Source organism: Devosia sp. (genome assembly GCF_036563435.1).
GTDB lineage: Bacteria > Pseudomonadota > Alphaproteobacteria > Rhizobiales > Devosiaceae > Devosia.
On the sequence record NZ_DATCMJ010000006.1, the window covers coordinates 1 to 54,864 of the forward strand.

Annotated in this window: 59 protein-coding genes (1 of these 59 only partly in view); 30 read left to right on the forward strand and 29 right to left on the reverse strand. The window is 64.4% G+C overall.

Translation table 11 applies throughout. The features are described 5' to 3' along the window. The first annotated feature begins 545 nt into the window (after positions 1-545). Positions 546-2,753 carry a S8 family peptidase gene (locus VIL88_RS04060; RefSeq protein ID WP_331986265.1) on the forward strand — a complete coding sequence of 736 codons (2,208 nt, stop codon included), beginning with the start codon at positions 546-548 and terminating at the stop codon, positions 2,751-2,753. Here VIL88_RS04060 and flgH read toward each other — a convergent pair. Genes flgH through flgF form a run of 4 tightly spaced genes read right to left on the reverse strand, consistent with a single transcriptional unit; the run spans position 2,692 to position 5,945 of the window. Then, positions 2,692-3,429, reverse strand: a complete 738-nt coding sequence (gene flgH, locus VIL88_RS04065) for a flagellar basal body L-ring protein FlgH (protein WP_331986267.1) — start codon at positions 3,427-3,429, stop codon at positions 2,692-2,694. The two genes, VIL88_RS04060 and flgH, sit on opposite strands and share 62 nt — an antisense overlap. Positions 3,430-3,445: 16 nt before the next feature. Then, positions 3,446-4,390, reverse strand: coding sequence for a flagellar basal body P-ring formation chaperone FlgA (gene flgA, locus VIL88_RS04070; RefSeq protein ID WP_331986269.1), 945 nt, complete (start codon positions 4,388-4,390; stop codon positions 3,446-3,448). Between the two features lie 13 nt (positions 4,391-4,403). Next, a complete protein-coding gene (gene flgG / locus VIL88_RS04075; RefSeq protein WP_331986271.1) occupies positions 4,404-5,189 on the reverse strand; it encodes a flagellar basal-body rod protein FlgG in 786 nt (261 codons plus the stop codon). 15 nt (positions 5,190-5,204) lie between these two features. After that, positions 5,205-5,945, reverse strand: coding sequence for a flagellar basal-body rod protein FlgF (gene flgF, locus VIL88_RS04080; RefSeq protein ID WP_331986273.1), 741 nt, complete (start codon positions 5,943-5,945; stop codon positions 5,205-5,207). A 284-nt stretch (positions 5,946-6,229) separates the two neighbouring features. Between flgF and VIL88_RS04085 the strand changes: the two genes are divergently transcribed. The 5 genes from VIL88_RS04085 to VIL88_RS04105 all read left to right on the forward strand — a co-directional run bounded on the left by VIL88_RS04085 (position 6,230) and on the right by VIL88_RS04105 (position 13,039). Then, positions 6,230-6,760, forward strand: a complete 531-nt coding sequence (locus tag VIL88_RS04085) for a flagellar basal body-associated FliL family protein (protein ID WP_331986275.1) — start codon at positions 6,230-6,232, stop codon at positions 6,758-6,760. Further along, on the forward strand, positions 6,760-7,923 hold the full coding sequence (fliM, locus tag VIL88_RS04090; protein WP_331986277.1) for a flagellar motor switch protein FliM: 1,164 nt from the start codon (positions 6,760-6,762) through the stop codon (positions 7,921-7,923). Before VIL88_RS04085 ends, fliM begins: the two co-directional genes overlap by 1 nt. Further along, positions 7,923-8,351, forward strand: coding sequence for a DUF6468 domain-containing protein (locus VIL88_RS04095; RefSeq protein WP_331986279.1), 429 nt, complete (start codon positions 7,923-7,925; stop codon positions 8,349-8,351). Before fliM ends, VIL88_RS04095 begins: the two co-directional genes overlap by 1 nt. After that, positions 8,348-9,556: a hypothetical protein gene (locus VIL88_RS04100; RefSeq protein ID WP_331986281.1), complete on the forward strand. Its 1,209-nt coding sequence runs from the start codon at positions 8,348-8,350 to the stop codon at positions 9,554-9,556. Before VIL88_RS04095 ends, VIL88_RS04100 begins: the two co-directional genes overlap by 4 nt. A 180-nt stretch (positions 9,557-9,736) precedes the next feature. Beyond that, complete coding sequence (locus VIL88_RS04105; RefSeq protein ID WP_331986283.1) at positions 9,737-13,039, forward strand: hypothetical protein; 3,303 nt, start codon at positions 9,737-9,739, stop codon at positions 13,037-13,039. Here VIL88_RS04105 and fliP read toward each other — a convergent pair. Together fliP and VIL88_RS04115 are read right to left on the reverse strand one after the other, a co-directional pair. Then, positions 13,029-13,772, reverse strand: a complete 744-nt coding sequence (gene fliP / locus VIL88_RS04110; RefSeq protein ID WP_331986285.1) for a flagellar type III secretion system pore protein FliP — start codon at positions 13,770-13,772, stop codon at positions 13,029-13,031. The two genes, VIL88_RS04105 and fliP, sit on opposite strands and share 11 nt — an antisense overlap. Positions 13,773-13,788: 16 nt before the next feature. Further along, complete coding sequence (locus VIL88_RS04115; RefSeq protein ID WP_331986287.1) at positions 13,789-14,433, reverse strand: flagellar biosynthetic protein FliO; 645 nt, start codon at positions 14,431-14,433, stop codon at positions 13,789-13,791. Between the two features lie 181 nt (positions 14,434-14,614). Between VIL88_RS04115 and flgB the strand changes: the two genes are divergently transcribed. The 8 genes from flgB (at position 14,615) to VIL88_RS04155 (ending at position 21,541) form a co-directional block, all read left to right on the forward strand. Further along, positions 14,615-15,022, forward strand: coding sequence for a flagellar basal body rod protein FlgB (flgB, locus tag VIL88_RS04120; protein WP_331986289.1), 408 nt, complete (start codon positions 14,615-14,617; stop codon positions 15,020-15,022). A gap of 12 nt (positions 15,023-15,034) precedes the next feature. Then, positions 15,035-15,445, forward strand: a complete 411-nt coding sequence (gene flgC / locus VIL88_RS04125) for a flagellar basal body rod protein FlgC (protein WP_331986291.1) — start codon at positions 15,035-15,037, stop codon at positions 15,443-15,445. A gap of 18 nt (positions 15,446-15,463) precedes the next feature. After that, positions 15,464-15,796, forward strand: a complete 333-nt coding sequence (locus tag VIL88_RS04130) for a flagellar hook-basal body complex protein FliE (protein WP_331986294.1) — start codon at positions 15,464-15,466, stop codon at positions 15,794-15,796. A 521-nt stretch (positions 15,797-16,317) separates the two neighbouring features. Then, positions 16,318-16,584, forward strand: a complete 267-nt coding sequence (fliQ, locus tag VIL88_RS04135; RefSeq protein ID WP_331986296.1) for a flagellar biosynthesis protein FliQ — start codon at positions 16,318-16,320, stop codon at positions 16,582-16,584. Position 16,585: 1 nt separating this feature from the next. Beyond that, complete coding sequence (fliR, locus tag VIL88_RS04140; RefSeq protein WP_331986298.1) at positions 16,586-17,353, forward strand: flagellar biosynthetic protein FliR; 768 nt, start codon at positions 16,586-16,588, stop codon at positions 17,351-17,353. Positions 17,354-17,356: 3 nt separating this feature from the next. Next, a complete protein-coding gene (gene flhB / locus VIL88_RS04145) occupies positions 17,357-18,439 on the forward strand; it encodes a flagellar biosynthesis protein FlhB (RefSeq protein ID WP_331986300.1) in 1,083 nt (360 codons plus the stop codon). A 139-nt stretch (positions 18,440-18,578) separates the two neighbouring features. After that, the gene (cckA, locus tag VIL88_RS04150) at positions 18,579-21,152 is read left to right on the forward strand and encodes a cell cycle histidine kinase CckA (RefSeq protein ID WP_331986302.1); all 2,574 of its coding nucleotides are present in this window, start codon (positions 18,579-18,581) and stop codon (positions 21,150-21,152) included. Beyond that, positions 21,149-21,541, forward strand: a complete 393-nt coding sequence (locus tag VIL88_RS04155; RefSeq protein ID WP_331986304.1) for a DUF2237 domain-containing protein — start codon at positions 21,149-21,151, stop codon at positions 21,539-21,541. Before cckA ends, VIL88_RS04155 begins: the two co-directional genes overlap by 4 nt. A 198-nt stretch (positions 21,542-21,739) precedes the next feature. On the opposite strand, the gene araD1 is transcribed toward VIL88_RS04155, so the two are convergent. Beyond that, the gene (gene araD1 / locus VIL88_RS04160; protein ID WP_331986306.1) at positions 21,740-22,735 is read right to left on the reverse strand and encodes an AraD1 family protein; all 996 of its coding nucleotides are present in this window, start codon (positions 22,733-22,735) and stop codon (positions 21,740-21,742) included. A 268-nt stretch (positions 22,736-23,003) separates the two neighbouring features. On the opposite strand from araD1, the gene recA reads away from it, so the two are divergent. Both recA and alaS read left to right on the forward strand, forming a co-directional pair. Next, positions 23,004-24,077 carry a recombinase RecA gene (recA, locus tag VIL88_RS04165; RefSeq protein ID WP_331986308.1) on the forward strand — a complete coding sequence of 358 codons (1,074 nt, stop codon included), beginning with the start codon at positions 23,004-23,006 and terminating at the stop codon, positions 24,075-24,077. A 171-nt stretch (positions 24,078-24,248) separates the two neighbouring features. Further along, a complete protein-coding gene (gene alaS / locus VIL88_RS04170; protein WP_331986310.1) occupies positions 24,249-26,894 on the forward strand; it encodes an alanine--tRNA ligase in 2,646 nt (881 codons plus the stop codon). 65 nt (positions 26,895-26,959) lie between these two features. Here the strand turns inward: alaS and VIL88_RS04175 are convergent, their stop codons facing one another. From VIL88_RS04175 to VIL88_RS04185, 3 genes are all read right to left on the reverse strand, one after another. Further along, positions 26,960-28,090: an OmpP1/FadL family transporter gene (locus VIL88_RS04175; protein ID WP_331986312.1), complete on the reverse strand. Its 1,131-nt coding sequence runs from the start codon at positions 28,088-28,090 to the stop codon at positions 26,960-26,962. A 237-nt stretch (positions 28,091-28,327) separates the two neighbouring features. After that, positions 28,328-29,539: an NADP-dependent isocitrate dehydrogenase gene (locus VIL88_RS04180; protein ID WP_331986314.1), complete on the reverse strand. Its 1,212-nt coding sequence runs from the start codon at positions 29,537-29,539 to the stop codon at positions 28,328-28,330. A 130-nt stretch (positions 29,540-29,669) separates the two neighbouring features. After that, positions 29,670-30,104: a GFA family protein gene (locus VIL88_RS04185; protein ID WP_331986316.1), complete on the reverse strand. Its 435-nt coding sequence runs from the start codon at positions 30,102-30,104 to the stop codon at positions 29,670-29,672. 88 nt (positions 30,105-30,192) lie between these two features. Here VIL88_RS04185 and VIL88_RS04190 point away from each other — a divergent pair, with 88 nt between their 5' ends. The 7 genes from VIL88_RS04190 (at position 30,193) to VIL88_RS04220 (ending at position 36,569) form a co-directional block, all read left to right on the forward strand. Continuing rightward, positions 30,193-30,780, forward strand: a complete 588-nt coding sequence (locus VIL88_RS04190; RefSeq protein WP_331986317.1) for a GNAT family protein — start codon at positions 30,193-30,195, stop codon at positions 30,778-30,780. Positions 30,781-30,892: 112 nt separating this feature from the next. Further along, on the forward strand, positions 30,893-31,489 hold the full coding sequence (locus VIL88_RS04195; protein WP_331986319.1) for a GNAT family protein: 597 nt from the start codon (positions 30,893-30,895) through the stop codon (positions 31,487-31,489). A gap of 62 nt (positions 31,490-31,551) precedes the next feature. Further along, positions 31,552-32,355: an RNA methyltransferase gene (locus tag VIL88_RS04200; protein WP_331986321.1), complete on the forward strand. Its 804-nt coding sequence runs from the start codon at positions 31,552-31,554 to the stop codon at positions 32,353-32,355. Positions 32,356-32,715: 360 nt separating this feature from the next. Continuing rightward, the gene (locus VIL88_RS04205; protein WP_331986323.1) at positions 32,716-33,984 is read left to right on the forward strand and encodes an MFS transporter; all 1,269 of its coding nucleotides are present in this window, start codon (positions 32,716-32,718) and stop codon (positions 33,982-33,984) included. A 153-nt stretch (positions 33,985-34,137) separates the two neighbouring features. Continuing rightward, positions 34,138-34,755, forward strand: coding sequence for a 30S ribosomal protein S4 (gene rpsD, locus VIL88_RS04210; protein WP_331986326.1), 618 nt, complete (start codon positions 34,138-34,140; stop codon positions 34,753-34,755). A 132-nt stretch (positions 34,756-34,887) separates the two neighbouring features. Continuing rightward, positions 34,888-35,754, forward strand: a complete 867-nt coding sequence (gene ttcA / locus VIL88_RS04215; RefSeq protein WP_331986565.1) for a tRNA 2-thiocytidine(32) synthetase TtcA — start codon at positions 34,888-34,890, stop codon at positions 35,752-35,754. An 11-nt stretch (positions 35,755-35,765) separates the two neighbouring features. After that, entirely contained in the window at positions 35,766-36,569 is an 804-nt protein-coding gene (locus VIL88_RS04220) for an inositol monophosphatase (protein ID WP_331986567.1), read from the forward strand. Positions 36,570-36,873: 304 nt separating this feature from the next. On the opposite strand, the gene VIL88_RS04225 is transcribed toward VIL88_RS04220, so the two are convergent. Then, on the reverse strand, positions 36,874-38,073 hold the full coding sequence (locus tag VIL88_RS04225; protein WP_331986328.1) for a pyridoxal-phosphate-dependent aminotransferase family protein: 1,200 nt from the start codon (positions 38,071-38,073) through the stop codon (positions 36,874-36,876). 154 nt (positions 38,074-38,227) lie between these two features. Between VIL88_RS04225 and VIL88_RS04230 the strand changes: the two genes are divergently transcribed. The 3 genes from VIL88_RS04230 to VIL88_RS04240 all read left to right on the forward strand — a co-directional run bounded on the left by VIL88_RS04230 (position 38,228) and on the right by VIL88_RS04240 (position 39,671). Continuing rightward, complete coding sequence (locus tag VIL88_RS04230) at positions 38,228-38,542, forward strand: metalloregulator ArsR/SmtB family transcription factor (RefSeq protein WP_331986330.1); 315 nt, start codon at positions 38,228-38,230, stop codon at positions 38,540-38,542. After that, positions 38,539-38,871: an SRPBCC domain-containing protein gene (locus tag VIL88_RS04235; RefSeq protein WP_331986332.1), complete on the forward strand. Its 333-nt coding sequence runs from the start codon at positions 38,539-38,541 to the stop codon at positions 38,869-38,871. Before VIL88_RS04230 ends, VIL88_RS04235 begins: the two co-directional genes overlap by 4 nt. A 170-nt stretch (positions 38,872-39,041) precedes the next feature. Further along, entirely contained in the window at positions 39,042-39,671 is a 630-nt protein-coding gene (locus VIL88_RS04240; protein WP_331986334.1) for an ATP-dependent Clp protease proteolytic subunit, read from the forward strand. Here the strand turns inward: VIL88_RS04240 and VIL88_RS04245 are convergent. Both VIL88_RS04245 and VIL88_RS04250 read right to left on the reverse strand, forming a co-directional pair. Next, complete coding sequence (locus VIL88_RS04245; RefSeq protein WP_331986336.1) at positions 39,668-41,011, reverse strand: multidrug effflux MFS transporter; 1,344 nt, start codon at positions 41,009-41,011, stop codon at positions 39,668-39,670. The genes VIL88_RS04240 and VIL88_RS04245 overlap by 4 nt on opposite strands. 25 nt (positions 41,012-41,036) lie before the next feature. Next, a complete protein-coding gene (locus tag VIL88_RS04250) occupies positions 41,037-42,254 on the reverse strand; it encodes an MFS transporter (RefSeq protein ID WP_331986338.1) in 1,218 nt (405 codons plus the stop codon). A 146-nt stretch (positions 42,255-42,400) separates the two neighbouring features. Here VIL88_RS04250 and VIL88_RS04255 point away from each other — a divergent pair, with 146 nt between their 5' ends. Further along, the gene (locus VIL88_RS04255; protein WP_331986340.1) at positions 42,401-42,703 is read left to right on the forward strand and encodes a Dabb family protein; all 303 of its coding nucleotides are present in this window, start codon (positions 42,401-42,403) and stop codon (positions 42,701-42,703) included. Positions 42,704-42,732: 29 nt separating this feature from the next. On the opposite strand, the gene grxD is transcribed toward VIL88_RS04255, so the two are convergent. From grxD to purC, 12 genes are all read right to left on the reverse strand, one after another. Then, entirely contained in the window at positions 42,733-43,068 is a 336-nt protein-coding gene (grxD, locus tag VIL88_RS04260) for a Grx4 family monothiol glutaredoxin (RefSeq protein ID WP_331986342.1), read from the reverse strand. A gap of 102 nt (positions 43,069-43,170) precedes the next feature. Then, complete coding sequence (locus tag VIL88_RS04265) at positions 43,171-43,716, reverse strand: hypothetical protein (protein WP_331986344.1); 546 nt, start codon at positions 43,714-43,716, stop codon at positions 43,171-43,173. Between the two features lie 29 nt (positions 43,717-43,745). After that, positions 43,746-44,381, reverse strand: coding sequence for an HAD-IA family hydrolase (locus VIL88_RS04270; RefSeq protein ID WP_331986346.1), 636 nt, complete (start codon positions 44,379-44,381; stop codon positions 43,746-43,748). After that, the gene (locus tag VIL88_RS04275; RefSeq protein WP_331986348.1) at positions 44,378-44,698 is read right to left on the reverse strand and encodes a DUF6665 family protein; all 321 of its coding nucleotides are present in this window, start codon (positions 44,696-44,698) and stop codon (positions 44,378-44,380) included. The genes VIL88_RS04270 and VIL88_RS04275 overlap by 4 nt, the downstream gene beginning before the upstream one ends. Positions 44,699-44,701: 3 nt before the next feature. Next, a complete protein-coding gene (locus tag VIL88_RS04280; protein WP_331986350.1) occupies positions 44,702-44,935 on the reverse strand; it encodes a BolA family transcriptional regulator in 234 nt (77 codons plus the stop codon). A gap of 83 nt (positions 44,936-45,018) precedes the next feature. Beyond that, a complete protein-coding gene (locus VIL88_RS04285) occupies positions 45,019-45,579 on the reverse strand; it encodes a hypothetical protein (RefSeq protein ID WP_331986352.1) in 561 nt (186 codons plus the stop codon). Between the two features lie 78 nt (positions 45,580-45,657). After that, a complete protein-coding gene (gene purL, locus VIL88_RS04290; protein ID WP_331986354.1) occupies positions 45,658-47,889 on the reverse strand; it encodes a phosphoribosylformylglycinamidine synthase subunit PurL in 2,232 nt (743 codons plus the stop codon). Next, positions 47,886-48,596 carry a Pr6Pr family membrane protein gene (locus tag VIL88_RS04295; protein WP_331986356.1) on the reverse strand — a complete coding sequence of 237 codons (711 nt, stop codon included), beginning with the start codon at positions 48,594-48,596 and terminating at the stop codon, positions 47,886-47,888. Before VIL88_RS04295 ends, purL begins: the two co-directional genes overlap by 4 nt. Beyond that, on the reverse strand, positions 48,541-49,209 hold the full coding sequence (purQ, locus tag VIL88_RS04300; protein WP_331986358.1) for a phosphoribosylformylglycinamidine synthase subunit PurQ: 669 nt from the start codon (positions 49,207-49,209) through the stop codon (positions 48,541-48,543). The genes VIL88_RS04295 and purQ overlap by 56 nt, the downstream gene beginning before the upstream one ends. Before the next feature lie 154 nt (positions 49,210-49,363). Continuing rightward, a complete protein-coding gene (locus VIL88_RS04305; protein ID WP_331986360.1) occupies positions 49,364-50,428 on the reverse strand; it encodes an acyltransferase family protein in 1,065 nt (354 codons plus the stop codon). Between the two features lie 314 nt (positions 50,429-50,742). After that, positions 50,743-50,985 carry a phosphoribosylformylglycinamidine synthase subunit PurS gene (purS, locus tag VIL88_RS04310; RefSeq protein ID WP_331986362.1) on the reverse strand — a complete coding sequence of 81 codons (243 nt, stop codon included), beginning with the start codon at positions 50,983-50,985 and terminating at the stop codon, positions 50,743-50,745. Positions 50,986-51,002: 17 nt separating this feature from the next. Further along, the gene (purC, locus tag VIL88_RS04315) at positions 51,003-51,767 is read right to left on the reverse strand and encodes a phosphoribosylaminoimidazolesuccinocarboxamide synthase (RefSeq protein ID WP_331986364.1); all 765 of its coding nucleotides are present in this window, start codon (positions 51,765-51,767) and stop codon (positions 51,003-51,005) included. A 218-nt stretch (positions 51,768-51,985) separates the two neighbouring features. Between purC and VIL88_RS04320 the strand changes: the two genes are divergently transcribed. The 3 genes from VIL88_RS04320 (at position 51,986) to VIL88_RS04330 (ending at position 52,884) form a co-directional block, all read left to right on the forward strand. After that, the gene (locus tag VIL88_RS04320; protein WP_331986366.1) at positions 51,986-52,309 is read left to right on the forward strand and encodes a DUF1476 domain-containing protein; all 324 of its coding nucleotides are present in this window, start codon (positions 51,986-51,988) and stop codon (positions 52,307-52,309) included. A 166-nt stretch (positions 52,310-52,475) separates the two neighbouring features. Continuing rightward, complete coding sequence (locus VIL88_RS04325) at positions 52,476-52,616, forward strand: hypothetical protein (protein ID WP_331986368.1); 141 nt, start codon at positions 52,476-52,478, stop codon at positions 52,614-52,616. Next, on the forward strand, positions 52,606-52,884 hold the full coding sequence (locus VIL88_RS04330) for a type II toxin-antitoxin system RelE/ParE family toxin (RefSeq protein WP_331986370.1): 279 nt from the start codon (positions 52,606-52,608) through the stop codon (positions 52,882-52,884). The genes VIL88_RS04325 and VIL88_RS04330 overlap by 11 nt, the downstream gene beginning before the upstream one ends. A gap of 10 nt (positions 52,885-52,894) precedes the next feature. Here VIL88_RS04330 and VIL88_RS04335 read toward each other — a convergent pair whose 3' ends face one another. The 4 genes in view from VIL88_RS04335 to purB are tightly spaced (each overlapping or abutting the next) and all read right to left on the reverse strand, a layout consistent with a single transcriptional unit that may run on beyond the window. Further along, a complete protein-coding gene (locus tag VIL88_RS04335; RefSeq protein WP_331986372.1) occupies positions 52,895-53,326 on the reverse strand; it encodes a GNAT family N-acetyltransferase in 432 nt (143 codons plus the stop codon). Further along, positions 53,326-53,874, reverse strand: coding sequence for an RBBP9/YdeN family alpha/beta hydrolase (locus tag VIL88_RS04340; protein WP_331986374.1), 549 nt, complete (start codon positions 53,872-53,874; stop codon positions 53,326-53,328). The genes VIL88_RS04335 and VIL88_RS04340 overlap by 1 nt, the downstream gene beginning before the upstream one ends. Next, entirely contained in the window at positions 53,871-54,284 is a 414-nt protein-coding gene (locus VIL88_RS04345; protein WP_331986376.1) for a GNAT family N-acetyltransferase, read from the reverse strand. The genes VIL88_RS04340 and VIL88_RS04345 overlap by 4 nt, the downstream gene beginning before the upstream one ends. Further along, positions 54,281-54,864, reverse strand: partial view of an adenylosuccinate lyase gene (purB, locus tag VIL88_RS04350; protein ID WP_331986378.1) — the 3' portion only. 745 nt of this gene lie beyond the right edge of the window; the window shows 584 of its 1,329 coding nt (coding positions 746-1,329); the start codon falls outside the window, past its right edge; it ends in the stop codon at positions 54,281-54,283. Before purB ends, VIL88_RS04345 begins: the two co-directional genes overlap by 4 nt.

The following is a 54,864-nucleotide window of genomic DNA, read 5'->3' on the forward strand; positions in this document are numbered from 1 at the left end:
ACTTCAACCGGCGTTCGGCAAGTGCAGGGCCCTCGGGTCAGGCCCGAGGGTGACGGCTGGTGGGTGGGCGGATGGTGGGTTAGCCGGTCGATGGTGGCTAAACCACACCCCCTCCCATCCTCCCTCAAGGGGGAGGTGCCGTGCGATGTTTGTGGCACGATCTTGCCTCGTCCACGGAGCGAGCTTCCCTCCCCCTTGAGGGGAGGGCGTGAGGGTGGGGGTTCCGGCGGATTAACTGGCGCCTGAGCGGGTGGATAGCACAGAACCCCCACCCTTGATCCCTCCCCTCAAGGGGGAGGGAGACGACTTCTGCATCGCGGCTGGAGGAAGCTAAGACCTTCTTCTGGTGAGCGCAGGGAGTCCAGCTAGCTCCCGGAACGTCACCCTCGGGCTTGACCCGAGGGGTCTTTACTTCGACTCACGCTCCGCAAGTGCAGGGCCCTCGGGTCAGGCCCGAGGGTGACGGCTGGTGGGTGCGACTTCCGTTCCGGTTGACGCACTCTGTTGGGCGCCATTAGATCGCCGGCGATCGGGGGATCTCCTATATGCGACGTCGTCTGCTGGCCGCTTGCGCCATTGCCTTGCCTGTCTTTGCCGCGCCTGTTCAGGCGCAGGATTATACGGCGGAGTTCGACCGCCAATGGGGCTTGCGCATGATCGGCGTCGACAAGGCGCTCGCGCTGGGGCTCGACGGGGCGGGTGTGCTGGTGGGGGTGACGGATACCGGATTGGACACAGGGCTGGACTTCAGGGCGCCCCTGCATCCGGAGCTGGTGGGGCGCTATATCGGCCTGGGCTCGACGGCTATGAAAACGCGCCCCTGGTATTCGACGGCAATCCGCTCGTCGGGGCAGTTCAAGTATCACGGCACCCATGTGGCGGGGACGATCGCGGCCAATCGGGACGGGGTCGGCATGGTGGGCGTGGCGTCGGGCGCCAGCATCGTGCCCATGCGGATGATCGAGGGTGGAGGGACCTACAACGGAACGCAGGCGCTCGCCTTCTCGGTCGACTACGGACTGCGCAATGGCGTGCGCATCTTCAATGCGTCATGGGGGACGGAGAGCTGGTATGACACGCTCGTCCTCCGGGACTCAGCCGGCACATTCATGGGCACCCAGTCCGTCACAAGTGACGAGGTGCTGACCGTGCTGGCGCCGCAGATTGCATCGCTGCGTAGCGTGGTGGAGGCTGATGGGGTGATGGTCTTTGCCAATGGCAACCTGGATTCTCGCCTGCCGCTCGGCATTCAAGCGGCCTTGCCCTACTACGCCCCCGACCTCGAGCGCGGTTGGCTGGCGGTGACGGCGGTGGGGCCAACCCTGCAGCAGGCGTGGTATGCGCAGGCCTGCAGCGTGGGCATGATGTGGTGCCTGGCGGCCCCAGGCGGGGACCAGACCGTGACCGGCATTCCGGGTGCCGGAGATGGCGGCATCTACGCGACGCAGCCGGTCTACAGGGATCCTGCCAACCCCTATATCAGCATCAACGGCACCTCGATGGCGGCGCCGCATGTGTCGGGGGCGCTGGCGATTGCCAAGCAGCTCTATCCGAACGCGTCCTACCAGCAGTTGCGGACGCTGGTGCTCAATACGGCGACCGATATCGGCGCTGCGGGCATCGATCCGATCTATGGCTGGGGCCTGCTCAATGTGGCCAACCTCGTGGCGACGGCGGAGCCGGCGGCGGGGACAATCTATGCGCAGCAAGCCTGGAACCGGAGCGTTGTGCTCGATGAAATCATGGACCGGGTGACAGGCCGATCCGTGTCGGTCGATGCGGCACGCCCCTATGGCTGGTGGGTGGCGCCCTTTGCCGGCTTCGGCAGCGTTGCCGGGGCGGGGACGGACGGAGCTGGCCTGGCGGGCGGCGTGGATTTCGCCGTGACGCCCTCGCTGTCACTCGGCTTGTTTGCCGGTGGGAGCAGCGGTTCGGTGCAGGGCGGCGGTGCCTCGGCCAACGACGCGGGGCTGCATGGCGGCGCGACGTTGGCTTTCGACAATGATGCCTTGTTTGCCGACCTTACACTGGGCGTCAGCAGCTTTGGCGGGAATGCGCAGCGCAACAGTGCGCCGGGCCTCGTCGGGACGGTCCTGGGCGCGGGGGTTTTCGCGGCGACGGCCGCGACAGCCGACACGGCGCTGTGGGGCGGCGCCGAGCTTGGCTATCGCTTCAATTTCGACGGGCTGAAGGTGGCGCCCTATGTGTTTGGCCGCGGTGCAGCAAAACCTGGGCGCGTTCTCGGAAAACTCGGTGAGCGCGCTGGCGCTGTCTGGAGCAGCACAGGGTTTGGCGACGGGCGAGCTGGGCTTGGGCGTGGCGCTGACCGGGGCACCGATCCTGATCGATCCGCTGCAGATCACGCCATCGCTGGACCTGGCCTATGGCCGCCGTCTTGGCGCGGTCGAGCGGGTGGTCAACCTGCTGGGGAATGGATTGAGCGCTTCGGCTCCGGTGGGAGCGGATGTGCTCCATATCGATGCCGCGCTTGCGGTTACGAAGCCGGAAAGTCCGCTGGCGGTGCAGCTGAGCCATGGCAGCCGGATCAGCAGTGGCGCGCAGACGCATGCGGTGAGCTTCAGCCTGTCAGGCCGGTTCTAGCTCCACAATGGGGAAGAGGCGCAGCCGGGGAGCTGCGCCTCTGGGGATGGCTTGCCGCACCATTGGGGGAATGTGCGGCGGGCCGGGGAACTAGAAGGGGAGGATGGCGTCCATGGCCTGCTGGCCGTAGCGGGGCTGCTGGACGTCGGTGATCTGGCCGCGGCCGCCATAGGAGATGCGGGCTTCGGCAATCTTGGAGGAGAGGATGGTGTTGTTGGCCTGGATATCGGAGGGGCGGACGATGCCGGCGACGATCAGGTCGCGCACCTCGAAGTTGACGCGCACTTCCTGGCGACCCTCGATTACGAGGTTGCCGTTGGGCAGGACCTGGGTGACCACGGCGGCGACGGAAGTTTCGAGCGACTCCGAGCGGTTGACCGAGCCGTTGCCGCGGTTGCTCATGCCGGAGTCGAACTCGATGGCGGTGGCCGGATCGATGGTGCCGCCGCTCAGATTGTCGACGGCGGCGCCGAACAGGCCGCCCATGCCGGCCGAACTGCTGGAGGCGCGGCTCGACTGGGTGGTGTTGGCGATCTTGGCGTTGTCGTCGATGGTGACGAGGATGGTCAGGATGTCGCCGATGCGGTGGGCGCGCTCGTCCTTGAAGAAGCCCTTGGCCGAGGTGCGGTAGAGCGAATTGGGCTGGTAGGTGTCGGCGATGGCCTCGGGCATGGGCATGCGCACGGGCTGGTAGCCGGCCGTGGTTGTGGGGTCGGCAATGGCGGTCAGCGGCGGGGCATTGCCGATATTGGCGAGCCTGTCGGTGGTGTTGCAAGCGGCGAGCGCGGCTGTAAGCGTCAGGAGCGTGGCGAGTTTGAAGAGGTTCATGGGGTTCTCCTGAGCTTCAGAGGCCAGCGACGGCGAGCGGGTCGAGACCCACTTCAACCGCGCCGGGGGCAATGGCGGTGGCGCTGATGACGCGCTTGGACATGAGGTTGAGGACTTGGACAGGCGCGCCCTGGGCGGCGCTGGTGACGGCCTGGCCCTTGACGGTGAGGGTCATGGGGCCCTTGCGGAAATAGATGGTGACGGCATCGTTCTTGGAGACCGTGGCCGGGGTGGTGACGTCGGCGGGGCGGAGCATCATGCCCTCGCGGCTCTGGCGGGTGAGGGCCTTGCCGACCACGTCCTCGAGGCGGGCGGCGCCGGCGCTGTCGGCGAACTTGACCGGGACGGCGCGCATCTCGACGTCAGTGGGGGAGAGGAGCGCGCCGGCCGGGAGGCTGGCGGTGATGTGGGGGGCTTCCACCATGAGCTCGATCGTGCCCGAGACGTCGAGCGGCTGCTCGACGCCGGCGATGGCAAAGCGGGCGGTGAAGGCGCCGGTGCCGGGGAGGTAGCGGAGGTTGAGGACCTTGGCCGGCTCGGCCACCGCTTCCGCGTTGATAGCTGCGACGGGGGTAGCGAACAGGGTGTCGGCGCTCATGCCGGTGCCGATAATGCCGCGGGCCGCCAGATCGGCGGCGATAAGATCGGCCAGAACGGCTTCGTCGACGATGGAAGCTTCGCGGGTGACGCGGGTGGCGGCCAAGCCCTGGGCGTCGAAATCGGTGATGCCGACGCGCGCCAGGGCAGCGGTCACGGCGCCGAGGTCGACCATGCCGCTGGTGCCGGGGGCGGGGGCGCGGAAAAGGGCGGTGTCGGCGAGGGCGCCGGCATCGTCGAACATGTCGCCGACGGTCACCAGGGGAGAGGCGACCACGGCCTCGGCCCGGAGGACGGGCGCGGCCCAGGCTGTATTGGCCAGGAGCAGGGCGGACAGAGCGGCAAGCGTCGGACGCAGGATCATTCAGTGGCCTCCCTTAGCGCAGCTGGCTGGTGGACTGCATCATCTCGTCGGCGCCCGAGATGACGCGGGCGTTCATCTCGTAGGCGCGCTGGGCGGCGATGAGGTCGGCGATCTCGGTCACCGAGTTGACGTTGCTCATCTCTAGATAGCCCTGAAGGAGGTTGCCCACGCCATCGGCATTGGGAACGCCCACCTGGGCTGGACCGCTGGCGGCGGTTTCGAGGAAAAGGTTGTCACCCAGCGACTCGAGGCCCGACTTGTTGACGAAGCGTGCGAGCTGGAGCTGGCCCATTTGAGTGGGCACGGACTCGTTGTTGAGATAGGCGCTGACCATGCCGTCGGGCGAGATGGCGACGGAGGTGGCGGTGCCCGGGATGTTGATGCCCGGATCGATGGTGTAGCCGGTGGAGGTGACGAGTTCGCCTTCAGGCGAGCGCTCGAAGGAGCCGTCGCGGGTATAGGCGGTGCGGCCGTCGGGCAACTGCACCATGAAGAAGCCTTCGCCGCGCACCGCCACGTCGAGCTCGCGCTCGGTCATGTTGACGCTGCCCTGGCTCATGACGCGCGGGGTCGAGACGGTGCGCACGCCCGAGCCGATCTCAAGGCCGGCCGGCACCATGTTGCCCTGGTCGGAGGTGGAGGAGCCGGCGCGGGTCACCTGCTGGTAGAGCAGGTCCTCGAACTCGGCCCGGGCCTTCTTGAAGCCCGTGGTGCGCATATTGGCGATGTTGTTGGAGATGACTTCGACGTTGCGCTCCTGCGCGCTCATGCCGGTCGATGCAATGTAGAGAGCCTTCATGGCGGATCTTCCCGGTTAAGCGTTGGTGTCGCCAAGGCGCTGAATGGCGGAGCGGCGCAGCTCATCCTGCTTGCTGGCTAGGCTGGCGGCCGATTCATAGGCGCGCTGGACGCGGATCATTTCGGCCATCTCGGCGACGCCCGAGACGTTGGACTTCTCGACGAAGCCCTGCATGGCGCGGGTGCCGGTGGCGGCGGCGGGCGTGCCGCCGGCCCAGAGGTTGTTGCCTTCGCGCGTCAGGGCTTGCGGATCGGTGAATTCGACGAGGCGCAGGCGGCCCTTCTGGCCGGCGCTGGTGCTGATCGAGCCGTCGGAGGCGATCAGGATGCCGGTTTCCTCGGGGCCGAACTGGATGGGGCCGCCTTCGCCGAGCACCGGGTTGCCGCTGGCGTCGACCAGGGTACCGTTGGCGCTGAGCTGGAAGGAGCCCGCCTTGGTCCAGCGTTCGCCAGCCGGCGTCTGCACGGCAAAGAAGCCGTCGCCGTTGAGGCCGACATCGAGTTCGCTGCCGGTCTGCACCATGGCGCCGCCGGACAGGTCGTGGATCGTGGCCCAGTCCTGCACATAGGAGAGGGGCTGGTCGAGGCGCGGGAAATCGCGGTCCCGGGCGACGGGCATGACATATTCCTCGAACAGGACCTGTTCGCCCTTGAAGCCGGTCGTGTTGATGTTGGCCATGTTGTTGGCCACCACATCCGTCTGCCGCTGCAGCGCGATCTGCCGTGACAGGCTGATCAGTTGCGCATTCTCGATCATCGCTGATCCCCGGAAGTTCCTAATCCCCGAGACCGCCGCTTCCCCAAGCCTTGGCCTCGCCCATTAACACTGCAGAAACCATGCCAGAGTTGAACCGATAGCAATTTCAAAGGCTTGCCTTCAGCAGCTGTGGGCAAGATTCGGCATGGCGTGAGGCGGCAGGGCAAAAGCTGCCCGGCAGAAATTGCCGGGTTGGGCCAAATTGTAACCAATCATTAACCATCGCCCGCTTAGCTGGAGCCCAAGCCGGAATCGTCCGGAAAGCCCTCTACTGGCAGGTTCCCATGGCCGCAGAAGCAGAAGTCGAAGACGGCGCCCCGGCCAAGAAGGGCATTCCCAAGCTCTTCATCATTATCGGCGCGGCCGCCATCGTGGTGCTGCTGGGCGGGGCCGGGCTGTTCATGTTTCTGTCGTCCGGCTCGGCGCCCGCCGAGGGCGAGCATGCGGCCGAGGGTGCGGACGGTCATGCCGCAGCCGGAGCCGATGGCCATGGCGCCGAGGCTGCCCATACCTTTATCTTCAATCTCCCCACGATGGTGGTGAACCTCAACAATAGCGAGGGTGGCGCCGGCGCCTTCATGAAGCTGACGGTGGCGCTCGAGGTCGCCAATGAAGAGATGATGGTGGAAATCCAGCCGCGTATCGCCAAGGTCGTGGACGCGTTCCAGGTCTACTTGCGCGAGTTGCGCCGCTCCGACCTCGAGGGCTCGGCCGGCGTCTATCGCCTCAAGGAGGAGCTGCTGCGCCGCGTCAATGTCGCGATCTATCCCAGCCAGGTGGAATCGATCTTGTTCAAGGAACTGCTGGTGCAGTGATGGCTGGCCCTTCCGATCAGGACAAATTGGCAGAAGACTGGGGGCTGGACGATATCGGCCTGCCCGATGACGGCATGACCGAGGAGCAGCGCGCCGCCGCGGCCGCCGCCGAATGGGCAGCCATGATCGAGGAGGCCGGGGAAGGCGAGGGCGGTCCCGACCGCGTGCTCAACCAGGACGAAATCGACAGCCTCCTCGGCTTTGACGCCAGCATCGGCAGCAATGTCGAGCTGACAGGCGTGCAGGCGCTGATCAACTCGGCGCTGGTGAGCTATGAACGCTTGCCGATGCTGGAAATCGTGTTCGACCGCCTGGTTCGGCTGGCGACCACGTCCCTGCGCAACTTCACCAGTGACAATGTCGAAGTGACGATGGACTCGATCTCCTCGGTCCGCTTCGGCGATTATCTCAATTCCATTCCGCTGCCGGCAATCCTGTCGGTGATCAAGGCCGAGGAATGGGAAAACTACGGGTTGCTGACGGTCGACTCGAGCCTCATCTACTCCATGATCGACGTGCTGCTCGGTGGCCGCCGTATCGGGGGCAATATCCGCGTCGAGGGCCGGCCCTATACGACCATCGAGATGGCGTTGGCCCGTAAGATGATCGAGATCATCCTCGAGGATACTCACCGCGCCTTCGAGCCCGTGACGGATGTGAATTTCAAGCTTGAGCGCATGGAAACCAATCCGCGCTTCGCCGCCATCTCCCGCCCGGGCAATGCCGCCATCCTGATCGAGCTGCGCATCGAAATGGACGACCGTGGCGGCAAGATCGAAATCCTCTTGCCCTATGCGACGATCGAACCGATCCGCGAACAGTTGCTGCAGATGTTCATGGGCGAAAAGTTCGGCCGCGACCCGATCTGGGAAGGGCACCTGGCCACCGAGATCTATTCGGCCAATGTCGAGATCGAGGCGGTGCTGCACGAACAGGAACTTCCACTGTCGCGCATGCTGGGCATCAAGCCAGGCGACACGGTGATGTTCGAGCGGACGCCGAGCGATCCGGTGCGGCTGCGCTGCGGCGATGTCGAACTGACCGAGGCCATCATGGGCCATATCGGCAACCACGTTTCGGTACGCGTCACGCGTCCGCTGAACCCACCCAAGGTGACCATGGCCGCCTTTGAAGCCATTGACGAGAAGATGGAAGGACGATGATGTTCGGCTTGCCCCTGGGTTTTGTGGTGGAAGGCGCCGTTGCCATTCTACTTGCCCTCACAATCGGCTACTGCATCGTGCTCAACCAGCGCCTCAAGCGCCTGCATGCCGACAAGGACGTGCTGCGCCAGATGGTGGCCGACCTCGTGGGCGCGACCAACCTCGCCAACCAGGCGATCCGTGAGCTCAAGCAGACCGCAGTCGAAGCCGACCTGGCGCTGAATTCCCGCCTCGAGGAAGCCGAGCGCTTCGGCGTCGAACTGGCCAACCACGTCAATGCCGGCACGGTGCTGATGGAGCGGATCGTCAAGATCACCAGCGTGGCCCGCCACTCGCAGGCCATCGAGCCGGTGGAACAGCCCAACAAGGTCCAATCGGCGCTCGAGCAGCTGCAGGCCCGTGTCCGCGCGCGCGGAGCTGCCGCGTGAACAGGGTCCGGCTGCTGCCCATCGTCGTCCTTGCCATAGCCTCGCTGCTGGTGCTCAAGACCGTCGGTCTTGCCACCAATGGCGGCTACCTGTTTGCGGGCGTGAGCCCAGCCATGGCGGCAGGCGGTGGCGGTGGCCATGGCGGCGGCGGTGGCGACGGTGCGGGAACGACCGAGGCCGATGCCACGGTCACCCCCGTGGAACCTACGCTTGAAGACACGACGCCCACGATCAGCGACTCCGCCCCGACGCTGGGCGAGGAGCCGGCAGCGGCAGGTGGCCATGGAGCTCCGGCAGCAGGCCATGGCGAAGCCGCGCCCGCGGGCGACCACGGAAGCGAGGCGGCTGAAGGCGAGCATGGGACCGAGGCGGAAGCGGCTGCCGATGGCCATGGGGCTCCCGCGGAGGGCGCGGCACCGGCACCGATGGTTGCAACTGTTCCGGGCGCCCACTGCGTGGAAGCCGACGCAACGCTGACCGAAACTGGCGAAACCATTCTCCATGGCGCGGCTGCCGAAGGCGGCCACGGCGCAGCACCTGCTGCCGAGGGGCACGGCGAAGAGCCTGCCGCCGCCGAAGGACACGGCGAAGAGCCTGCCGCAGAAGGGCATGGCGAAGAGGCCGCCGTCGAGGTCCCGGCCGGCAGCTTTGCCGCAACCATGATCGACTGCCTCCCTTCGGGCGATGCTGTGCCGACGCAGATCGGCCCGGACGGGCAGCCGGTGGCGATCAGTGCTGTGGAGGCAGCGTCGAGCAGCGAGCAGCAGCTGCTGCAGCGCCTGGTGGATCGCCGCACCGAGCTGGAGAAGTACGAGGCGGACCTCGCCCTGCGCGCCTCGCTGGTCGACGCCGCCGAAAAGCGCATCGAGGAGCGCGCCGCAACGCTCGAAGCGCTCGAAACGCAAATCTCGACCCTGGTGGACCAGCGCCAGCAGATGGAAGCGGGGCAGTTTGCCAGCATCGTTGCCATGTATGAAAACATGCGCCCCAAAGACGCCGCCAACATCTTCAACAATCTGGACATGGCGGTGCTGCTGCAGGTGGCCAAGACCATGAGCCCGCGCAAGATGGCGCCGATCATGGCGGCCATGGATGCGGCGCGGGCGCAGGAGCTGACCGTGCAGATGGCCGACCTGGCCGAACGTCCACCCACCGAGATGACCCCCGAGGACCTGGCGGCGCTGCCGCAGATCGTGGGCAATTAGCCTTTGTTCCTCTGGGGTAAGGCCACGTTAAGCCGCCGCCTTTAGGGTCTGGCACGAGAGTATCGTGTAACCCATGCGGGCGTGATCGGAAGCCGAAGGCTTCGCCGCGTTTCGCAACAGAGTGCGTCGGGCGGGCAGAAGCCGGTGAGGACCGCGTTCAAGGCAAGGTGGCAGGCCAGAATGGCCGCCCTGATCGGCATTGCCTTGGTGATGCTCGGCGCGTCCGTGCCTGCTTTCGCGGTGGAGCAGGGGCAGCTCTTTGCCACGCAGGAAGACGGTTATGGCCGCCTGATCCTGAGCTTTCCGGGCCGCGACGACCTTCCCCCATACGAGATGCGGATCGAGAACGGCGTCCTGTCGCTCGAATTCGAGGACGAGGTCTCGATCATCCTCCCCGATGTCGGCGTCACCATGGCGCCCTATCTCTCCATTGCCCGCGTCGACCCGGACGGCCGCGGATTGCGCATGGGGCTGCGCTCGTCCTTCAACTTCAACCGCATCGAGGCGGGCGAGAAGCTCTTCATCGACCTCCTGCCGACAACCTGGACGGGCATGCCGCCGGCGCTGCCGCAGGACATCATCGACGAACTGGCCGAGCGGGCGCGGCTCGCCGCCATCCAGGCCGAGCGCGACCGCAAGGCGGCCGGCGTCGAGGAGCTCAAGCCCGTCGCCAATGTGCGCGTGGGCCGCAATCCCACCTTCATGCGCCTCCAGTTCGACTGGACCGTGCCGACCACGGCCGAGTTCGTGCAGGAAGGGGAGGTGGCGCACCTGGCCTTCGAGTGGCCGGTGGAAGTGGACCTGCGCCAGGTGGTGGTGGACCTGCCGCCTGAAGTCGCCGCTATCGAAAATGTGGTGAGCCCGGACGGGACGCTGGTCACCCTCCAGCTGGCCAAGGGGGTGACGCCGCGGTTCTACCAGAATTCGGGGCATCAGTTCGTTCTCGACATCGACATCAAGGGCCAGGGGCTGCCGAGCTTCACCGCCGCGAGCCTTGCCGAGCATGCCGCGGCAGAGCACGAGGCGGAGCCGCATGAGGCTGAGGCACCCAAGGTCGACATGCTTTATCCGCGCGGCGTGGCCGAGACGGTCAAGCCGTTCGTCAGCGTGCTGGGCTCCACGGTACGGGTGGTGTTTCCGTTCGAGCAGGATACCCCGGCCGCGGTGTTCCGCCGCGGCGATACGGTGTGGATGATCTTCGACACGGTCTCGGGCATCGAGAAGCCGGCGGAATCCGAACAGATGAACGGCTTGGCCAGCGATTTTTCGGTCATTGCCTCGGGCGATACGCAGGTAGTGCGGATCGAGCTGGCCAAGGACCGGTTGGCGACGCTTGGTTCGGAGGGCATGGCCTGGGTGCTGTCGCTGGGCGACATCATGCTGACGCCCACCGAGCCGATCAACCTGTCCCGCCGCCGTAACATGGAAGGGGCCTTCGAGGTCGTTGCCGACGTGGAGCGCCCGGCGCGCGTGCATGACTTCCATGACCCGCTGGTGGGTGACAATCTCAAGGTGATCACGGCCTATCCACCGGCGCGCGGCGTGATGCGGACGCTCGATTATGTGGAATTCTCTGCGCTGCGCAGCGTGCATGGCTTGGTGATCCGGCCGGAAAGCCCCGAGCTTTCCGTGGCAGTGGAAAGCAAGCTGGCGGTGCTGTCGACGCCCGAGGGGCTGACCGTCTCGGCCCATGATGCGCCGCGCAACATTGGTAAGGGCAGCAGCGAAACCGCCCGCAGCAGCTTCATCGATCTCGCGGCCCTTGAGGAGCGCGATTTCGGCGCGCTTAACAAGCGGCTGAGCGACCTCCAGGCCAAGGCGGCAGGGGTCGAGGGCCGGGACCGCGACATTGCGCGGCTCAACCTGGCGCAATTCTATGTGGCGAACCATTTTGCCCATGAGGCGATCGGCGTGCTCAGCGTCGTCGAGCAGGATCTGAAAGCCGAGGACCAGACGCGGCGCATCCGCATGGTGCGGGCCATTGCCCAGACCATGGCCGGACGGCCCAACGATGCCCTGGGCATCCTCAATGGCGACGCGATGGGGCAGGAGATCGATGCCCTGTTCTGGCGAACCATTGCCCGCGCGGATGCGCAAGATTTCAAGGGCGCGCGGATCGACGCGGTGGAAGCCAACTCCATTGCCGAGAACTATCCGCTCTGGATCCGCAACAGGTTCTATCTTGCCGGGGCCCGGGCCGGGGTGGAAACGGAGGAAGCCAACCTCGCCGAGCGGTTCCTGGACCAGATCGACTTTGCCAGCCTGTCGCTGGAGGAGGCGAGCGAATATCACCTGTTGACCGGCCGCGTCAGCGAAGAGCGGGGCAAGGTCGCCGAGGCGATCGATATCTATGGCCAGGTGATCGCGGCCGACATTCGCCCGACGCGGGCCGAAGCCATCTACCGGACGCTGCGCCTGCTTGACGAGCAGGGCACGCTCGATCTCACCAAGGCGGCACAGACGCTGGCGGCCGAATCCATGCTCTGGCGCGGCAGTGCGCTGGAAGCGGAGATGCAGACCATGCTGGCGGACCTTTATTTCCGCGAAGGCAATTACCGGATGGGCTTCGAAACGGTGCAGCAGGCGGTCGGCAGCTATCCCGACAGCCGCCCCGCCAACGCCCTGCGCGACCAGGCGCAGGCAAAGTTCGCCGAGCTCTACCTCGACGGCGCGGCGGACCGGATGGATCCGGTCGAGGCACTGGGGCTCTACTATGATTTTCAGCAGCTGACGCCGGCAGGTGCGCGCGGCGACGAGATGATCCGCAACCTGGCGCGGCGCCTGGTGCGCGTCGACCTCTTGCCGCAGGCCGCCGAGCTGCTGCAGTACCAGCTCGACAACCGGCTCAAGGGCATCGCCCGCACACAGATAGCGACGGACCTGGCGGTGATCTACCTGGCGGACCGCAAGCCGCACGAGGCGATCCGCACGCTCAACGCCACGCAGATGCCCGACATGCCCGAGGCGCTGCGCCGGCAGCGGCGGATCCTCGAGGCGCGCGCCATGATCGATGGCGGCCGCGACCAGCTGGCGCTCGACCTCCTGCGCGACATGGACGGCCAAGATGTCGAACTGCTGCGCATCGACGCCCACTGGAAGGCCCAGCGCTACAGCCAGGCCAGCGAGCTGCTCGAGGGCCTTTTTGCCCGCGCTGCCGGCGACACACCGCTGGCGCCGCAGGTGCGGATGGGTCTGATCAAGGCGGGCGTGGGCTTTGCGCTCTCCGGCGACGCGTTCGGGCTGTCGCGCCTTCGCTCCAAGTATGGCGAGGCCATGGTGACGACGCCCGAATGGCCGATGTTCGACCTCGTGACCGGCCAGACCGAGATCACCAGCGCCGAATTCAAGACCGTGGCGAGCCAGGTGGCGGGCGTCGACAGCATCAACGCCTTCCTCGCCTCATATCGCGAAACCTATGCCGGCGCCGGGGCCTTGGCGCCCACCAATGCGACCGAACCGACGGGCGACGTCGCTAGCCGCTGACGAAGCTGCGCACCAGCGAGCCGGCGACCAGGTACCAGCCGTCCACCAGGACGAAGAAGATCAGCTTGAACGGCAGCGAGATCACCACCGGCGGCAGCATCATCATGCCCATGCTCATCAGCACCGAGGCGACCACCATGTCGATGATGACAAAGGGCAGGAACAGCAGGAAGCCGATCTCGAAGGCGCGGCGCAGTTCGGAGATCATGAAGGCCGGGATCAGCAGCTGGAGCGGAATGGCTTCGGGTTCGGCCGGGATCTCGGCCTCCGTCAGGTCGTAAAAGAGGCTCAGATCCTGCTCGCGCACATTGGCGCGCATGAATTCGTGCAGCGGCGCGCTGCCCAGCTCGAAGGCTTCGGCGATCTCGATCTCGCCGGCCAGAAGCGGAGCGATGCCCTGGTCGTAGCTCTGCTGCAGCGTGGGCTGCATCACGAAGATGGTCAGAAACAGCGCCAGCGACACCATGACCGAATTGGGCGGCGCGGTCTGCAGGCCAATGGCGGTCCGCAGGAGCGAGAGGACAACGACGATGCGCGTGAAGCTCGTCACCATCACGAGGATGGATGGCGCCAGCGACAGGAGGGTGATCAGCCCGATGATCTGGACGGCGCGCTCGGTGATGGTGGTGTCGTCGCCAAAGTCGATCGACACGTCCTGCCCGAAGGCAAGGCCCGGCGCCAGGGCGAGGAGCACCAGCGCCAGCGGGGCGGCAAGCGGCAGGAGCCGGCGCATGCTTGTCGGCACCAGCTTACCGCCGATTAGCCTCGTTGCTGTCTTCCGCAAAGTCGGTGCCTTCGATGTCACGCCGCGCCCGATCCTCTCTAGCTGAGTCGTTGCCCGGAGCGACGGGAGGGGCCGAGTTTTCAGGGGATACCGCGATTTCGGTTTCATTGACCGGCCGCAGCAGCCCGGTATGGCGCAGCGAGAGGTGCGCCTTCTTGTTGGTGGGCTGGCCGAGCTGGCGCAGCTGTTCGATGGCGGTGGCCGGGGCGGCTTGAGCCGGGGCCGGGCTGGGCTGGGGCGCCGGTGCCTGCGCCGCCGCTGCGGGGGCGGGCTTGCGTGAGGGCACGCTGGGAACAGGGCGGCGTGCCGGCTGGCTGGGCGCTTCCTCGATCTCGATGCCGGTTTCGATCACCAGGTCATGCGCGCCGCCGGTGAGGATCAGGTGCTCGACATTGTCGCGGCGGATGATCAGCAGCTGCCGCTTGGGATCGAGGGGCAGGGCATCCACTACCGACAAGCGGCGGTTGCGACCGCGGCCGACATTGCCCGAAGCCCTGAACAGGGCCTTCAGCAGCCAAAGCACCAGCACGATGGCGACGACGACCGCGGCAAGCGCGAAAATGGCGGTCAGGACACTGTTGCCATTGAAGAGGCTGGTGATGAATTGCATTTTGACTCCAAGCAGCTGCCGCGAATCCCCGGGCGGCACATCTTGCCTACCACATCCGCAGAAATGTGCAGAATGCGAGGCGTGCACCGCCCTAAGGCGCCGCGGTTAACACTTGGTTAACCATAGGTGGGCAGAATTTGCCCATTGCGGGTCGAATCCGCAGCAGCGGGAGCACTGGCCCATGGGCCTCATGAACATGCCGGTCTTCTCGGCGCTGACGGACAAGATGCGCTGGCATCAGGCGCGGCAGGGCCTTTTGGCTGAAAACGTCGCCAATGCCGAGACCCCGGGCTATAGCGGCCGGGATCTGGCGCAATACGACTTCGCCACCCGCTCCAGCGCCATGTCCGTGGCCACTGTCACCACGACGGCCACGCAGCCCATGCACTTCGCCGTCGGCGGCAGCGAGAGCAGCGCCTTTGGTGCACAGCGCATGGCCAATTTCGAGATCACGCCGGAAGGCAATGGCGTGACGCTGGAAGACGAGATGATGAAGGTGACGACCAACCTGATGGATTATCAGGCCGCCACCAGCCTCTACCAGAAATCGATCAAGATCCTCAAAACGGCCATGGGCCGGCAGAGCTAGGGGTAAGGCGCAATGGACTTCAACTCCTCGCTCAAGATCGCCGCCACGGGCCTCCATGCCCAGACCGCGCGCATGCGCATCATAGCCGAAAACCTCGCCAATGCCGACTCAGCCGGCAAGGCGCCGGGGGAGGAGCCCTATCGCCGGCGCATCCCGACCTTCCAGGCCGCCTTCGACGACGCGGTGGGCGGCAAGATCGTGGAAGTGGGCAAGCTTGCCTACGACATGAGCGACTTTACCTCGCGCTACGAGCCGGGCCACCCGGCCGCCGATGCGACGGGCTACGTGCAATATCCCAACGTCAACTCGCTGGTGGAGACGATGGACATGCGTGAGGCCCAGCGCACCTACGAGGCCAACCTCAACGTCGTCACCGTAACGCGGCAGATGCTCGGGCGCACGCTCGACATCCTGCGCGGCTGATAGGAGCAGGAAGCAATCATGGCCATCAGTACCCCGTTCAACGCCGCTGCCGCCGCCTATGGCAATGCCAGCCGGCTGATCAACCAGGCGGCCAAGCCCAATACCGACCTCCAGGCGCTGGCCGCTCCCTCCGGTGGCAGCTTTGCCGACATGCTGGCCCAGCAGGTGCAGGGCGTGGTGGATGCCGGCAAGACCTCGGACGCCATGGCCATCGACATGGTCAACGGCAAGGCCAATGTCGTGGACATGGTGACGGCACTGAGCGAGACGGAAATCGCAATTGAATCGATGGTGACGGTGCGGGACCGGGTGATCTCCGCATATGAAGAGATCATGAGGATGCCGATCTAGTGTGCCACCTGCACCGCGCGTCACCCTCGGGTTTGACCCGAGGAGGTTGTACTGAGCCGGTGCTCTGCAAGTGTAGAGCCCTCGGGTCAAGCCCGAGGGTGACGGCCGGTGGAAGATACGCCGCCGGGTGACGCGCAGTGGGCCGGCCTATGAAGAGATCATGCGCATGCCGATCTAGTGTGCCACGCCCTCGTGGTTCGAGGGTCGCTGCGCTCCCGCCTCACCATGAGGGCTACTTTTAGCGAGTGCAACAGTAGCCCTCATGGTGAGGTGCGAGCTCTTCGCGAGCCTCGAACCACGAGGGCGTGCCCAGAGCTCGGCAAGTGTAGAGCCCTCGGGTCAAGCCCGAGGGTGACGGTCGGTGGAAGAGATACGCTGCCGGTGGAAGAGATACGCCGCGGGTCACGCGCGGTGGGTGGGTAGCTATTCTTTCGGGGAAGCCGTGATCACGATTGGATTCCCGCCTTCGCGGGAATGGCGCGGTGGGGGTAAGATCACCCGAAGCCTGATTCCGAGATTCCATGACCGGCGCCGAAGTTCTCGACATTGCCAGTGACGGTATCTGGGTGCTGATCATCGTATCGGCGCCCATGATGCTTGTGGGTCTCGTCGTCGGCGTCATCATCGCGCTGTTCCAGGCGCTGACGCAAATTCAGGAACAGACGCTGGTCTTTGTGCCCAAGATCATCGCCATCTTCGTCACCATGCTGCTGACCCTGCCGTTTCTCGGCGCCACGATGGGCGGGTTCATGACGCGGGTGATGGACATGATCATCGTGGGCGGCTGACGTGACCATCGGGCTCGACTGGCTGCCCAACACGGCCTTCCTCTACCTGCTGCTGTTTTCTCGCATCGGCGCCATCCTCATGCTCATGCCGGCCCTGGGTGAGGACATGATCCCGGCGCGCATGCGGCTGAGCTTTGCCCTGGCCTTCACGCTCGTGGTCTTTCCGCTCCTGTCGCCGCAGCTGCCGGCGCTGCCGGATAGCCTCATTGCCATCATCGGCCTGATCTTCCACGAGATCGCCATCGGCATCATCCTGGGTGCCATTGCCCGCATCACGGTGATGGCGACGCAGGTGGCGGGCGCCATCATCGCCTTCCAGACCGGTCTTTCCACCGCCATGGCGGCCGACCCGACCCAGGTCGGCGTTCAGGGCGCCGTGTTTGGCAGTTTCCTCAGTTTCCTCGGCATGGTGCTGATCTTTGCCACCGACCTCCATCATGTGGCACTGGCGGCGACCTATGACAGCTACATGGTCTTTCCGCTCGACGCGCCGCTGATGTTCGACGATGCGGCGCAACTGGCGATCCGTACCGTCGCCGGTGCCTTCAGCATCGGCATCCAGATGTCGGCGCCGTTCATCGTCTTCGGGCTGGTGTTCAACCTGGGTGCCGGAATCCTGGCGCGGCTGATGCCGGCCATGCAGGTCTTCTTTGTGCTGATGCCTGCCAATATCTTCCTCGGGCTGGCGCTCTTTGCGCTGCTCTTGACCATGATGATGGGCTGGTACCTTTCGGCCTTCGAGGGCCACCTCGCGATGTGGAGGGGCTAGCCGATGTCGGACGAAGCCCCGGAGAACGACTCCAAAACAGAAGACCCTTCTCAAAAGCGGCTGCAGGACGCGCGGGAGAAGGGTGACGTTGCCAAAAGCCAGGAGGTGGTCACCTGGTTCATGCTGCTGGGTTCGGCGGCGATCTTTGCCATGATGGCACCGGGCACGGCAGCCAACCTTTCGGACTCGCTGCGCGTCCTGATCATGAATGCCGACCGGTTCGACCTGTCGGGAGCCGGCTTCAGTGCCTTCGTCAACAACCTCGCCATAACCCTCCTAGGCGTGGTGATGATTCCGCTGGTGGTGCTCTCGGTCTGCGCGATCCTGGCCAACCTGATCCAGCACCAGCCGCTCCTGTCCACCGAGCCGATCACCCCCAAATTCTCCAAGGTGTCGCCGCTCGCCGGATTCAAGCGGCTGTTCTCGATGGAGTCGCTGGTCAACTTCGGCAAGGGCCTGCTCAAGATCGGCATTGTCGGCGCCGTCGTGGTGATGGTGGTGTGGCCCGAGCGCGACCGGCTGGACACGATGATGACCGCCGATCCGCTGATCATCCTGGCCGACTTCCAGGAGATCGGGGTCAAGATCTTCATCGCCGTCCTGGGCGTCGTCACCGCCATTGCCGCGGCCGACTACTTCTATGTGCGCCAGAAATGGTGGAAGAAGCACATGATGACGCTGCAGGAGACCAAAGAGGAATACAAGCAGCAGGAAGGCGACCCCCATATCAAGGGCAAGCTGCGCCAGCTGCGGCAGGAAAAATCGCGCCGGCGCATGATGCAGGCCGTGCCCGACGCCACCGTAGTCATTACCAACCCGACCCACTTTGCCGTGGCGCTCAAATACGACAAGGGGATGAAGGCGCCGCAATGCGTGGCCAAGGGCGCCGACGCCGTGGCCTTCCGGATCCGCGAACTGGCCAAGGAGCACGATGTGCCGATCGTGGAAAACCCGCCGCTGGCCCGCGCCCTGTTTGCGACGGTCGAGATCGACGGCACCATTCCCAACGAGCACTTCAAGGCGGTGGCCGAGGTCATCGGCTTCGTGATGCGCCTCAAGCGCGGGGCGGGCTGGAAGGCGAGCTAAAGGTGCGTCCGGCGCAGCACAGTTGGCGCCGCCACAATGTTGATAACCTGTTAACGCCTCCCGCAGCCTCCGGCCATTTGCTAGACCAATCGCGATGGCCTGATTCGGCCGACTCACCGGACACGGAGCACCTGAAGTCATGGCAGCACGGCCGCGCGGCGAGGATAACTATCCCGATCCTCTTTTGGCCTCGAGCCGCGGCAGCGCGGGGCTTTGGAGGGTCGTTGCGCTTGGCCTGACCCTGATCGCGCTGGCCGTCCTCTTCGTGCTGTTCGGCGACCGGATTTCAGCCGACCTGATCATGACCTTTGTCGGCATCCTGGCCGTGGTGGGCGTGTTCTGCCTCTTTGGCCTGGCGGCGGGCCTGTTCCGCTTCGCCAATGGCGAAGAGCGCCGCACCATTTCCAATGCCGTGGTCGATAGTCTCCCTTTTGGCGCCGTGGTGGCCGATCGCGACGGCAAGATTTCCTACGTGAATTCCCATTATGGCACCTTCCACGGCGCGGTGACCAATGGCGTGCCGGTGGGCGTGCCGCGGCTCTTTGCCGGCCAGTCCGACGCCAGCGAAGCCATCTACCGCCTGTCGCGCGCAGCCAAGGACGGGCGCTCGGCGGTGGAGGATATCCGCATCCCCGGCGGGTTGGGCGATAATGGCGGCCATGGCGGCAAGGCGTTCTGGTACCGCGTCTCGGTGCGGCCGCTCCCCGACTCCGACGAGGCCAGCAAGCCGCTGGTGATCTGGTCGGTCGAGGACATTACCCGCGACAAGGAAAACAACGAGAGCGCCTTCCGCGACCTGCAGCGCGCCATCGACTACCTCGATCATTCGCCGGCCGGCTTCTTCTCGGCCGATGCGCAGGGGCGGATCCAGTATCTCAATTCCACGCTGACCGACTGGCTAGGCTATGACCTGGCCGAGTTCAATGCGGGGCACCTGAGCCTTTCGGACCTGGTGCGGGGCGATGGCGCAAGCCTCCTGATGCGCGGGCGGGGCGATGGCGAGATCCGCACCGAAATCATCGACATCGACCTGGTGCGCCGCAACGGCACGAGCTTCCCCGTCCGGCTGCTGCATCGCGCCGCGCGCCTGGCCGACGGCGAACTGGGCGAAACACGCACCCTGGTGCTCGACAAGTCAAATGCGCCGGACACCGAGGAAGAACTGCGCGCCGCCGAAGTGCGCTTCTCGCGTTTCTTCAACGACACGCCCTTCGCCATCGCGACGCTGGATGGCGAAGGCCGCATCATCCGCACCAATGCGCCGTTCGGGCGCATCTTCAAATGGTCGGGCGAGGAAAAGAGCCTCGAAATGCAGCCGCTGGCGGAACTGATCGGGGAGGGCAGCCGCGACAAGTTCGGCCGCGCCATCGCCGATGCCGTGGCGCACCGTTCGGAAGTGGAGCCGGTGGACGCCCTCCTCAGCGCCGAGGGCGAGCATGCCGTGCGGCTTTATCTGTCGTCGTCGGAGATGAGCGCCGGTTCGCCTGAACAGGTCAATGTCTATGCCCTGGACATGACCGACCAGCGCAAGCTCGAGGCGCAGTTCGCCCAGTCGCAAAAGATGCAGGCAGTGGGTCAGCTCGCCGGCGGCGTGGCGCACGATTTCAACAATCTCCTGACCGCCATTATCGGCTTCTCCGACCTCCTCCTGCTCAAGCACAAGCCGGGCGATCCATCGTTCAGCGAGTTGATGCAGATCAAGCAGAATGCCAACCGCGCGGCGGGCCTCACGCGGCAGCTCCTGGCCTTCTCGCGCCGCCAGACCCTGCGCCCGCAGGTGCTGGAACTGCCGCTGATCGTCGATGATCTGACGGTCCTGCTCAAGCGCATGATCGGCGAAAAGAACACGCTGAGCGTCGAGCATGGCCGCAACATCTGGCCGGTGCGCGCCGACGTGGTGCAGCTCGAACAGGTCATCATCAACCTCGTGGTCAATGCGCGCGATGCCATGCCCAATGGCGGCTCCATCACCATTCGCACGCACAATGTCGAGCGTTCGGAAGCCGAGCGGCTCAGCTTCGAGGGCATGGCCCCGGCCGACTATGTCTTGATCGATGTGGAGGATACCGGCACCGGCATGAGCGCCGAGGTGCTGGAAAAGATCTTCGAGCCTTTCTTCACCACCAAGGAGCTGGGCAAGGGCACGGGTCTGGGCCTCTCGACCGTCTATGGCATCGTCAAGCAGACCGAGGGCTATATCTACCCGGTTTCGACGGTTGGCGTGGGCACCACGTTCAAGATATTCCTGCCGCGCCACGTGCCGGCGGCCAGCGAAGTCGCCGCCGCCAAGGCGGCTGCCGCCGCGCCGGTGCGCGACCTCACGGGCCACGAGCGCATCCTCCTTGTCGACGACGAGGAAAGCGTGCGCGCCTTCTCAGCCAAGGCCTTGCGGGCGACGGGCTACGAGGTGCTCGAAGCCGATGGCGGCGAAGAGGCGCTGGAAGTGCTGGAAGATCACGACTTCCAGATCGACCTGATGATTTCCGACGTCGCCATGCCGGAAATGGACGGGCCAACCCTGCTCAAGCATGTGCGCGAGCAGATGCCCAACCTCAAGGTGATCTTCGTGTCCGGCTATGCCGAGGAAAGCGTGCGCCGCGACATCGAGGACGACCAGAGCGTCGAATTCCTGCCCAAGCCCTATTCGCTCGACCAGATCAATTCCAAGGTCAAGGAAGTGCTGCAAAGGATCGGCAAGGACGAGGAGAATTGAACGAGCAGGGGCGCTTCGGCGCGGGCGAGCTCAATGTCCTCGGCGAAGCGCTCGTGCCCTGTTCGAGCGCCCCGCTGACGGGCTTCTATCGCACCGGCTATTGCGCTGTCGGGCCCGACGGGGCTGCGGTGCACCTGGTGTGCATCGAGGCCAGCGCGAGCTTTCTTGACTATTCCAAGACGGTGGGAAACGACCTTTCGACACCCATGCCGCAATTCGCCTTTCCCGGCTTTGTCGGCGGCGACCGCTGGTGCCTCGTGGCGCAGCGCTGGTGGCAGGCGCATGAGGCCGGCATGGCGCCGCGCGTATTCCTCCGCTCCACCAACCAGGCGGTGCTCGGCTTCATTCCGCTTGCGGTCTTAAGGGCTTACGCGCTGGACCTCAATTAGCGTCCAGTCAGAACCCCCAACTAACCTCCCCCTGAAGGGGAAGGAACAGATCGGGTTTTGGCTACATCCAACCACATCCACAGTGCGGTTCCTCCCTCTTCAGGGGGAGGTTAGATGAGGGCCTGCGTTGCTAGCAAGCCCGCTCGGAAGGGGTGTTCCTTCCACCAGAAAGCCCTGCTGCGCCAGCGCGCAGCACAATCAATAGAGCGTGCCGACGGTGACCTCGACCTCGTTTTCCTGCTGCACCGGATTGCGCAGGGCGGCGCCGAACTGGCTTTCCTCGATCTCGAACACGTCGCCGGCCTGGGTCTTGATCCCATCGGCAAAGCTCAGCGTGGCGGTGCCGAACATATGGACGTGCACATCGCCGGGGCGGCGGAACAGGTCATACTTGAAGTGGTGGTATTCGAGGTTGGCGATGGTGTGGCTCATGTTGTCCTCACCCGACAGGAACGGCTTTTCCCAAAGCACCTTGCCATCGCGCCAGATGCGGGACTTGCCCTCGATATGGGCCGGAAGGTCGCCGACGCGCAGTTCGGGCCCGAAGGCGCAGGCGCGCAGCTTGGAATGGGCGAGGTAGAGATAGTTGACACGCTCGGTCACGTGGTCGGAGAACTCGTTGGCCAGCGCAAAGCCGAGGCGGCGGGGTTGGCCATTGTTGTCGATGATGTAGATGCCGGCGATTTCGGGCTCTTCACCGGCGTCGAGCGCAAAGGCGGGCGACGGGATGGGCTGGCCGGGATTGACCACGGCATAGCCATTGCCCTTGTAGAACCATTCGGGCTGTACGCCCTTGGTGCCAGCTGCCGGCTTGCCGCCCTCTAGCCCCATGCGGAACATCTTCATCGTGTCCGTAAGGCCGGTTTCGGCGGCACCACTATTGGCCGTGTGCATGGCGTCGCGCGTTGCCGCCGAACCGAGATGGGTGAGGCCCGTGCCGGTGACATAGAGGTGGGCCGGATCGGGATGGTCGATCGGCGACAGGAGGCGGCCTTCGGCAAGAATGGCATTGCGATCGACGGTGCCGCCCGTGCCGAGGCGGGTGATCGCCGCGGCAAGGCTTTCCCCGCGCTCGAGTGCATCGGTCGCCAGGGCATAGACGCTGCTGGCGCCGGTCACCACGCGGGCGATATCGCCTTCCACGGTGGCCACGGCGCGTTCGCCATTGTTGTCGATAAACTGAATCAGGTTCATGGCGGCTCCTCAACGCTTGCGCTCGTGCGACAGTGGCATAAAGCGCAATGGCCCTGCGGGTGGCAAGTCAAAAATCATACTTTTGCTGCTGCCCCTCTGTTGTTCTCTGCTGCGCCGGTCCCCCAAGGCAAATGAGGAGCGATGTTCTCATTTTGTCCCTTGACGCCAAGAGAACAATATGAGAACAAAGCGGCACGTTCAATACATGCCCACCAGCGGTGTCGGCGCGTTGCGCAGCCTCCCAGAGCGTGGAATAAGGAGAGACCAAATGGCAAACGCGCCGCTTCGTGTAGTTGAAGGTGGGTCGATGGATAAGGACAAGGCACTTGCTGCGGCGCTCAGCCAGATCGAGCGCAATTTTGGCAAGGGCTCGATCATGCGGCTGGGCGAAGCCTCGGCCATCGAAGTCGAATCGATTTCTACCGGTTCGCTGGGGCTGGACATCGCGCTGGGCATCGGCGGGCTGCCCAAGGGCCGCATCGTCGAGATCTTCGGGCCTGAGTCCTCGGGCAAGACGACGCTGGCGCTCCACGTAATCGCCGAAGCGCAGAAGGCCGGCGGCATCTGTGCCTTTGTCGACGCCGAACATGCGCTCGACCCGGTCTATGCCCGCAAGCTCGGCGTCAATGTCGACGACCTCCTGATCTCGCAGCCGGACGCCGGCGAGCAGGCGCTTGAAATCACCGACACGCTGGTGCGCTCGGGCGCCATCGACGTGCTGGTGGTGGATTCGGTTGCGGCGCTGACGCCTAAGGCCGAACTCGAAGGCGAAATGGGCGATGCCCTGCCGGGCCTGCAGGCCCGCCTGATGAGCCAGGCCATGCGCAAGCTGACCTCCTCGATTTCCAAGTCCAAGTGCCTCGTCATCTTCATCAACCAGATCCGCATGAAGATCGGCGTCATGTATGGCTCGCCCGAAACGACCACGGGCGGCAATGCGCTGAAGTTCTACGCTTCGGTGCGTCTCGACATCCGCCGCATCGGCGCCTTGAAAGACCGCGAGGAGATCGTGGGCAACCAGACGCGCGTCAAGGTGGTGAAGAACAAGCTGGCCCCGCCCTTCCGCCAGGTGGAATTCGACATCATGTATGGCGAAGGCATCTCCAAGACGGGCGAACTGCTCGACCTGGGCGTCAAGTCCGGCATTGTCGAGAAGTCGGGTGCCTGGTTCTCCTGGGATTCCCAGCGTCTGGGCCAGGGCCGGGAGAATGCGCGGCAGTTCCTCAAGGATAATCCGCAGGTCGCCAATACCATCGAGCAGGGCGTGCGCGAGAGCTCGGGCCTCCTGGGCGAAGTGCTGCTGGTGGCCGGCGGTGACGACGACGCCGGTGATGACGAATAAACCGCCTTTCCCATACAGGGATCATCGAGGCATCGCGCAAGCGGTGCCTCTTTTGTTTTGCCGTGCCGCAGCTTCGCCGCAATGCTGGACATTGCCGCAAGCGGCACGATAGAAAGCCTGCCGAACTTGTCTGCGGCGCCCGGCGCCGATTTCCTCAGTGAAAGCCTTCCGATGACCAGCGTAAACGACCTCCGTTCGAGCTTTGTCGACTACTTTGCCCGCAATGGTCATGAGGCCGTCCCGTCGAGCCCGCTGGTGCCGCGCAACGACCCGACGCTGATGTTCACCAATTCGGGCATGGTGCAGTTCAAGAACACCTTTACCGGCGTGGAGAAGCGCCCCTATTCGCGTGCCACCACGGCGCAGAAATGCGTGCGCGCCGGCGGCAAGCACAACGACCTGGACAATGTCGGCTTCACCGCCCGGCACCACACCTTTTTCGAGATGCTGGGCAATTTCTCCTTTGGCGACTACTTCAAGGATCGCGCCATCGAGCTGGCCTGGACGCTCCTGACCAAGGATTGGGAACTGCCCAAGGACAAGCTGATCGTCACCGTCTACCAGGACGACGACGAGGCGCTCGAACTCTGGAAAAAGATCGCCGGCATCGGCGAGGACCGTATCGTCAAGCTGGGCGCCAAGTCCAACTTCTGGCAGATGGGTGACACGGGCCCCTGCGGCCCGTGCTCGGAAATCTTCTACGATCATGGCGACAAGGTCTGGGGCGGCCCTCCGGGCTCGCCGGAAGAAGATGGCGATCGTTGGATCGAGATCTGGAACCTCGTCTTCATGCAGTATGAGCAGCATGCGGACGGCTCTCGCACCCCGCTGCCGCGTCCGTCGATCGATACCGGCATGGGGCTCGAGCGCATGGCTGCCGTCATGCAGGGCACGCATGACAATTACGGCATCGACCTGTTCCGCGCACTGATCGGTGCCGCGGCCAATGCCACTGGCGCTGACATCGATGGCGCTGGCAACCGAAGCCTGCGCGTCATCGCCGATCACCTGCGCTCCATGAGCTTTTTGATCGCCGAGGGCGTGCTGCCCTCCAACGAGGGCCGCGGCTATGTGCTGCGCCGCATCATGCGGCGCGCCATGCGGCACGCAACGCTCCTGGGCAGCAACGAGCCGGTGATCTTCAAGCTCGTGCCGACGCTGGTGCGCGAGATGGGCCAGGCCTATCCCGAACTCAGCCGCGGCGAGGCGCTGATCAGCGAGACCGTCCGGCTCGAAGAGGGCCGCTTCCTCAAGACGCTGGGCCGGGGCCTGCAGATCCTCGACAGCGAAACCGCCGACATGGCGGAGGGCTCCGTGCTCAACGGCGCCACGGCCTTCAAGCTCTACGATACCTATGGCTTCCCGCTCGACCTGACCGAGGATGCCCTGCGCTCGCGCGGCATCACCGTCGATCAGGCCGGCTTCGATGCTGCCATGGCCGCCCAGAAGGCCGAGGCGCGCAAGAGCTGGTCCGGCTCGGGCGAGGCGACCACCGACACGGTCTGGTATGGCCTCGCCGACAAGGTCGGCCCCACCGAGTTCCTCGGCTACGAAACCGAAACGGCCGAGGGCGAGATCAAGGCGCTGCTCAAGGACGGTGCCGAGGTCGCGACGCTTGCGGCGGGCGAGGAAGGCTTTGTCGTTCTCAACCAGACGCCTTTTTATGGCGAAAGCGGCGGCCAGGTGGGCGATACCGGCTCCATTCATGGCGAAGGGGTCAGGGCCCAGGTGCTCGACACGCAAAAGCATCACGGCGTCTTTGCCCATCGCGTCAGCGTCTCCGAGGGTACGCTCAAGGTCGGGCAGCCGCTGACGCTGACGGTCGATCACGAGCGCCGGTCCTCGATCCGCGCCAACCATTCGGCCACGCACCTGCTGCACGAGGCGCTGCGCCTGGTGCTGGGCGATCACGTGGCGCAGAAGGGCTCGATGGTTTCGCCCGACCGGCTGCGCTTCGACTTCGTCCATACCAAGCCGGTGTCCGAGCAGGAAATGGCCGAGGTGGAGGACATCGCCAACGCCATCGTCCTGCAGAATACCCCGGTCGAAACGCGCCTGATGGGCGTGGAAGAGGCCAAGGAATCGGGCGCGCGGGCGCTGTTCGGTGAAAAATACGGCGACGAAGTGCGCGTTGTCTCCATGGGCGAGCCCACCGGCAACGGCTTGGGCTGGTCGGTGGAACTGTGCGGCGGCACGCATGTGCGGCGCACCGGCGATATCGGCCTGGTCTCCATCGTGGCGGAAAGTGCCGTCGGCGCCGGCGTGAGACGCATCGAGGCGCTGACCGGCAAGGCAGCGCGCCACCGCGGCAACACCAATGTGGCGATCGTCAATGCCGCGGCCGGCCTCCTGCGCTCGGGCGGCCACGAAGTGCTCGACCGCATCGCGGCGCTGCAGGACAACCTCAAGAAAATCGAGCGCGAACTGACCGATGCCCGCAAGAAGCTGGCCCTGGGCGGTGGAACAGGGGGTGGCGCGGCGCCGGCCGATGAGGCCGTCAATGGCGTGACCTATGTCGGCCGCACCGTCGAGGGCATCGCCGCCAAGGACGTCAAGGGCCTGGTGGATACGGAAAAGAAGCGCATCGGCTCGGGGGTCGTGACCGTGGTGCTCAAGGGCGAGGACGGCAAGGGCACGGTGGCGATCGGCGTCACCGATGACCTCACCAGCCGCTTTGCTGCCGGCGACCTGATCAAGCTTGCGACGGCTGCGCTGGGCGGTCAGGGTGGCGGCGGCCGGCCGGAAATGGCGCAGGGCGGTGGGCCGGACGGCTCACGCGCCGCCGAGGCGATCGCAGCAGTGCGCGCAGCGCTCTAGGCGAAGGTCCGAAGCGAGCGGGCAAGGAAAAGGCCAGAGCACCAGCTCTGGCCTTTCGGTTTTCTCTAGAACGAGGCCTTGGCACTGAGGCTGAAGGCCAGGACGTTGCCGGTCTCCCAGCGCTCGCCGAGGAGGTTGCTGCCCGAGCCGGTCAGCGAATAGGAGACACCGCCCGAAAGCTCGAAGTTCTCGGTCGGCTTGTAGGCGGCACCGAGGCTGGCGCCCCAGCGATCGGTCTGGGTGCCGTTGAGGAGGACACCCGACGCGTTCTCGCGCGACGTGCCCCGGTCCCAGGTGAGGCTGCCGAGCACGGTGAGCTCGTCGGTCAGCTGATGGCCAACACCGGCAGAGATCGTCCAGCCGTCTTCGTAGTTGAGAACGGTCTGCAGTGCCGGACCACCAGGCACGGTGGTCACGGTCAGCGCGTTGAGCACGGACCAGTTCACCCACTTGATGCTGCCCAGGGCCAGCCAGCCTGGCGCGATACCAGACTGCGCCTTGACTTCGATTGACTGCGGCGTGGTCACACTGGCCGCGGCGGGCAGGGAAGCGCCGAGACTGGCGCGGCCGGACAGGTTGTAGTCATTGGCCGAATTGTAGATGGCGCTGACGCGCAGGGCGATTTCGGGCACTTCATAGGCAAGGCCGGCGCGCCAGCCAACAGCCGAGCCGCTGAGGCTCACGTCGCCGCCCGGAACGGGCGGGAGACCCAGAGGAACCGTTGCGTCATAGTTCAGCGTCTGTGCCGAGATGCCGCCGATGACGCTGAGCATGCCGGGACCAACGCCGAAGCCGTAGTCGCAGGTGAGGCCGATGTCGTTGGACGTGATCCGCTCACGGATCGACTGACCCGTGATCGCCGCATAAGTGGCGTTCCGATCCGTGCCCGAACCAAAGGGGTTCTGCACTGAAACCAGGCACGAGGCGTTGTCGAGCAGGTCGGCCTTGGCGGCAAAATTATAGTAATAGTGGGTCGGCGATGTCGTTACCGTGCCCAGACCCGGAAGGGCGGCATTGCTGACTTCGTGGTTGATGATGACGTGGGTCACCGTGCCCTTGCCGGCATAGGTCGCCGGATCGAACAACAGGTCCCAGTTATAGCCATTGGCCTCAAGGCCACCGGCCTGGACGCCCCCGATGGTCGTGGCTGCGGCGAGTGCCGCAAGTGCAATGCTGCGAATCTGGCGTGTTGCCATGCAAGTTCTCCCCCTGACGCGGCATCCTCCAGCCGCATGCAGTACTGCCGCTTACCGGCTTATACTGACGTATGCGTCAATCTGCTGGTGTTTGCGCGTAGGCGTCAATGCCGAGTTTGCGCAAATGAGACGAAACTGTGTCACTGGCGCAGAGATGCAACATCTGCGTCTTCGGCGGACGAAACAAAAGGCCGGAGCGTTGCCCCGGCCTTTGTCGCATCGTGTGAGCGAGAACGCTTACGCCATGGCCTTCTGCAGGTTCTGGTCGATGGCATCGAGGAAGCCCAGGGTCGAGAGCCAGGGCTGATCGGGGCCGACCAGGAGCGAGAGGTCCTTGGTCATCTTGCCTTCTTCGATCGTGTCGACGGTGACCTTTTCGAGCGTGGCGGCGAACTTGGCCAGCGCCTCGTTGTCGTCGAGCTTGGCGCGGTGGGCGAGGCCACGGGTCCAGGCAAAGATCGAGGCGGTGGAGTTGGTCGAGGTTTCCTTGCCCTGCTGGTGCTGGCGGTAGTGACGGGTCACGGTGCCATGGGCCGCTTCGGCCTCGACGATCTTGCCATCGGGCGTCGCCAGAACCGAGGTCATGAGGCCGAGCGAGCCGAAACCCTGCGCCACGATGTCGGACTGGACGTCGCCGTCATAGTTCTTGCAGGCCCAGACATAGCCGCCGCTCCACTTGAGGGCCGAGGCAACCATGTCGTCGATCAGGCGGTGTTCGTACCAGATCTTCTTGGCTTCGAACTGCTCCTTGAACTCGGCCTCGTAGATCTCCTGGAAGATGTCCTTGAAGCGGCCGTCATAGGCCTTGAGAATGGTGTTCTTGGTCGAGAGGTAGACCGGCACGCCGCGGGCGAGGCCGTAGTTGAAGCTCGAATAGGCAAAATCCCGGATCGAGTCGTCGAGGTTGTACATGGCCATGGCGACGCCAGCGCCGGGGGCCTGGAACACTTCGTGCTCGATCACCTGGCCGTCTTCGCCGGTGAACTTGATGGTCAGCGTACCCTTGCCGGGGAAGGTGAAATCGGTGGCGCGATACTGGTCGCCAAAAGCGTGGCGGCCGACGATGATCGGCTGGGTCCAGCCAGGCACCAGGCGCGGCACGTTCTTGCAGATGATGGGTTCGCGGAAGATCACGCCACCCAGGATGTTGCGGATGGTGCCATTGGGCGACTTCCACATCTTCTTGAGGCCGAATTCCTCGACGCGCTGCTCATCGGGGGTGATGGTGGCGCATTTGATCCCGACGCCGTGCTTCTGGATGGCCTTGGCGGCATCGACGGTGATCTGGTCGTTGGTGGCGTCGCGGCTCTGCACCGACAGGTCATAGTATTCGATCGGCAGGTCGAGATAGGGATGGATGAGCTTGTCCTTGATCGCCTGCCAGATGATGCGGGTCATCTCGTCGCCGTCGAGATCCACGACCGGATTGGCGACCTTGATCTTGCTCATCGGAAATATCTCCCTGAATTCCGTATCTTGGCCCCATGGCCAGCTCCGGTGCCCCTATAGCATCGGCAGCGCAAAGCGCAAAGTCTGGCTCGGCATGGGGGCTTGCCGGGTGGAACGAGCGGCGCGAGCGTCAGCCGGTTGGACGGTAACTCTCATGCCAGGGGATGCTATCGGCGATCTCGTCCCAGCCTTGGTGGCTGCGGGCGAAGATCAGCTGTCCGGGGACGAACCACTCGTTCTGCCCGGCAAAGAGCCCGGCGGGCAGGATGCACAGGCCGGGCGCGCGCGAGCTTTCGCCATAAAGCGTTGTGCCGCAGGCAGGGCAGAAGTGGCGGGTGAAGTTTGCACCGGAATCGGCTGGGCGAGAAAAGGTTTTTACCGCGCCCGTCACGGCAAGACCGCTTTCGGGAAAGAGGAAGACGCTGGAATGGCCCGTGCCCGTCACGCGCTGGCAGTTCACGCAGGCGCATTGGAACATGGATATGACCTGTCCCGTTGCGGTGAGGGTGACGGCGCCGCAGTCACAGCCGGTGCGAAGGTCGATAGCGGGACGTTTGTCGTTCATGGCGGGAGGCTGGCATGCTCCCGGGCGAGGAGCAAGCGGTCTTGCCATTGTCACGCGCGCTGACGACACTGCGGCCGAAGAGGTGGGAATGGCGCTCTTTCCGGATTATCCGATACGCACCGGCCGATTGACCCTGCGACCGTTCACGCGTGGGGACGTCGATGCCGTCCACAGCTACCGGCGGCGCGAGGATGTGGCGCGATATCTCTTCGACACACCCTTAAGCCGCGAGGAGTGCGCGCTTGCGGTGCAGCAGCGTACCGGGCAGGTGGCGCTGCGCAATGAGGGCGACAAGGTCATCCTCGCAGTGGAACTGGATGACAACGGCGCGCTCATTGGCGAAGTGTCGCTGATCTGGCGCAGCGCCGAAGCTCGCCAGGGCGAGGTGGGCTGGATCTTTGACCCAGGTTATCAGGGGCGGGGCTTTGCCACCGAAGCTGCCAATGCCATGCTCGACCTTGCCTTCGGTCCCGCCGACATCCACCGCGTGTCAGCACGCTGCGACGTTCGCAACGAACGCTCCTGGCGGTTGATGGAGCGGCTGGGCATGCGCAAGGAGGCCCATTTCCGGGAACATGCGCTGTTCAAGAGCCGGTGGGACGAGGAGTTCATCTACGCCATGCTGTGGCAGGAATGGCGCGCGCTCCGTGCTTTGGGAGGGCAGGGCGCCACCTGAATTTCGCGAAACCGTACAACGCGTTACGGAACGGTTTTTCTTCTTCAACCTGGAACCCGAAGAATATGACGACGTTGAGCCCAAGTAGTTTTGTAGCGGGGAGCTCTGTCCAATGCCGTCATTTTCATTGCCTATCGAGACCGACCGGCTCATCCTCCGCACGTTTGAACGCAGCGATCTCGAGGCTCTTGCGGCCTATCATGCGCTGCCTTCGTTGCAGCGTTACGTCTTCAGCCGCACGCGCGACACCGCCGAAGTGGCCAATGCCCTTAACATCATGCGCTCGCATGTAAGCCTGCAGCGTCCGGGCGACACCATTACGCTGGCCATGGTGCGCAAGGGCGACAAGGCTCTGATCGGCCATGTCTCGCTGCAGTGGTCCGACGCCACGGCAGGGCAGGGCGAAGTGCGTTTCTGCATCAATCCAGCCTTTACGGGGCAGGGCTATTCCAAGGAAGCGCTGAGCGCGGTCTATGACCTTGCCTTCGACCATTTCCGCATCCATCGCCTGTTTGCCCGCTGCGATGGCCGCAGCCACCATTCCATCAAGCTGATGCAGCAGATGGGCATGCGCCTCGAAGCCCATTACCGTGAGCATGCCCTGTTCCAGGGCGAGTGGGACGAGGAACTGCACTTTGCTATTCTGGATCGCGAGTGGCAGCGTTCGACCAAGGTGCGCGACCTGCCGGTTCGGCACAAGGTCGCCTGATTGCCCTAGAGGCACGAAACCGGTTATGAGCGCCTGATCTCACAAGGATTGGGCGCTTTTTCATGGCCGGGACAGATACTTCCATCAAGATCGAGCTACGGCCGTCGCCGGCGGTTATCCTGTGTGAACCGCAGCTGGGCGAAAATATCGGCACCGCTGCCCGCGCCATGGCCAATTTCGGGCTGTGGGACCTGCGGCTGGTGCGTCCGCGCGACGGTTGGCCCAATGAGCGCGCCGTGGCCGCCGCTTCGCGGGCCGACCATGTGATCGAGCGCGTCCAGGTGTTCGAGACGCTCGAAGAGGCGATTGCCGACCTGACGCTGGTGCTCGCCACCACGGCGCGGTCGCGCGACATGCAGAAGGAAGTCATCGGGCCCGACGAAGCGGCGCAGCGCATGGCGGCGCAGGTTCAGGGCGGCAGGGGCGTTGGGCTCCTGTTCGGGCGCGAACGCTGGGGGCTGCTCAACGAAGAGGTGGCGCTGGCCGATTCCATCGTGACGCTGCCGGTCGAGCCCGCCTTTGCCTCGCTCAACATCGCCCAGGCCGTGCTGCTGATGGCCTATGAGTGGCGCCGACATAGCGAACTGGGCACGCAGCTGCCGTTTTCGGCCACGATGGCGGAAGTAGCGCCGCGCGAAGAGCTGATCGGCCTCTTCGGTCATCTCGAATCGACGCTCGACAATTCCGGCTTCTTCACCGCGCCCGACAAGCGGCCGACGGTGATCAACAATCTCCGCACCATGCTGGAGCGCGGCAAGTTCACCAGCCAGGAAATTCGCACCCTGCGCGGGGTGATCTCTTCCATCGACCGCCGGCACGAGCGGCCCAATCCGAACCGGCAGAAGCCGGTGAAGGATGGCGAGTAACTTTCACTCACCAGCCGTTACCCACTGACCGTCACCCACTGACCGTCACCCTCGGGCTTGACCCGAGGGGCTCTGTACTTGGGGTATAGGTTAAGTGAAGTGCCCTCGGGTCAAGCCCGAGGGTGACGCCCGGTGGTTGAGGGTGACGCCCGATGGTTGAGGGTAACGCCCGATGGTTGAGGGTAACGCCCGGCGGTTAAGAGTGACACCCGGTGGTTGAGGGTGACGTCCCGTGGAGGGTGATGCCCGGAGGTCGAGAGTGACGTTCGGTAGGCTAAGCGGCCACGGTCAGGGTGTGTTCCACCCCCGCAACCTCATTCCCCCTTTGACTGCGACAATCTGGCATGCCATGGCCACGCCATGAGCACCGCAGCCCCCGTCGACTCGTCCCGCATCGCCTTCACCTATAAAGGCTTCCGCTTCTTCTGGCTGACCACCCTGCTGGTCAGCTTTGCGGTGCAGATCATGTCGGTGTCGATCGCCTACCAGATCTATGAAGTAACGCGCGAACCGCTGCTGGTGGGGCTGGTCGGGCTCTGCCTCTTCTTACCCGCGCTGCTGCTGATCCTCGTCACCGGGCTCACCGCCGATCGCTTCAACCGCCGCGCCATCATGGCGACGTGCCTCAGCGTCGAGCTCTTGTGTGCCATCGGCTTCCTCCTCTTTACCGAGGCGGAGGCGCATGAGGTCTGGCCACTTTTCGGCATCCTCCTTGTGCTCGGCACCGCGCGCGCCTTCTGGGGGCCTGCCGCCCAGTCGCTGGCGCCCAACCTCGTGCCCGAGGAGGCGCTCAGCAACGCCATCACCGTCAACGCCTCGGCCTGGCAGTTCGCCTCCATTGCCGGACCGGCTTTGGGCGGCGTGCTCTACAGCTTTGCGCCGGCCGTGCCCTTTGCCACCGGCGCGGCGCTCCTCTGCTGCGCCGTGGTCAGCGTGCTCTTAATTCCCAAGCCGCCGCAGCGGCAATCCACCCAGGCCACCAGCATGGAAACGCTCCTCGGCGGCTTCCGCTACATCTTTTCCAACAAGGTGGTGCTGGGCGCCATTTCGCTCGACATGTTCGCGGTGCTGATGGGCGGCGCGGTCGCCATGCTGCCGATCTACGCCACCGACATCCTCCATGGCGGCTCGATCGCCAACGGCCTGCTGCGCGCCTCGCCGGGCATCGGCGCCATCGTCATGGCGCTGTTCCTGACGCGCTTTCCCATCCGCAACTTCGCTGGGCGCATCCTCTTCATCTTCGTGGCGCTGTTCGGTGCCTTCACCGTGGTGTTCGGCTTCTCCTCCAACATCTGGCTGTCGATTGCGGCCCTGGCGCTGGTGGGGGCGTCGGACATGGTCAGCGTCACCATTCGCGAGACGATCATGCAGCTCTGGACGCCCGAAGAGGTGCGTGGGCGCGTCAATGCCGTGAACTCGGTGTTTATCGGCGCCTCCAACGAGTTGGGCGAGTTCCGCGCCGGCACGGTAGCGCATTTTGTGGGACCGGTTGCCGCCGTGGTGATCGGCGGCTTCGGCGCCATGGCGGTGGCTGGCATCTGGAGCGTCATCTTCCCCGGCCTGCGCGAACAGCGCTCGCTCGACCACAAGATGGTGGCTGATGGCACGAGCGACCCCGAGGCCGCTTGACGGGCGGGTCGCAATTGCCTATGACGCGCCCACCTATTCCGGCCATCGGCCCATAGGCGCACCCGGGATCTCCTGCATATTTGGGGTCTGTCGGTCATCCGCAAGGATGGCAGAGGAGGGCGCGATCCATTCAACTCTAAGGAAGGATACGCGATGTCAAAGCGCATTTCTGCCAAGCACAAAATCGACCGCCGTCTTGGCGAAAACATCTGGGGCCGTCCCGGCTCCCCGCTCAATACCCGTGCCTATGGCCCCGGCCAGCACGGCCAGCGCCGCAAGGGCAAGCTCTCGGACTACGGTCTGCAGCTGCGCGCCAAGCAGAAGCTCAAGGGCTACTACGGCACCCTGACCGAGAAGGCGTTCAAGAAGCTTTATAACGAAGCTGCCCGCGTCAAGGGCGACACCGGCGAGAACCTGATCGGCCTGCTCGAGTCGCGCCTGGACGCGATCGTCTACCGCGCCAAGTTCGTCGCGACCCCGTTCGCTGCCCGCCAGTTCGTCAACCACGGCCACGTCCTGGTCAACGGCAAGCGCGTCAACATCCCGTCCTACCAGGTCAAGATCGGCGACAAGATCGAAGTGCGCGAGCGCTCCAAGCAGCTGACCGTGCTGCTGGAAGCCGTGCAGCTGGCCGAGCGCGATGTTCCCGACTACATCGAAGTCGACCACAACAAGATGACCGCGACCTATGCCCGCGTTCCCGGTCTTTCGGATGTGCCCTATCCGGTGCAGATGGAGCCCAACCTGGTCGTCGAATTCTACTCGCGCTAAGCGACTCGACAAATTCATCGAAAAGGCCGCCTCTCGGGGCGGCCTTTTTGTTTGAGCGCTGGCGCGCGGCGGTGGCATCAATTGGCGGACTGCACTAAGAGAGGCGGCAGCGCTCCCTTGCAAAGGCAGATGATGAACCAGGCCCTGCCCATCGACACCGACCAGGCCGAGGATGTCTCGGGCGGTCACCCCATCTATAGCCATGCGCCAAGGAGCGGCGAGTTCAACAAGCTGCGCAAGCGCCTGATCCGCAATACGCGCGAGGCGCTGGAAAAGTTCGCCATGGTGCGGGCGGGCGAAAAGTGGCTGGTGGCGCTGTCGGGGGGCAAGGACAGCTATTCGATGCTGGCGTTGCTGCTGGACCTCAAGTGGCGCGGCATGCTGCCGGTGGAACTGGTCGCCTGCAATCTCGACCAGGGGCAGCCCAACTTCCCCAAGCACATCCTGCCCGAGTTCCTCGAGGGCCTCGGCATCCCGCATCGCATCGAATACAAGGACACCTATTCGATCGTGACGGAAAAGCTGCCGGCGGGCGCCACCTATTGCTCGCTCTGTTCGCGCCTGCGCCGCGGCAATCTCTACCGCATTGCGCGCGAGGAAGGCTGCACCGCCCTGGTGCTGGGCCACCATCGCGACGACAGCCTCGAAACCTTCTTCATGAACATGTTCCATGGTGGCCGGCTTGCCGCCATGCCGCCGCGGCTCCTCAACGATGAGGGCGACCTCGAAGTGCTGCGGCCCTTGATCTATTGCGCCGAGGACGACCTGCAGCGCTTTTCCGACGCCATGGCCTTCCCGATCATCCCCTGCGACCTCTGCGGCTCGCAGGACGGGCTGGAACGCAATGCGATGAAGGCCATGCTCAACGATATCGAAAAGCGCATGCCCGGCCGCAAGGACGTGATGATCCGCGCGCTGGGCAACATCAATCCCAGCCATATGCTGGATCCCAAGCTCTTCGACTTTGCCGGCCTGTTCGACAAAAGGACCCAATCGTGACCTTCGACATCATGGAACTGGCCGCCATCCTGCGCGATGCTGCCCGCGCCGAGGCCCTGCCGCGCTTTCGTCGGCTCGACGACAGCATGGTCCACACCAAGAGCGAGGCCATCGACCTCGTGACAGAAGCCGATACGGCGACCGAAGCGGTGATCAAGGCTCGCGTCGCCGCGTGGATGCCCTCGGCGCTGTTCGTGGGCGAGGAATCGGTTGCGGCCGATCCGGCGCTGTTGCCGCGCCTGGCGGAGGCGGAGCTTGCGGTGGTGGTGGACCCCATCGACGGCACCGCCAATTATGCGGCCGGCCTGCCGCTCTTTGCCACCATGGCAGCGGTGGTGTCGGGCGGAGAGACCGTGGCCGGCATCATCTACGACCCGATGGGCGACGACTGGGTGATGGCCGAAAAGGGCGGTGGCGCCTGGCTGCGCCGGCCGAGCGGCGAGGCTGTGCGTTTGCATGTCGCGGCGCCGCTGCCGCTGCCGGAGATGGTCGGCATGGCCTCGGTGGCCTATATGCCCGCCGACAAGCGTGCGCAGATCCTCCAGAACACAAGCAAGGTGCGGCTCCTCTCCAACTATCGCTGCGCTGGGCATGAATACCGGACCTTCGTTTCCGGCCACGCGCAGTTCATGTGCTACAACAAGCTCATGCCTTGGGATCACCTGGCCGGCACGCTGATCGCGCAGGAGGCCGGCGCCTTTGCGGCTCGGCTCGATGGCGGACCCTATCTGCCGCACCATGTGGATGGCGGCCTGCTGCTGGCCGCCGACCGCGCCAGCTGGGATGTTTTGCGCCGGGAAGTGTTTGCGTTTTAGGAGCGCGCCACATCTCCAATCGTCACCCTCGGGCTCGACCCGAGGGCGTTACACTTCCCGAACCATCCTCATGCAGAGCCCTCAGGTCAAGCCCGAGGGTGACGGCCGGTGGCTAGCCACGATTTCAGATGAGCGGCAGGGGAACGGTTCCGCCTCGCAAGTGCCTTCGACATGAAGCCCCCACACCCCCGATCGTCATCCTCGGGCTTGACCCGAGGACACTGCACTTACCGGGCGTCCAGCAGGTGCAGACCCCTCGGGTCAAGCCCGAGGGTGACAGCCGGTGATTGGCCAAGCCGGGTAGTTACCCTGCCACCAGCGCCCCAGCCGCTGCCTCTACCGCACCGCCGCCGTGCCGGATCCCCAGCGCCTGCATGCCCGCTTCCATGGCCGCCAGCACGCCCAGCGTCATGTGGGCGTTCACGTGCCCCATATGGCCGACGCGGAGAAAGTCCTGGTAGGCCGGCTCGTGCGGCATGGCCATCCCGAGCCCGATGCCCAGCGTCACGCCTGCCTCCTGCTCGAGCCAGCGCCGCAAGGCGCCGGCGCCGCCTTCGGGAATACGGGCAGCGGTGACCGACCAGGCGCGTGCCTCGGGCTCGGCGACGTTGAGGGCAATGCCGCTATCCTTGCCCCAGGCCGCGAAAGCAGCCCAGATGGCGCTGGCGAGGCGGCGATGGCGCTGCCAGACCTGTTCGAGTCCTTCTTCCTCGAGGATCATGGTCAGCGACTCGCGCAGGCCATAAAGGTGATGCGTTGGTGCCGTGCCGCCGAAATACTGCCAGAACTCGGCGCCGGTGCCGCGCGGCCGCCAGTTCCAGTAGGGCGTGACCAGGTCGCTCGTGGCCGAGCGCTCCAGCGCCTTGTCGGAAAACCAGATGAAGCCCAGGCCCGGCGGCAGCATCAGGCCCTTCTGGCTGGCCCCCAGCACGACGTCGATGCCCCAGTCGTCCATGCGGAGCTCGTCGCAACCAAGCGACGCCACCGCATCCACGGCCAACAACGCCGGATGGCTGACGCTGTCGATGGCCTGGCGCACCGCCTGGAGATCGCTCCTGGCGCTCGAAGCGGTGTCGACATGGGTCACCATCACCGCATTGATCCTGTGGCCCGTATCCGCCCGAAGCGCGTCGGCGATCTTTTGCGGATCGGCTGCACGCGACTTGCCGAAGTCGATCATTTCGACATCGACACCCACCGCCTTTGCCGCTTCCGCCCAGCCATGGCCGAAGCGCCCGGTGGCGGCGAGCAGCGCCCGGTCGCGGCGCGAGAACATGTTGCAATTGGCCGCTTCCCAGATGCCGTGGCCGTTGGCGATATAGATCGCCACATGCTGACGGGTCATCGCCACGCGCCTGAGATCGGGAATCATCGCCCGCGTCATCTCGACCAACTCACCCTCATAGATATTGGGCGCCGTGCGATGCATGGCATTGAGCACGCGCTCGGGCGAAACCGACGGGCCGGGAATGGCCAGATAGGGGCGGCCGGTGGTGATGGGCATGGAAACTCTGCGGGTTGGGATGGTCGCTGGCATCTGACGAGGTTCGGGTGCCCGGATCAATCAAATTGCGTAAATGGGCAGCATCAGCGCCGCTGATGCGGCATGCCGAACTCGGCTGTTGCGTTACACATAAGTGTGTGCTTATGTATAGCCCATGAGCGAAACCGATATCTTCAAAGTGCTGGCTGACCCAACGCGCCGTGCCGTGCTGGAGCGTCTGGCTTCGGCCGAGATGACGGCGACGGAGCTGCGCGAGGGCTTCAGCATTTCCCAGCCCGCCATGAGCCAGCACCTGGCGGTGTTGCGTGGCGCGGGGCTGATCAGCGAGCGGCGCGAGGGGCGTTTCGCCCACTATCGGGTAGCGCCCGAAGGCATGGCGCCGCTGCACCAGTGGCTGGCAAAGTACCGTGCCTTCTGGCCCAGCCAGATCGACAATCTCAAGGACCTGCTCAAGGAGATGGATCAATGACGGAGCCGCAAGACCTGGTCTTTGAATGCGAGCTGGATGCACCGGTGGAAAAGGTCTGGCGCGCCCTGACCGTGCCCGAATACCTCCAGCGCTGGCTGAAGCCCAAGGCGCCGGTGGACCTGGCGGTGGTGAGCGCGGAAGAAAATGTCAGCCTCAGCTATCGCTGGCGCGAAGCCGGGCAGGGCGCCGTGGTTGGCCTCGAGGACAGCGTCGTCACCTTCGAACTATCCGCCACCGAGACTGGCGGTACCTGGTTCAGGCTGACCCATGCGCCGGTTGCCGTGCCTGTGGCCGCGAACAACAATGAGATGATGATGTTGGCCGCCTAGCGCGCCGCATACGCCGAACCGCTCCTCCCCCTTTGATGGGGGAGGTTGGGAGGGGGTCGGGAGCCACGTTGCGCTTCGTGGCCAAACGCCCCCCACCCTTGATCCCTCCCCGCAAGGGGAAGGGTGTCGACCGAGACTTCGTACCTACTTTTCAAACCAGGAGATCGCCCATGCGCGACATGATGCAGCTCGTCCCTATGGTTGTCGAACAATCGAGCCGGGGCGAACGCTCCTTCGACATCTACTCCCGGCTCCTGCGGGAGCGGATCATCTTCGTCAATGGCGAGATCGAGGACATGATGGCGTCGCTGGTGAGCGCGCAACTGCTGTTTCTGGAGGCCGAGAACCCGGCAAAGGAGATCTTTCTCTATATCAACTCGCCCGGCGGCGTCGTGACCGCAGCCCTGGCCATGTATGACACGATGCAGTTCATCAAGGCGCCGGTTGGCACGCTGTGCCTGGGCATGGCGGCGTCGGCTGCGACGGTGTTGCTGGCGGGTGGCGAAGCGGGGCAGCGCATCTGCCTGCCGAGCGCCTCGATCATGCTGCACCAGCCCTCAGGCGGCTACCAGGGCAAGGTCACCGACATCCTGATCCATGCCGAAGAAAGCCTGCGCCTCAAGCGGCTCGTCAACAACATCTATGCCCGCCATTGCGGCCGCACTTATGAAGAGGTGGAGACGGCGCTGGAGCGCGACAAGTACATGACCGCCGGGCAGGCGCGGGACTGGGGTCTCGTCGACCACGTCTATAGCGATCGCAGCCAGATCGAAGGTCCGGCTGCGATCCCTGGAGCCTAGTGGTCGGCCATGACCACGGTCTCGCCATGCGAATACTGTTCGCCGACGCCGAAGAGGCGGCCTTTCTCGGCGATCAGGATGAAGATCAGCGCCAGTGCGCCCATGGCGAAGTAGCCCGTGGCCGCCGGCACGGTGGTGCCGTCGAAGTGCTGGCCGGTATAGCTGCCGATCAGCGCTCCGCCCACGGTCTGGATGAAGCCGAACACTGCCGACGCCGTGCCCGCCACGGCGCCGAGCGGCTCCATGGAAAGCGAGTTCATGTTGGACGAGGCCCAGCCGAAGCTGAACATAATGATGGAGAGAAGCGAGAAGAACAGCCAGAGCGGGAGGTAACCGCTTAAGGCAAAGGCGAGCCAAATGGCGCTGAAGCCAGTGAAGGACAGGATGGCGCCATGCGACAGGCGCCGCATGCCGAAGCGCCGCACGATCTTTGAGTTGGTGAAGGACGAGACCGCCATCAGCCCGGCCATGGCCGCGAAGGCCACCGGAAAGTAGACGCCGAGCCCGTAGATATCGACATAGATCTGCTGGCTCGAGCTGATGAAGCCAAAGAGCGCGCCGAACATGAAGGTGCCGGCCAGGCCATAGGAAATGGCCACGCGATTGGTGAAGACGATCTTGAAGCTCTGGAAGATGCCCGAGAAGGTCAGCGGGCGGCGATGTTCAACGGCCAGCGTCTCGGGCAGGCGGAAATAGGTCCAGGCCCAGAAGGCGGCGGCCAAGAGGCCCATGAAGATAAAGATCGTCTGCCAAGGACCGGTCAGCAGCAGAACCTGTCCGATGCCGGGCGCGATGATTGGGATGGCCATGAACACCATGAAGGTCAGCGACATGACCTCGGCCATCTCGCGGCCCGAGTAACGGTCGCGGACGATCGACATGGCGATCACGCGCACGCTGGCCGCGCCCATGCCCTGGATGAAGCGCAGGATCAGGAGCGTCGCAAAGCTGGGCGCAAAGATAGCGGCGATGGCCGCAGCGATATAGATGCCCATGCCGGCCAGCAGCGGCCCGCGCCGGCCGAAACGGTCCGACAGCGGCCCGAAGGCCAGGACGGCGATGCCCATGCCCAGCATATAGGAGGAGACCACATACTGGCGCTCATTCTCGCTGACGACGCCCAGCGCCTCGCCCATATAGGGCAGGGCTGGCAGCATGACGTCGATGGCCAGGGCATTAAGCGCCATCAGCGCCGCCATGAGGGCAATGAATTCAGGGCGCGAGAGCACCCGCGTGAAATGATCGGACATGGAATTGGACTCGAAAGAAGGGGGCGCGAGGGGAGGCAGCGCCAAAGGTCTGGGCGGAACATGAACCCCCAAACCGGCTTTGGCAAGCATCTATCGGTAAAAACCGATGCTCGCCTCAGGCCGGGCTGGCGGCAAAATGGGGTACGCTGCGCTCGTTGATGGGGATGTGGAGGGCTGCCGAAGCCAGGCCCAGGAGGATGCCGAGATACCAGACCAGGCTATAGGAGCCGGTCTGGTCATAGACGAAGCCGCCCAGCCAGACGCCGGTGAACGAGCCGAGCTGATGACTGAAGAACGCGACGCCATAGAGCATGCCCATATAGCGCGCCCCGAAGAACAGCGAGACCAGCCCTGCGGTCAGCGGCACCGTCGACAGCCAAAGGAGGCCCATGGCGGCAGCGAAGGCATAGGCGGTGATCTCGCTGACCGGGATCAGGAGAAAGGCCCCGATGGCGATGGCGCGCAGGAAATAGATCGAGGCCAGCAGCAGCTGCTTGGGAAGCTTGCCACCCAGATAGCCCGCCAGCAGCGATCCGACGATGTTGAAGAGGCCAATGACGGCAATGGTCCAGCTGCCCACCTCCGGCGACAGGCCGCATTGCACCAGATAGGCCGGCATGTGGACATTGATGAAGGCGAGGTGGAAGCCGCAGACGAAGAAGCCGATCACCAGGAGCTTGTAGGAGCCGTGACCCCAGGCCTTGGCCAGCGCCTGCATGAAGGGCAGGTCGGCATGGCCCACCGGATTTTCGGTGCGACCGCGCAGGGCAAAGCTCAGCGGGATGATCAGCAACAGCGCCATGCCGAGGTAGAGCAGCGCGGCATGCCAGCCAACAGCATTGATGAAGCCCTGGCTGATGGGGGCAAAGGCGAACTGGCCGAAGGACGAGGCGGCGGTGGCGACGCCAAAGATCAGCGAGCGCTTGTCGGCCGGCACAGAGCGCCCAAAGGCAGCCATCACCACCGAGAAGGAGCAGACCGCGATACCGACGCCAGTCACGATGCCGGCGGTGAGGGTCAGAAGGCCCGCATCGGGCGAGAAGGCCATGCCGAAGAGACCCAGCGCATAGATGGCGGCGCCGGCGGCAATGGTGCGGCCCGTGCCGACTCGGTCGGCATAGGCGCCGGCGAAAGGCTGCGCGATGCCCCAGGCCAGGTTCTGGATGGCCATGGCCATGCCCCACTGCTCGCGCGTCAGCCCCAGATCGGTGGTCATGGGCAGCGTGAACAGGCCAAAGCTGGTGCGCACGCCATTGCCGATCGCCGCGATGACGCAGCCAGCGATGATCAGCACGAGCAGGGGCACTGCAGGACGAAGCGATGAGGTATTCATGGGGAGCATCCGCGTTGGACACCCTATCTACGCCTGCGACATCATCACGCAAAGCAATATTGCTGAATGGCTTCCATCACGGACGCTGATGACTTAACCCCGCCGCCGATCCCCTCTACAAGGCCGTCGTCCACTGGAGCCGTGTCGTGATCCGCCACATCGTATTCTTTACCGCCAAGTCGCCAGACAACATCGACGAGATCTGCAAGGGGCTGGAATTGCTCGGCACCATTCCCCACTCCACCCACTTTGAAGTGACGCGCAACAGCAAGTTGGACCAGATTTCCAACGAGGTGGACGTGGTGGTCTATGGCGAATTCGCCGATGCGGCGGCGCTCCAGGCGTATAAGGCGCACCCCACCTATGCCGAGGCCACGCGGCGCGTGCGGCCGCTGCGCGAGATCAGGCTCTCGGCTGACTTCGAAGCCAAAGAAAAAGCCGGGCACTAGCCCGGCTTTTCAATCAGCGACGGAAGCAATCAGGCCGACTGCTTTACCGGAATGCCGGCGGTCTGCATATGGGTCTGCAGTTCGCCCGACTGGAACATCTCGCGCACGATATCGGCGCCGCCGATGAACTCGCCCTTCACATAGAGCTGGGGGATGGTCGGCCAGTTGGTATAGGCCTTGATGCCGTCGCGCAGTTCGGCGCTTTCAAGCACGTTGGCACTGCCATAGTCGACGCCGAGATAGTTGAGAATCTGGACGACCTGGCCCGAGAAGCCGCATTGCGGGAAATCCGGCGAGCCCTTCATGAACAGGAAGACGTCGTTGTTCTTTACCTTGTCGTCGATGAAGGCGTTGATGTCGGTCATGGGGAAAACCTTTCGATAGGCGGGGTCAAGGGCCGCTTGCTGTTGCCTCTAGATAGGACAGCGATGTGGCGCTGTCGAGACCATCGCAAAAAGGCGATAGCGCTATTGCGTGCTCGAGCAGCGGGTCTGGCCAGTCGCCGAAACCGTAACCGTCTCCAGATCGAGTACGCGCTCCTCATAGATCATCGAGCCCAGGCCCATGCCTTGATTTTCGGCAAAGGACGGGCAGTTGGTTGCCGTGCCGCGGATCAGCTGTTGCCAGTAGGTGACGCTGTTGTCGGTGACGGTGATCTCGTCTTCGGCGCGCACGTCGAGAAGGGGCATCCAGAGGTCGGCGGCAAGATCGTAGATCACGAGGTCGCCCTGTGGCCCGGTGGAGCGGGTCAGGATCAGATATTGCCCAACCAGTTGCTCGAAGTGGAGTGGGTCGCCCGGATCGCCGAGCAGCTGGTCGTCGTCCGAGACTTCGAAGCGGCAAGCGATCTTGCCCTTGACGGGCGGGCGGATGATGAAATCGGTACCGACCTCGTCCACCCGCTCCTGTGCGATGACCAGGAACTGGTCACTCTGGTAGCACTGCGCCTCGGCCAAGGCCGGCGCTGCCGACAGGCCGAACAAGACGGCCGACAAGGTGATGATGGTCTTCATGGCTGAACTTCCCCCGAGATAGAGAAGCCCTAGCTTTGGTTCAGCCGTTCGGCAATCCAGGGATGGTTGCGGCAGTCGTCCACGGTGTTGAACAGCACCGCCTCCCAGCCGTGGCGGCGGGCGCCGTCGATGACCTTGGGGCTGTCGTCGAAAAAGAGCGGCGGCTCCACCTGCCGGCCGATCTTGCCGTCAATGAAGTCGAAAAAGCCCGGTTCCGGTTTGCGGATGCCGGCACGGGCCGAATAGAAGATGTCTTCGAACAAGTCCGCGAGTCCAAGATGGCTCCATAGCCAGGTGGCGCGAAGATGCTCCTGATTGGTGGCGATGAACAGGCGGAGGTCCGTCCGTTGCCTGAGCTGGCGGACCACATCGAGCAGTGGCTCGTTCAAGACGCTGTCCTGCGTCAGCCAATAGTGGTGAAACACCATCGGCGAACCCTTGTAGCCCAGCGAGGGCAGGTGGCGTTCCAGCGCATCGATCACCGACATCTGCCCCACGCTCACCTTCTTGACGAAGACGTCGAAGATGAACTCCTGGGTGAAGCGCTGCGGATCGACGCCCATGTCCTCCATGAGCGTTTGATCCCATCGCCGCGACAGTTCCGGACGGGCGTGGATGCCGTTGACCAGCACCCCGTCGACGTCGAAGAACACGGCGCGGGTCAAGGCTTCGGCTTTGCCATTGCGCCAAGTCCGGCAAGGACTTCGGGCGAAATCTGCAGGTCCTGAATCACGTCGGCATGCTTGCGGAAACCGGCGAGCTCGCGCTGCACGAAATATTCCCAGACGAACTTGCGCGCTTCGGCGAGTCGTTCCGGCCGGTCGGTGGTTGCTGCCGCAAGGGCCGCAACGGCCTTGATCACGCGCTGCTCCGCCGCGCCCAGCGAGGAGGCGCGTTCCCCCAGGATCTCGTGCTCGATCGCAGCGGTGCCGGCATCGGGCCGGACAGTGCGGATCAGGTCGAGCGAGTCGCGCAGCGACATGGATTAGTCCGGAACGACGGTTTGCAGCGCCAGGGCATGGAGGGCGCCGCCCATGTCGCCCTGCAGGCTATCGTAGACCAGCTTGTGCTGCTGCACGCGCGTCTTGCCGCGGAACTGTTCCGATTTCACCGTGGCGGCCCAATGGTCGCCATCGCCCGCCAGGTCGCGAATCTCGATCTCGGCATCGGGGAGAGCTGCCTTGATCCGGCGTTCGATTTCGCTGGCATCCATGGCCATGGCACTACTCCTCGTTGCTGCCGGCGAAGCGCCAGCCGTCACCATGATATGGCATGGCGGAGAGGGCCCTTCAATAACGGGCGCTATGGCAGCGGCCGAACCTCGGCTGCATCCTGCGTCGTGGCGAAGTTGGCGATGATGTAGTCGGCCAGCGGCCGGGCCTCGGCCGCCACTTCGGTGGGATAGAAACAATCGAGCGTATAGCCATGGCCTTCCGAAACCGTTTCGGTGTGGACGAGGGTCACGGGACCCGATTCGTCGGCGCCGGGGCTCGTGCCTTCATATTGCAGGGCAGGGCCGGACTGGTAATTGGTCACGGAACTTGCTCCGAGGGTGAAGCCCGGCAGCGTCTCGGCCCAGCCTGCGGCAACGGCTGTGGCATCGAGCGAGGCCAGCGCCCCTTCCGCAGTCCAGCTGGTTTCCTCGACCGGGATCACGGCAAGCACGCATTGCAGCGGTACGGTCGGGTGATTGATGGTCACCGGGCCGCCCAGCTCGCCGCCCTCGACCACCATCTCGGGCGGATAGATCAGCGTATAGGGCTGGTCGGGCAGGGGCGAGCCGCTGACGCCCGCTTCCTGCGCAAAACCGGCGGCCGGCAGGAGGCTGATTGAGAGGGCCACGAGGGCACGGGTAAACTGCATCAAACTCTCCAAACAAGAACGCCGCCCTTGCGTGCCAAAGCACAACAAAGAGCGGCGATCATAAGGCAGATGCGGTGATTATGCAGCCGCGCCGTCCATATAGTTGGGGAACCAGCCTTCATGCGCTGACTGCAGTTGGCTGACGGGGATCGCCCGCGCCGCGCCCAGCACCAGTTCGGTGCCGCCGGTCGTGCCGATCCATGGTGCGAAGATGCCGAGGCTGCTGGCGTCTTCCCACAGCGCGCCCAGTTCCGGCCCCTGCGGGTCAAGCGCTACCGTCACGAGATAGCGGCCCTGGTCCTCGCCGAAATACTGCAGGATCGGGTCATGATCGGTGAGGTCGGTGACGGTAGCCCCGATACCAGAGGCAATCGCCATTTCTGCCAGGCCAACGGCGAGGCCACCATCGCTGAGATCATGGCAGGCAGTGGCCACGCCGGAGCGGATCAGCTTGCGCACGAAGTCGCCGGTGCGCTTTTCGTGCGCGAGGTCGACATGCGGTGCAGGGCCGTCCTTGCGGCCGAAGAGGTCGCGCAGGTAGATCGATTGCCCGAGATGGGTGCCGCGGCTGGGCGGCGCGCCGACCAGGAGGATGACCTGGTTGGCACCGGCAAAGCCGATGCGCGCCATCTTGCTCCAATCGGGCAAGAGGCCGACGCCGCCGATGGTGGGCGTGGGCAGGATGCCGCGGCCGTTGGTTTCGTTGTAAAGCGAGACATTGCCCGAAACGATCGGGAAGTCGAGCGCACGGCAGGCTTCGCCGATGCCCTTGATGGCATGGACCAACTGGCCCATGATTTCGGGGCGCTCGGGGTTGCCGAAGTTGAGGTTGTCGGTGGCAGCCAACGGCTCGGCGCCGGTGGCGGTCAGGTTGCGCCAGCATTCTGCCACCGCCTGCTTGCCACCCTCGAAGGGATCTGCCTCGCAATAGCGCGGCGTCACGTCCGACGAGAAGGCGAGCGCCTTGGTGTCGTGACCCTCGACGCGGATCACGCCGGCGTCGCCGCCGGGGCGCTGCAGGGAGTTACCCTGGATCATGGTGTCATACTGCTCATAGACCCAGCGGCGCGATGCGATCTGGTGGCTGCCGACGAGCTTGAGCAGGGCATCGGCCACGTCCATCTGCGGCACATCGCCGGAAAGCGGCGCAGGCTTGGCCGGTTCGATCCAAGGGCGGTCGTATTCGGGGGCTTCGTCGCCGAGTTCCTTGATCGGAAGGTTGGCGACTTCCTCGCCCTGCCACTTCACGCGGAAGCGCAGGTCATCGGTGGTATAGCCGACGGTGGCGAAATCGAGCTCCCACTTCTCGAACACGGCGCGGGCCGCCGCTTCCTTTTCGGGATGGAGCACCATGAGCATGCGCTCCTGAGATTCGCTCAGCATCATCTCGTAGGGCGTCATATGCGTTTCACGCACCGGCACCTTGTCGAGGTCGAGCTCGATGCCGAGGTCGCCCTTGGCGCCCATTTCGACCGCCGAACAGGTGAGCCCCGCCGCACCCATGTCCTGAATGGCGATGACGGCGCCGGTCGCCATCAGTTCGAGGCAGGCTTCCAGGAGGCGCTTTTCGGTGAAGGGATCGCCGACCTGGACGGTGGGGCGCTTTTCCTCGATGTCGTCGCCGAATTCGGCCGAGGCCATGGTGGCGCCGCCGACGCCATCACGGCCGGTCTTGGCGCCAAGGTAGACGACCGGGAGGCCTACGCCTTCGGCCTTGGAATAGAAGATCTTGTCGGTGTCGGCGAGGCCGGCAGCGAAGGCATTGACCAGGATGTTGCCGTTGTAGCGCTCGTCGAACTCGACTTCGCCGCCGACGGTGGGCACGCCGAAGGCATTGCCATAGCCGCCGACCCCGGCCACGACGCCCGAGACGAGGTGACGGGTCTTCTCATGGTCGGGCGCGCCGAAGCGCAGGGCGTTCATGGCCGCGACCGGGCGGGCGCCCATGGTGAAGACGTCGCGCAGGATGCCGCCGACTCCGGTGGCCGCGCCCTGGTACGGTTCGATGAAGCTCGGGTGGTTGTGCGACTCCATCTTGAAGACCACGGCCTGACCGTCGCCGATATCGACCACGCCGGCATTCTCGCCGGGGCCCTGGATGACGCGCGGCCCGGAGGTCGGCAGGGTCTTCAGCCACTTCTTGCTCGACTTATAGGAGCAATGCTCGTTCCACATGGCCGAGAAGATGCCGAGCTCGGTATAGGTGGGCTGCCGGCCAATCAGCGCAACGATCTTGTCGAACTCGTCAGGCTTGAGGCCATGGTCAGCCACAAGCTGGGGGGTGATGGCGATGTTGTTCTGATAGGTCATCGGGCGGTCCGGGATTGGCGGAACAAAAACTGGTCGAGCAGGATCACGACGGCGCAGAGCACCGTGAGCCCGGCGGTCATGGTCAGGGCATTGATGCCGACCTGGCCATAGCCGAGCTGTATCGCATTGAGGATGGGGTAGGGATATTCCTGAACCCAGAGGCCACGGGCCATGGCGTAAAGGAAATAAACGAAGGTCGGCGCCAGCATCAGCGGCAGCTGCTTCCACCGCAGAGCGCCGTGCGGCTGCAGCAGCCACCACAAGAGGTAGAGCACCGGGCAGAGATAGTGCAGCAGCGTGTCGGCCAGCAGCAGCGGGCCCTCCAGCGTTGTGAGGTGGCGCAGCACGAAGAAGACGTAGAGGCCCACCAAAGCGATATTGGCCGCCATCAGGCCACGCACGAGCGGCTGGCGGAACAGCGCCAGCCACGCGGCAGCCGAGAGCTCCGACAGGTAGATCAGCACCAGAACGATGTTGGTGAGGATCGTATAGAAGGTGAAGAAGTGGCCGAGGAAACCTGGAATGTCACGGCCATTGGCCATGGCACCCTGGTAGGACAGCACAAATTGCAGGATCAGTCCTCCGGCCCCGAAACCGAGGCCGAGCCAGAGCAGCAGCGTCCGTGGCTTGACGGGCGCGCGCGGATCCACCTCAGGCAGCCTGGCCGAGAAGACCTGCAAACAGCGCCCTGCCGTCGTCGCCGCCATGGGCCAGTTCGATCAGGTTTTCCGGGTGCGGCATGATGCCGAGGACGTTCTTGCCATCGTTGAACACGCCGGCAATATCGTTGAGCGAGCCGTTGGGATTGGTACCCTCGGCATAGCGGAACGCCACCTGGCCTTCACCTTCGACGCGGTTGAGCGTCTCGCTATCGGCGAAGTAGTTGCCGTCGTGATGCGCCACCGGGCAGCGGAACACTTCGCCCTTGGTGTAGCCGCGGGTAAAGGCGGTGTCCGCATTGACCACTTCGAGCTTGACCTCCCGGCAGACGAATTTGAGGCTCTTGTTGCGCATCAGCGCGCCGGGCAGCAGGCCCGCCTCTATTAGGATCTGGAAGCCGTTGCACACGCCCAGCACCTTGCCGCCGCGCGCGGCGTGCTGGCGGACCTGATCCATGATGGGCGAGCGCGCCGCGATGGCGCCGCAGCGGAGATAGTCGCCATAGGAAAAGCCGCCGGGAATGACCACGAGGTCGACGTCGGGCAGTTCGGCGTCCTGGTGCCAGACCGTGGCCGGAGCCGTACCGGAAACCTTGGTCAAAGCGGCGATCATGTCGCGGTCGCGATTGAGTCCGGGAAAGACGATGACTGCGGATTTCATCGGCTGATCCTTAGCTTTTGGGGGTGCGAGGTCCTTTTGATGAGTCTTGCGGTAAAAGGCAAGCTTCGAACCGGCGCTCCGCGCAAAAACGCGCCAGTGGCGCGTTTTTAGGTTCGAAGGCCATGCGGGCTATGCCCGCATGGCGGTCAAGGTCTCACTCCGCCGGCACCGCCGCCGCCCGCCTCGCCGTCCCCGGCAGATGCGCCCAATCCGGCCGCTCGAACAGCCACAGGCCCAACTCCGTGCGCCGCACGACCCAGTACAGCACCAGCGGCGACACGATGGCGATCGCCATGGTGAGCAGCGTCAACAGCGTCGGTTCATCCAGACCAAGCTTGATCAGCACCGTGCGCGAAATGCCCAAGGGCAGCACGAAGGCCACGTAGATCACCAGCGAATGCGCGCCCATCCAGCGCAGCCAGTCCATCCAGTGGAGGCGCGCAAGGAGGGCGGCGATCACGCAAAGCGCCGCCGTACCCACCAGCGCCAGCACGAGATGAACCCCCGGCAAACCAGCAAGGCCCATTACCGGATGGATCGGATGCATCTGGAACCCGCCAAGGAACACCAGCGCTGCGTTGACCACGGCCCAGACACCCAGTCCCGCAATCGCCTGGCCGGCATGATCGACTGCCCACGCGGTCAGGCGAAACAGCAGTGGCGCCAGGACATAGCCGGCATAGAAGAAGACGAAATATTCGGCGAACTGGTCCAGCGCATAGCTGCCCGTATGGACCGGCGCCATCTGCAGCACGGCGCCTGCGCCCAGCACGGCCCAGTGGGGCACGCGCCAGTCATGCAGCAGCTTGCTGACGGCGCTCACCAAGGCGAGCATATAGATGAACCAGAGCACGCCATAGGGCTGGACGGTTGCCAGCGCGATCTGCTCCAGCGCCCCAAGCGGGCTCGCTCCCAACAAGCCCACCTTGAAGACGATGTGGATCACGGCCCAGAGCGCGTAGAAGTAAAGGTAATGCACGACCCGGCGGTCGGCAAAGGTCCGCCACGGCCGGTCGATCACCTGCGACAGGAACAGCCCCGAGATCAGGAAGAATTCCGGCATGCGGAAGGGCGTGGCAAAGGCGATGGCCCAGTGGAGGGCGCCCACGCCGCCAGTATCCTCGCCCACGCTCGACGCCGCATACATCATGACGACGAGGAAGATGGACAGCCCCTTGGCCATGTCCACCCAGTCGAGGCGTTTGCTGGTTCCGGTCATCGTCATGCACTCCGCATTAGCGGATGCACGCTAGCGGAGGGCGATCACCGGAGGGATAACGGGTGAGTGAAAAATGCGGCTAAGTGCGGTCGTGGTAAGCAGACACTAAACCACTGGCATCGCTACCAGGCACAAGTGCCGCAGCGATGCGCCGGCAAGCCGCAGATCAGCCTGTTCAGACTGGAACCGACGCGTAGGCGGCGAACAGGAGACCCATCGTGGCGAAGAACATAACCGAAAGCGAGATGGTTTTGAGCATGGCAGTATGGTCCTGCGCCACAAGACGGCGCGACGTTGGTTATCGCCCGAAGGCGTTAATTTGAGATTTCGACCGAGTAGTTTTCGATCACGGTGTTGGCCAGCAGCTTTTCACACATGCTGTTGAGCTGAGAACGTACGGACTCCTGGTCCGTTCCCACCAGCTCTACGTCAAACACCTTACCCTGTCGCACAGAAGCCACACCCGGGAAACCGAGGCCCTTGAGCGAGCCCTCGATGGCCTGGCCCTGCGGGTCGAGCACACCGGCCTTGAGCGTCACAGTCACACGTGCCTTCATTGTCCTGGCTCCGATTTCTACTGGACGAGGCGCGGACCGGTGGTCAGCGCATTGTCGGTTTCAACCAGGATGCCAAGGCGCTGCGCGACTTCGCGATAGTTCTCGATGAGGCCGCCAAGGTTCTCGCGGAAGCGGTCCTTGTCCATCTTGTTGCGGGTCTTGATGTCCCACAGGCGGCAATTATCCGGCGAGATCTCGTCGGCCAGGACGATGCGCATCAGGTCGCCCTCATAGAGGCGGCCACATTCGATCTTGAAGTCGACGAGCTGGATGCCGACTCCCATGAAGAGGCCGGTGAGGAAGTCGTTGACGCGGATGGCCAGCGACATGATGTCGTCGAGTTCGGCCGGGGTAGCCCAACCGAAGGCGGTGATGTGTTCCTCGGAGACCATCGGGTCGCCCAGCGCATCGTCCTTGTAGCAGAACTCAATGATCGAACGGGGGAGCTGGGTGCCGGGCTCGAGGCCCAGGCGCTTCACCAACGAACCGGCCGCATAGTTGCGCACGATGATCTCGAGCGGGATGATCTCGACTTCCTTGATCAGCTGCTCGCGCATGTTGATGCGGCGCAGGAAGTGAGTCGGGATGCCCAGGCCGTTGAGCTTGGTGAAGACGAATTCGGAAATGCGGTTGTTGAGCACGCCCTTGCCGTCGATCACTTCGTGACGCGCGCCGTTGCCGGCGGTGGCATCGTCCTTGAAGTACTGAACCAGAGTGCCAGGCTCGGGACCCTCGAACAGGATCTTGGCCTTGCCCTCGTAGATTTTGCGACGACGGTTCATTGGGAATCCGGACCGTTGGGGGGAGGGAGAATTTGGCCGCTTCATGCGCCAGAACGGCTCAAAATTGCAAGCTCTTTCGCTGGAGAGGGTGAATGGCACGGCCGGTCCATGCATAAGGTCGCAGCCCATTGGCGGAAGTTGATTTGGTTCGGCGAACCCCCTATGTCCATTTCACAGGCCGGTGAGCGGCAAGAGATGACGGCAAGCGGGAGAGTTGCATGAGCCAGTTCGAGGATCGGCAAAAGGGTCAGGAAGCCAAGTTCGCTTTCGACGCGGAAAAGAAGTTCAAGGCGGAAGCCCGCCGCAACAAGCTGCTGGGCATCTGGGCCGCCGAACTGCTGGGCCTCACCGGCGATGAAGCGCGCAACTACGCCGCCGAAGTCGTGGCCGCCGACTTCCAGGAAGCCGGCGACGAAGACGTCTACCGCAAGATCGCCGGCGATCTCGAGGCCAAGGGCCTCAGCGTCGGCGAAGCGGCCATACGCCAGAAAATGCTGCAGCTGACCCAGACCGCCAACGAGCAGATCGCCGCCGAAGGCTGATCGTTTCTGTCTATCTTCACAAGGCTCCGCCCCAAAGGGCGGGGCTTGTGCATGTCCAATCGTTGCGGCACGCTACCGTTGCTGCTAGCATCCTCGGATGAACCCGTCAGAGACCCTGAGCATCGATGTTTATCCCTGGGCCGCGCCCACCGCGGAGCAAAGGGCGATGTTCGATGCTTTGCCTCCGGCTGAAAAGCGCCGCTTGATTTTCGAGGCCATTGAAGAAGGCTTCAGCAGCGGCATCAGCGAGAAATCCATCGACGAGATCCTAGCGGAAGCACGCGCCCGTCATCGGCATGCGTCATAAGCTTTCCCGCCGAGCCGAGGCCGACCTCCAAGAAATCTACGGCTACACGCTGCGGGCCTTCGGCCCGCGTCAGGCGGAGAAGTATCTCAAAGACCTATCCCGCACTTTTGAGCTGATCGCGGAATATCCTCAAAGCGGTCCACTCTATGAAGGAAAGACCCGGCAGTTCCTCCACGGGTCGCACATCATCCTTTATCGCGTGCATGATGAAGGCATCCTCATCGGGCGCATCTTTCATGGCGCCCAACGTCGCCCACCCGCAAGCTAGCTGCCTAGGCTCACCGATCCGGGACACCAGCCGGCTTGAGCCACAATGCCATGCCGATGGATCGGGGCATGACGGGCTCAAAGCCGAACTTGCTGTAGAGGTGCCGGGCGTCGCCGTCGGCCACGAGGCTGATATAGGCGGTCTCCGGCGCGTGGGCGTGAAAATGGTCCATCAGCGCCGTCATGATGCGCTTGCCCAGGCCCTTGCCCTGATGCGCCGGTTCCACGGCGATGTCGACGACCTGAAAGGCCGTGCCGCCATCGCCGATGATGCGCCCCATGCCCACCGCGCGGCCCTCGTGCCGGACGGTGACTGCGAACCAGGTGTTGGGCAGGCCCGCCGCGGCCGCCTCCAGCGACTTCTCGCTGAGGCCCGACACCCGGCGCAGGCGGCGGTAATCCTCCACCGAAGGTGTTTCGGGACGCAGCTCGAACGGGTCCATCACAGGCGCTGCATCAGCCGGGTGAACATCAAGAGGCCCTCGGGCCAGGGACCATGGCCGGAATCGACATTAATGTGTCCCGCTTCCCCGGCCTGGTGGAAGTCCGAGCCCCAGCAATTGGCAAACTCCACGGCGCGGTCGAGCGACACATAGGGGTCGTTGCTGGAGGCAACCACCATGGAGGGGAAGGGTAGCGGATCGCGCGGAATGGGGCGGAACACATAGGTCGCCTCGGGTGCCGCGGGGCTGAGCTCCACATCTGTCGGCGCCACGAGGAATGCGCCCCGCACATTGCCTGGCAGTCGCGGCGCGGCATGGACCACGGCCGAGACCGAAGTGGAATGGGCCACCAGCACGACCGGGCGCGACGTCAGGCGGCAGGCCTGGTCGATGGTCGCGACCCAGTCGTCGGCCTCGGGTTCCCACCAGTCCGCCTGCTCGACGATGGCGGCGGTCGCCATGCGTTCGGCCCAGCGCGTCTGCCAATGTCCCGGCTTGATGCCGCCGAGGCCGGGAAGGATCAGGACGTCGCATTCGGAGATCTTCATGTGCGGTGCGTCCTGTCGCGGTAGAAGGCGGCGCGGGTCTGGGTGAGGCCGATCTTCTGGTAAAAACCCTCGGCGCCCGGCAGCACCAGGAGGACGATGCTGCATCCCGGCCCCAGGATCTGCCCCGCCGTTTCCATCAGCGTCTTGCCGATGCCTTGCCCCTGCGCCGTTTCCACCACGGCCATGTCGGCACAGTAGCAGACCCAGCTCCAGTCGGTCATGCCGCGGAACAGGCCCAGCAGGCGTCCGCCGTCATCGCGCGCCGTGACCACGATGCTGGAGTTGTCCAGCATGGCCTGGACGCGCTCGGTATTGCCCAGCGGCCGCGTCGGCCCCAGCTTGCTCTGGCCGACGCAGGCGACGTATTCCTCGGCCGTCAGCCCGGTCTCCTGGGCGCAAATGACGCTCACCCGAACACCCGCTTGAAGATCGTGTCGACATGCTTGAGGTGATAGGCATCGTCGAACATAGCGTCGATTTGCGCATCGCTCAGAGTCACTTCGGGGTCAGCCTTGAGGTTCTGCGCAAAGAGCCCGGCGCGCTCGCCGTGGTGCTCCCAGACCTTCATGGCATTGCGCTGCACCGCGGCATAGCTGTCCTCGCGCGAATAGCCGGCCTGAGTCAGCGCCAGCAGTACGCGCTGCGAATTATGAAGGCCGCCGAGCAGATCGAGGTTGCGGCGCATGTTCTGCGGATAGACGACGAGCTTGTCGATGACGCCGGTCAGCCGGGCTAGGGCAAAATCGAGCGTCACCGTCGCGTCAGGGCCGATCATGCGTTCGACCGAGGAGTGCGAGATATCGCGTTCGTGCCAGAGCGCCACATTCTCAAGCGCCGGCGTGACCATGCCGCGCACGAGGCGCGCTAGGCCGGTGAGGTTTTCGGTCAGCACCGGGTTGCGCTTGTGCGGCATGGCCGAGGAACCCTTCTGGCCGGGCGAGAAATATTCCTCGGCCTCGAGCACTTCGGTGCGCTGCAGGTGGCGGATCT

Coding starts and splice junctions, on each gene's coding strand:
- VIL88_RS04060 (WP_331986265.1), top strand. CDS start 546: ATGCGACGTCGTCTGCTGGCCGCTTGCGCCATTGCCTTGCCTGTCTTT.
- flgH (WP_331986267.1), bottom strand. CDS start 3,429: ATGAACCTCTTCAAACTCGCCACGCTCCTGACGCTTACAGCCGCGCTC.
- flgA (WP_331986269.1), bottom strand. CDS start 4,390: ATGATCCTGCGTCCGACGCTTGCCGCTCTGTCCGCCCTGCTCCTGGCC.
- flgG (WP_331986271.1), bottom strand. CDS start 5,189: ATGAAGGCTCTCTACATTGCATCGACCGGCATGAGCGCGCAGGAGCGC.
- flgF (WP_331986273.1), bottom strand. CDS start 5,945: ATGATCGAGAATGCGCAACTGATCAGCCTGTCACGGCAGATCGCGCTG.
- VIL88_RS04085 (WP_331986275.1), top strand. CDS start 6,230: ATGGCCGCAGAAGCAGAAGTCGAAGACGGCGCCCCGGCCAAGAAGGGC.
- fliM (WP_331986277.1), top strand. CDS start 6,760: ATGGCTGGCCCTTCCGATCAGGACAAATTGGCAGAAGACTGGGGGCTG.
- VIL88_RS04095 (WP_331986279.1), top strand. CDS start 7,923: ATGTTCGGCTTGCCCCTGGGTTTTGTGGTGGAAGGCGCCGTTGCCATT.
- VIL88_RS04105 (WP_331986283.1), top strand. CDS start 9,737: ATGGCCGCCCTGATCGGCATTGCCTTGGTGATGCTCGGCGCGTCCGTG.
- fliP (WP_331986285.1), bottom strand. CDS start 13,772: ATGCGCCGGCTCCTGCCGCTTGCCGCCCCGCTGGCGCTGGTGCTCCTC.
- VIL88_RS04115 (WP_331986287.1), bottom strand. CDS start 14,433: ATGCAATTCATCACCAGCCTCTTCAATGGCAACAGTGTCCTGACCGCC.
- flgB (WP_331986289.1), top strand. CDS start 14,615: ATGGGCCTCATGAACATGCCGGTCTTCTCGGCGCTGACGGACAAGATG.
- flgC (WP_331986291.1), top strand. CDS start 15,035: ATGGACTTCAACTCCTCGCTCAAGATCGCCGCCACGGGCCTCCATGCC.
- VIL88_RS04130 (WP_331986294.1), top strand. CDS start 15,464: ATGGCCATCAGTACCCCGTTCAACGCCGCTGCCGCCGCCTATGGCAAT.
- fliQ (WP_331986296.1), top strand. CDS start 16,318: ATGACCGGCGCCGAAGTTCTCGACATTGCCAGTGACGGTATCTGGGTG.
- flhB (WP_331986300.1), top strand. CDS start 17,357: ATGTCGGACGAAGCCCCGGAGAACGACTCCAAAACAGAAGACCCTTCT.
- cckA (WP_331986302.1), top strand. CDS start 18,579: ATGGCAGCACGGCCGCGCGGCGAGGATAACTATCCCGATCCTCTTTTG.
- araD1 (WP_331986306.1), bottom strand. CDS start 22,735: ATGAACCTGATTCAGTTTATCGACAACAATGGCGAACGCGCCGTGGCC.
- recA (WP_331986308.1), top strand. CDS start 23,004: ATGGCAAACGCGCCGCTTCGTGTAGTTGAAGGTGGGTCGATGGATAAG.
- alaS (WP_331986310.1), top strand. CDS start 24,249: ATGACCAGCGTAAACGACCTCCGTTCGAGCTTTGTCGACTACTTTGCC.
- VIL88_RS04175 (WP_331986312.1), bottom strand. CDS start 28,090: ATGGCAACACGCCAGATTCGCAGCATTGCACTTGCGGCACTCGCCGCA.
- VIL88_RS04180 (WP_331986314.1), bottom strand. CDS start 29,539: ATGAGCAAGATCAAGGTCGCCAATCCGGTCGTGGATCTCGACGGCGAC.
- VIL88_RS04185 (WP_331986316.1), bottom strand. CDS start 30,104: ATGAACGACAAACGTCCCGCTATCGACCTTCGCACCGGCTGTGACTGC.
- VIL88_RS04190 (WP_331986317.1), top strand. CDS start 30,193: ATGGCGCTCTTTCCGGATTATCCGATACGCACCGGCCGATTGACCCTG.
- VIL88_RS04195 (WP_331986319.1), top strand. CDS start 30,893: ATGCCGTCATTTTCATTGCCTATCGAGACCGACCGGCTCATCCTCCGC.
- VIL88_RS04200 (WP_331986321.1), top strand. CDS start 31,552: ATGGCCGGGACAGATACTTCCATCAAGATCGAGCTACGGCCGTCGCCG.
- VIL88_RS04205 (WP_331986323.1), top strand. CDS start 32,716: ATGAGCACCGCAGCCCCCGTCGACTCGTCCCGCATCGCCTTCACCTAT.
- rpsD (WP_331986326.1), top strand. CDS start 34,138: ATGTCAAAGCGCATTTCTGCCAAGCACAAAATCGACCGCCGTCTTGGC.
- ttcA (WP_331986565.1), top strand. CDS start 34,888: ATGAACCAGGCCCTGCCCATCGACACCGACCAGGCCGAGGATGTCTCG.
- VIL88_RS04220 (WP_331986567.1), top strand. CDS start 35,766: ATGGAACTGGCCGCCATCCTGCGCGATGCTGCCCGCGCCGAGGCCCTG.
- VIL88_RS04225 (WP_331986328.1), bottom strand. CDS start 38,073: ATGCCCATCACCACCGGCCGCCCCTATCTGGCCATTCCCGGCCCGTCG.
- VIL88_RS04230 (WP_331986330.1), top strand. CDS start 38,228: ATGAGCGAAACCGATATCTTCAAAGTGCTGGCTGACCCAACGCGCCGT.
- VIL88_RS04235 (WP_331986332.1), top strand. CDS start 38,539: ATGACGGAGCCGCAAGACCTGGTCTTTGAATGCGAGCTGGATGCACCG.
- VIL88_RS04240 (WP_331986334.1), top strand. CDS start 39,042: ATGCGCGACATGATGCAGCTCGTCCCTATGGTTGTCGAACAATCGAGC.
- VIL88_RS04245 (WP_331986336.1), bottom strand. CDS start 41,011: ATGCTTGCCAAAGCCGGTTTGGGGGTTCATGTTCCGCCCAGACCTTTG.
- VIL88_RS04250 (WP_331986338.1), bottom strand. CDS start 42,254: ATGAATACCTCATCGCTTCGTCCTGCAGTGCCCCTGCTCGTGCTGATC.
- grxD (WP_331986342.1), bottom strand. CDS start 43,068: ATGACCGACATCAACGCCTTCATCGACGACAAGGTAAAGAACAACGAC.
- VIL88_RS04265 (WP_331986344.1), bottom strand. CDS start 43,716: ATGAAGACCATCATCACCTTGTCGGCCGTCTTGTTCGGCCTGTCGGCA.
- VIL88_RS04275 (WP_331986348.1), bottom strand. CDS start 44,698: ATGTCGCTGCGCGACTCGCTCGACCTGATCCGCACTGTCCGGCCCGAT.
- VIL88_RS04280 (WP_331986350.1), bottom strand. CDS start 44,935: ATGGCCATGGATGCCAGCGAAATCGAACGCCGGATCAAGGCAGCTCTC.
- VIL88_RS04285 (WP_331986352.1), bottom strand. CDS start 45,579: ATGCAGTTTACCCGTGCCCTCGTGGCCCTCTCAATCAGCCTCCTGCCG.
- purL (WP_331986354.1), bottom strand. CDS start 47,889: ATGACCTATCAGAACAACATCGCCATCACCCCCCAGCTTGTGGCTGAC.
- VIL88_RS04295 (WP_331986356.1), bottom strand. CDS start 48,596: ATGGCGGCGACGACGGCAGGGCGCTGTTTGCAGGTCTTCTCGGCCAGG.
- purQ (WP_331986358.1), bottom strand. CDS start 49,209: ATGAAATCCGCAGTCATCGTCTTTCCCGGACTCAATCGCGACCGCGAC.
- VIL88_RS04305 (WP_331986360.1), bottom strand. CDS start 50,428: ATGACCGGAACCAGCAAACGCCTCGACTGGGTGGACATGGCCAAGGGG.
- purS (WP_331986362.1), bottom strand. CDS start 50,985: ATGAAGGCACGTGTGACTGTGACGCTCAAGGCCGGTGTGCTCGACCCG.
- purC (WP_331986364.1), bottom strand. CDS start 51,767: ATGAACCGTCGTCGCAAAATCTACGAGGGCAAGGCCAAGATCCTGTTC.
- VIL88_RS04320 (WP_331986366.1), top strand. CDS start 51,986: ATGAGCCAGTTCGAGGATCGGCAAAAGGGTCAGGAAGCCAAGTTCGCT.
- VIL88_RS04325 (WP_331986368.1), top strand. CDS start 52,476: ATGTTCGATGCTTTGCCTCCGGCTGAAAAGCGCCGCTTGATTTTCGAG.
- VIL88_RS04330 (WP_331986370.1), top strand. CDS start 52,606: ATGCGTCATAAGCTTTCCCGCCGAGCCGAGGCCGACCTCCAAGAAATC.
- VIL88_RS04335 (WP_331986372.1), bottom strand. CDS start 53,326: ATGGACCCGTTCGAGCTGCGTCCCGAAACACCTTCGGTGGAGGATTAC.
- VIL88_RS04340 (WP_331986374.1), bottom strand. CDS start 53,874: ATGAAGATCTCCGAATGCGACGTCCTGATCCTTCCCGGCCTCGGCGGC.